Origin of the sequence: Croceicoccus esteveae (genome assembly GCF_031846435.1) — a bacterium.
GTDB lineage: Bacteria > Pseudomonadota > Alphaproteobacteria > Sphingomonadales > Sphingomonadaceae > Croceicoccus > Croceicoccus esteveae.
Genome location: NZ_JAVRHS010000004.1, coordinates 57,152 through 114,822, shown reverse-complemented (window position 1 = coordinate 114,822; position 57,671 = coordinate 57,152). Strand labels below are relative to the sequence as shown.

Below are 57,671 nucleotides of genomic sequence, written 5' to 3'. Positions count from 1 at the left end.
GACGACAGAGCAAAAAGCAGTACAGCGCCCGCCATCAAATGTGGAAAATTCATGCGCGCACCCCTTGGTCCAGCAGCGCCTGTCCAGACCAGCGGCTGTAATCCTGCAAGACATACGACGCTTCGAAACGATCGTCCAGAACCATGCTTGTAGAAACCGGATAAAGAGCTTCGGCGAATGTCCCGGGGCGAGCGGCATGAATCTGCGGAGGCACCGCTTCGGCGCTGGCCTGCCCGGCATCACGGTGCATGTTCATCGTCTGGTGCAAGCGGAAGGCTGCCTGAGCGTCAGAGGCTTGTCGACACCGGACGGCAGAACAGCACACGTATGGCCGGAACTGCTGGCGCTTGTGCAGACAGGTTCGGCAGGGGCGATGATGCCCACAGCAGATCTGCCGCGCGCGCTGCCAGCCCGTCTGTGGTCACCCCTGAAGCAAGCAAGCGGCACCCGTGCTGACGCCGGGCCGCAGAGACCCGCCGCGCACCGGCCTTGACGAAGCAGCGGTGGCGCTGGAGCAGGCCGATGCCTGTGCGAACGGACCGCCTCTTGCTTCAACGAGACGGCCCTGCGCACGCGGCAGATCATGCGCTTACTGGCTGGCAGCGCCGACAGCCGATGGGGCCCAGCCGAGGCGGTACTTGTCGAACCAGGCCAGTATCGCCGATGCCTTGGCCGCGCTTTGCGAGGGTCGGGCGGCAAAACCGCCGTGGCTGGCGCCAGGCACCTTTACCAGAGCTGTGGGCACGCCGCGCAGGCGCAGGGCGGTGTAATATTGTTCCGCTTCGCTGACCGGCGTGCGGTAATCCTCGCTGCCGACCACCACCAGCGTCGGGGTTGCCACATTGCCTACCAGCGAAAGCGGTGACCGCTCCCAATAGGCGACCGGATCCTCCCAAGGCTGCGATCCGATCCAGTAGGGGCCGAACACCGCTGGTCCATCCGAGGTAAGTGCCTGCGTGGTCCAGTTGATGACCGGCTTTTGCGTGGCGGCGGCCTTGAACCTGTTGGTCTTGCCGATGATCCAGCTGGTCAGCACCCCGCCGCCCGATCCTCCGGTCACGAACAGGGCGTCAGGATCAGCGATGCCGAGTTCGATGGCTCGATCCACGATGCTCATAAGATCGAGGTAATCATCGCCGGGATACGCCTTGTCTATCCTGTTGGCGAACGCTTCACCATAGCTGGTGGAGCCGCGCGGATTGGCTGACAACACAGCGTAGCCGGCGGCGGCGTAAAGCTGGTTATCGGTCGCAAAATGAGGGCCATAGGCGGCAAACGGACCGCCATGGATTTCCAGGATCAGCGGCACCCGGCTTCCTTCCCGGTAGCCGGGCGGCAGAGTAAGCCAGCCATCGATTTCAATGCCGTCATGGCTTGATGAAGCAGTGATCTTGCGCACGGGTGCAAGCGCCTTTACCGCGCGCAGCGTGCTGTTGAGATCAGTCAGTGTGCGGGTGTTACCGCCACGAGCGAGCTGCACTTCGGCAGGGCGGGCAGAAGTGCCGCCGGTAAAGGCGACCAGGCCCTTGTCCGATACCGAAAAGCTGCCGCCTGTGTAAGGCCGGTCCAGGCCGCCGCCCGAAAGCCCCTCGGCCACGTCGCGCACTGACCCGTCAAGGCCGATCCGGGCAACTCTGGTTTCTCCGCGCACGTCATACTGGGCATAGATTGCGCGCCCGGCAGCATCCCACATGATGTTGCCAGGATCATAGTCCCACTCGGCAGTCAGGTTGCGAATGCCTGAGCCATCACGGTTCATGACGTAAAGATCGTGGTGTTCGTAGGCGCGGCGCACATCGTCGAAGCCAAGGTAGGCAATGAGGCGTCCGTCGGGGGACACGCTGGGCGCCTGATCGGGTCCGTCGCGATTGGTCAGCGCAGCAAGCCTGCCACTGGCGACGTCAAGCGCCCAGATCTCTCCATCCACCGGGTCCGTTTGCCAGTCGGGCTGCCGGTTGGCGCCGAAATAGAGCGTGGTGCCGTCAGGCGACCAGCTCAGCGGCCCGCCATCATGATAGGGGCCAAACGTCAGCTGCCGCGGGGCACCACCTGTAGCAGCAACGACAAAGATCTTTTCATAGCCCGGCTCGATGTAGCCCTCGCCATCGGCGCGATAGGTGAGCAGGTCATAGATTTCGAGCGGTTCGGCCCATTGTGCTTCTTCAGGCTTTTGATCGGGAGCGGCACCAAGCTTGAGCCCTTCGTCCTTCACCAGCATGGAATAGGCAATGGACCGTCCATCGGGCGACCAGGCAAGCGTGCCCGGACTGGCCGGCAGACCGGTCAGCCGGATGGCCTCGCCTTCGTCCATCCAGCGGACCCAGAGCTGTGCGGTTCCATCCTGCGTGGAGACATAGGCAAGGCGCTTGCCATCAGGCGACCAGCGCGGGGAAAAGGCATCGCCGTTCTGTCCCGCGAGCGGCGTTTCCTCGCTCGTTTCAGTGTCGATGAGCCAGATGGCGCTTTTCATGCGATCCGACATGATGTCGTTGGACCGGCGCACATAAGCGATGTGACGACCATCGGCGCTGATCTGCGGGTCGGCTGCCATGGCAAGGTCGAACAGGTCGGCCCCTTTAAACATGCGGTCAGGCCCGGTGCGCATGCTGCCTATGGAAGACGCGGACATGGCGGCCGGCGCGGCCGCTTCGCGAAGCTGCGATTGCGGCGCCTCGGCCTGCTGCTCTGGCTGGGCCAAACCCGCCACCGGATGCATTGCAGCAACCCCGGCTACAAACGCCATCAATGTTCGCATCAATCCTCCACCACCTGGTAAGCCCCGCTCGTGTCAGGCTCACGCCTTTCATCATGGTCCGCAATCTACTGCTGGCGGTCTTGCAGTCAATCAGCATTAGATTGCCCGCCGCCATGCCGGACAATGTCGCAGATAAGTTCCCGTGGACCAGCGTTGGCTTCCGGCAAGCTCGCTGGCGATCGCACGATGAAGCTGTGGCAGATACGATGCACAAAGCCATGCGGATCTTCCGGCAGGCAATCAGTCAGGCGGGTGTATTCACGCAGCACCGGGGCGGCCTTGCCAAGGCGCTGCCCAGGGTAAAGCGCTGCCATGAGCAGCGACATTGCCGATACCTTTGAACGACCGACCTGTTCGAACAGGAGCCCGGAAACCGGACCTGCATCACAATGAACCGGGCGCGCGCCGAGCTCCCGGGTGATGGTTTGCGCAACATCAGCGAAGCCGAGCACTTGCGGTCCGGTCATGTCGTATCCGCGCCACAGGTGAGCGGATGGAACGGGCATGTACGTCCACAAGGTTCTGCATGAAGTCGGTCAGTCGCAGGAATGTGTACCCGATGCCGTTTGCCCGGACTGCTGCCTCCATGTGCCGGTGAAGCTGCATGCGGCTGTTCGCGCCGCGGCTGACAGCAGATCATCGAATGGCTTGCGCGCGGTGATGGTCGGCGGACGCATCAGGAACAGGGCATCGCAGTCTTCAAGCGCCTCAAGGAGACATCCTAGGTCCAACAGATCGAACGCAACCGCCTCATCTGCGTTTATGTTGTAAGCGCCTGACCGGGAGCAGGCACGGGTAGGCATCGGGGCATGGCAAAGCACGGCGCCTCCCTTCGTCCCGAAGCTTCTGTCACAAACGGCATGGGTTGGCAGCATGGAGTGGCTCAGTTTACAGGTAAGGTGCAGGCTACGACAAAATGTCCGCTGATGAAGCCATGGTTCCATGGAACTGCGCCATGCCTGCCCGGACCGATGAGCCGCGCAGTTTTTCAGCCGCCACAATCTCGCACTGCGTTGTTGAACTATCCGGCGGTCAACACCGGATTGCCGTGAGCGTATCGCCGGAAACGCGCTTTGTTTTGATCACGCGAAAACAAAATGCTACTTTGGTGACAATACAAGACGTGCTGCTTTGGCAGACGCGACCGAGTTTGTGACGAGAAGGATGATAAGGCCTGCCCCGTTCCTTTGGGGTGCGACACGCCGGAATGTCGAGCGGGCCGCACGGCGAGGGCTTGCCTCGCAGGCATCCGGATTGGGAGACGACAAATGTCCAAGGTTCATGTTCAGGATGGGGCCGCCAATGTCTGGACGCCGATCCGGTCGGTCGTTCCGCCCCAGATGCACGAACGCATGACGGCCGGCGAAATGGCAGGCGAGTTCAAGTCTCATGATCGCAATGATCCTGAAAGGCTTGACCTGTTGGAGATCTTCTATCCCGCCAATGCGGTCATCAATGTGCACGCGCATGAAGAAGACGAGATCATCTATGTCGTTGAAGGCGATATCCGGCTTGGCAAGCGATTGTACCCCAAGGGTTCATCGGTGTTTATCGCGCGTCAGACGCTTTACAGCTTCGAGGCAGGACCTGACGGGTTGCACATGGTGAACTTTCGCGCGCGGGCAGATCACAGTTTCATCACGCAATCGGAATATCTTGCCAGAAAACGCGAAGACAAGGGCGCCACCACGAACACCGCTGCCGATTAATCGCCGACCGCACTTCTGCATTTGTCACTTTGAAGCATATAAACCCAGGAAGAACTCATGGAACAGTCCACCCGGCGCATCCCGACCCTTGAAGAGTTGAGCCCCATGCCCGGGCGCCATCCGCTGATCCCGGACCTTTCGCCACGGCAGGAGGTGGCGCTGCTGTGCCGCACGCTGCATCGGGAAGGCTACGACGATCACATCGCCGGGCATATCACGCTGGCGGATGCGAACGCGCAAGGCACTTTCCTGGTCAATCCGTGGGAGCTTGCATGGGATGAACTGACCGCGTCCGACATCGTGCGCGTGGACGGAACAGGACAGGTCATCGAGGGCGAGTGGAACGTGACGCCGGCTATCGGCCTTCATCTTGCGGTTCACAAGCAAAGGCACAATCTGCGGGTCGTCATTCACAATCATTCCCGCTGGGGCTCAGTCTGGTCGGCTGCCGGACGGATCCCGCCCGTCTACGATCAGAGCTCCGGTCTGGTTGAGGGCGATCCTGTCATGTATGACGAATACGCCGGCACCGTAGACGGAGCGGAAGAGGCACAGGCAGCGGCCGATGCGCTGGGGCAGGGCAAATGGGCGATGCTGAAGAACCATGGTGTCTTCGTTGTTGCCGAAAACATCCGCCAGGCACATCTGCGGGCGATCACGCTTGAACACCGCTGCCGCCTGGCGTGGCAGGTCGAGGTCCTGGGCGGTGGTCAGCCGATTACCAATCCCGACGCCCTTCGCGTTGCCAGCATGTCGGACTCGATGGGCTTTCCGTTCCTCTGGGAAGCAATGGCGCGGCGCGAAATCCGTCTTGACCCCGCCGTGCTGGACTGATCGTTGCAGCATCGTCTGGAAAAAACGCCATCTGTGTTGGCAAACCCGTCGTTTTGGAGGTGAGCTTGTGGCTTTGATGATCACGGCATTGAAGAGCAAGCTTCGCGGGTGGTTGATACGTCCGGCGGTGTCGGCAATGCTGGTCTGGTCGGCGCCCGTCGTGGCGCAGGATCATGCCGACACGATCTACATCAACGGCGTGGTCCGCACGATGGAAGCCGCCGATGATGTGCGGCAGGCTGTCGCGGTTCGCAACGGGCGGATCCTTGCCACCGGATCGACGCAGGATTTGCTTGGCCACGCCGGCGCGCAGACCAGCATCGTCGATCTGGAAGGCAGAACCATGCTGCCCGGCTTCATCGATGCGCATGGCCATTTGTCAATGCTGGCAGGGACCATCGACTTTGCCAATCTGGCACCGCCGCCTGTAGCGAACGTGCGCGACATACCCTCGCTGCAATCGACGTTGCGTGAATATATCAAGGAGCGCGACCTTGCTCCTGGTATTCTGGTGCAGGGCTTTGGCTATGATGATGCGCAGCTTGCCGAGCAGCGACACCCTACCCGGCAAGAACTCGATGCCGTGGCGGCCGACCGGCCGATCATGCTGCTGCACGCCTCCGGGCATCTTGCGGCCGGGAACACGCGCGCGCTCGAGCTTGCCGGCCTGCTGCGTGACGCGGCCGATCCTGCCGGAGGCGTGATCCGGCGCGAGGCGGATGGGACAACTGCGTCGGGTGTCGTGGAGGAAGCCGCGATGTACCGGCTGTTCGCACTGCTGCCCAGGCGCACCATGGATGAGCGGATGGAAGCCCTTGGCCGGGCGCAGGATATCTACGCGGGTTACGGCATCACGACGGCACAGGACGGAGCGGCAAGTGTCGAGGATTATGAACTGCTCAAGGCGGCCGATGAACAAGGTGCGCTCAAGATCGACGTTGCTGCCTTGCTGTTCTTTCGCGCTGAATGGCCCAATCTGGCGACCATGCCGATCGGGCGGCAAAGCCCGACCAGGCTGAGCATTGCGGGCGTCAAACTGCTGCTTGACGGATCGCCGCAGGGTCGCACCGCCTGGCTGAAGGAGCCCTATCATCAGGTTCCCGACGACCGGCCCGCCGATTACCAGGGCTACCGTCAGGTCGAAGACGATGTGCTTCGCCAGTGGATCGATCGAGCTGCCGCCAATCACTGGCCGCTGTTCGTGCATGTGAACGGGGATGCAGCGATGCAGCAACTCATCGACATGACGGCTGCTGCCCGCAGTGCAGGTTCTGATCCTGCACAACGCACAATCGCCATCCACAGTCAGGTGGTTGGAGACGGGCAACTGGCGCAGATGAAAGCGCTTGATATTCAACCCAGCTTTTTTGCCGCGCATACCTTTTACTGGGGTGACTGGCACCGGGATGTCACGTTGGGCGCAATGCGCGCGGCACGTATTTCGCCGATGCGGGATGCGCTTGACATCGGCCTTGTACCGACGATCCACAACGATACGCCCATCGTACCACCTGACATCATGCGGCTGGTCTGGGCGGCGGTGACCCGCACGACGCGGTCCGGCGCACAGCTCGGGATCGAAGAAGCAGCGACGCCTTACGAAGCCTTGCTGATGGTCACCCGCAACGCCGCCTGGCAAATCGGCGAGGAACAGGACAAGGGCACCATCGCTGTTGGCAAGGAAGCCGATCTCGTGGTGCTCGATGCCGATCCGCTGACCACTGACCCGGCACAGCTTGACAAGATCGCGGTTGCACGCACGATCAGCGATGGTGTCGAAGTGTACGGAGCAGGCTCCTGAACATGCAGGGTCGATGATGCGACAGGCGGGCATGTCCATCCTCGCAGCGACGGCAGACGATCTTCCACGATCATACCGAAAGAACACAGCATGAGTTCCTCCGCAATCAAGCCGCTGGAAAAGCCCGCCTTGCATGACGCATTGGCAAAGCTGCCCTTGTGGACCCATGATGCCGACAGACAGGCGCTTTACCGCAAGATTGTCTTCACCGACTTTGCAGAAGCACTGGCGGCCATGGTGCGGATCGGTTTTGCAGCGGAGCAGGCCGATCACCACCCTGAATGGGCAAATGTCTACAACCGACTGGAAATCTGGCTGACGACGCATGACGCTGGGGGCGTCTCTACACGCGATATCAAGCTGGCGCAGCAGATCGATGCCACGATAGGAGAAAGCTGACATGCAAATTGCCGGGGTGAGCCGTTGAAGAATGCCGCTGTTGCTGCGAACGAGACGCCTGCGCCACCTCGATCGCCGACCAGCGACACATCGGCTGTTGGGCTGTTCGGCCGCGCGGCGCTGATCGCCTTTGCGGTGATGAGCGGCGTTGCCAATGGCACGCTGTCCCCGCTCCTGCCGCAAATCGAGCGGGAATTCGGCACCGTCCACGGCAATGTGACTGTGACCATGGCGCTGACGGTGCTGGGTCTTGGTATCCTGCTCGGTTCCCTTCTCGGCGGGTGGTTGAGCGACCGGTTCAGCCGCCGACTGGTCATGGCAATTTCTGCACTGGTCTATGGCGCCGCGGGCTGCGGCATCATCTTTGCCACAAGCCTTGAACATGTGATCGTCGGGCGGTTCATTCTCGGCATTGCGCTGGGAACGATGGGTGTCGCGACCTTTGCCGTCATCGGAGATTTCTGGGACGAAAACGGACGCAATCTGTGGTCAGGGCTGATCCCGGCGGCCGGCGCGCTTGCCGGGATGGGACTTTCGGTCGTGGCAGGGATGATGGCCGATACCTCCTGGCGCGGATCTTTCCTCATCTATGGCGTCGGCTTCATTGCCGCCATGCTTTCGCTGGCCGGGATTCCCGCCAAACGAACGGCCAGCACCCGACAGGAAGAGGTGGTGCAAGGCGTGCCACTTGCCCTCTTGCCGCCGATCATCTTGCTCGGGCTGATCGCCGGCAGCATTGCGACCGGCACTGCGGCCTATCTGCCGCACCGGCTTGCCGATGTAGGAGTGGACAGCAGTTCCGGTCGTGCGATCGCGGCGCTGTCAGGAGCGGCCGCGGTGGTGATCGTCGGGTTCGCCTACAGCCGGATCAGGCGTTTCGTGTCACTCGACATGGCTTTTGTGTTGGGTGCAGCGGCGAGCGCCACCGGCCTTGTCATCATGGCTTATGGATCAAGTCCCTTCATCGTGTCCTTCGGCATGGGAGTCGAAGGGATCGGCATCGGATTGTTCATGCCAAGCCTGATGGTGTATGCCATCGAGCGATCCAACGAGAACAACCGGGGCCGGGTCGTCGGATTGATGAAAGGGGCGATATTCGGCGGACCGTTCTTCGTGCAGTTCGTGCTGGAACCGGTGCGCCTCAGCTCCGGTGCATCGCCGGTGCTGGCGATCCTTGCGGCATCGGCAGTGGCACTGGCGATCTACTTCGGTATCCGTTGGGCGCAGCGGCGAGCGCCAGTGCCCGCATAACGCGGCTTTATCCGGCGTTCGTTACCATGCGCAGCCGTTCCATGTCGCGCAATTCGATCCAGCCATAACCAAGGCGGACAAGACCATCGCGCTCGAATGCGCAAAGATGCAGATTGATGGTCTTGCGCGTCAGCCCCGTCATCTCGCCCAGCAGTTCCTGACTTATCCTGATGATTGCGGTGTCCCGATGGCGGTCCTGCTGCGCATTGGCCAGGAGGCGCCCTGCAATTCGGGCGGGCGGGCGCAACGAGATGGCCTCTGCCGCCATGCGCAAGGCGCTGCGCATGTGGCTGTAGGTAAAATCGGCGATTGCCCGCCACAATTCCGGGTGTAGCGCAGCAACCCGGTCAAGCGCGCCTTCCGATATCCGCAGCAAGGTGCTGTCCTGTGCGCACACTGCGGTCACCAGCCGCGGCCCGCCGCTATACCGCGTGGCGTGACCCAAGACCGACCCGGAGCCTGCAAAACCGACCAGCACGACCCGATCGCTGTTGGCCGCACAATAGGATTGCAGCAGGCCCTTGACGACAATGACGAGGCCGTTCTGGCTGTCGCCCTCTGCCTGTGCCCATTCACCGCTTTTCAGCGCGATGAGTCGCCCCTGCGCCACCAGTACTTGCGACATTGCAGCGGGGTAGCCTTGCAACCAGCTTGCGTTCAGCAGCACTTCCAGGGCCAGACTGCGCTCATCACCTTCCATGAGCCAAGTGTAACTATGGTAGCAATTCTTGACCAGAGTTTCCGTCATGGTGCGAAAAACAAGGAGTGGATCCATCATGGCGGCAGTTGCAGGCGACGAAAAGATCATCCGCATAGGCGGCGCAACGGCGTCTTTCTCGGACACAGCGCTTTCGGTGCCACAGCTGCTTAACGATGGCCGCCTTGATTATCTGGTGTTCGATTATCTGGCCGAAGGGTCGATGGGTATCTTCGGCCGGATGCAAGCGGCTGATCCGACATTAGGATACGGCACCGACTTTCTTACCGTTCATGTCGGCCCGCACCTTCATCAGATCGCGGCGCAAGGGCTGAAAGTCGTTGCGAACGCCGGCGGCGTCAATCCCGCCGGCCTCGCCGCCGCGCTTGAAGCGATGATCCGCGAGAAGGATCTGTCGCTGAAAGTCGCCTATGTTGCCGGAGACGATCTGCGCGACCGGCTCGACGAACTGCGCGCGGCCGATCATCGCGACATGTTCATAGACGCATCCTTTCCCGACGATGTGGTGAGCGCCAACGCATATCTTGGCGCGTTTCCGATTGCCGCTGCGCTGGCAGAAGGCGCGGACATCGTCATCACCGGTCGCGTCGTCGACAGCGCGGTGGTGCTGGGCCCGTTGGTTTATGAATTTGGCTGGGGCGCGGACGATCTCGACCTGCTGGCCGCAGGGACGCTGGCGGGGCATCTGCTGGAGTGCGGGGCGCAGGTGACGGGCGGCACCTTTACCGACTGGCGCGACGTGCCCGACTGGGCCAACATCGGCTTTCCGATTGGCGAATGCCACGCCGATGGCAGCGTGGTAATGACCAAGCCCGATGGTACGGGCGGGCTGGTGTCGGTCGGCACGGTTGCGGAACAGATCCTTTACGAAGTCAGCGATCCTGCCGATTACATCGTTGCCGACGTGCGGTGCGACTTTTCCGATGTGCGGCTGGAGCAGGTCGCGCATGATCGCGTGCGGGTGACAGGTGCGAAAGGCCGCGCGCCGACCGACACTTACAAGGCGTGCATCACTTTTGACGGCGGCTGGCGCACCGTCGCGTATCAGCCCATAATCGGCGAGGACGCAGGCGAAAAGGCCGCCCGGCAGGCAGAGGCGCTGTTCGCCCGCGCGCGTGCCCTGCTGCGTGCGCGCAATCTGCCCGACTTCACTTTGACTCAGAACGTCCTGATTGGCGGAGAGGCAAGCTTTGGCGCGCATGGCCGTCATGCCGGATCGCGCGAGATCATCAGCAAGCTGGTTGCAGACCACCCCGATCGGCAAGGCGCGGAAATCTTCGCTCGTGAACAATGGGCGGGCATTTCCGGCATGTCGGTCGGCACGTCAGTCAATCTTGCCACCAATGTGCTGCCGATGACCGGCGTATTCCTGTTTCTGCTCGGGAAGCAGACGGTCACGCCGACCATGACAATCGACGGCAAGACGCGCGAAGTGCGAGCAGCAGCAGGGGTGCCGGCGGCACAATCCGCGCCAGCCCCCAGAGCCGCTCCCGATGCCGCACCCGCGCCATCCGAGCAAAGCGGCACGGCGGTCGATCTGGTCCAGCTTGCTTGGGCGCGCAGCGGCGACAAGGGTCACCTGTTCAATGTCGCGGTGATCGCGCGTCGGCCCGAATATCTGCCGTATCTGCGCGCGGCGCTGACCTGTGATGCGATCAGCGACTGGTACCGTCATCTTGGTCCTGAAGGACAGCCGCCACGGGTGGACAGGTTCGATGTGCCCGGAATGCATGCGGTGAACTTCGTCATCCATGATGCGCTGACAGGCGGGATCAACGCCAGCACCCGGCTTGATCCTGCGGCCAAGGGCATGGCGCAGATGCTGCTGCGCTTCCCCGTACCCGTTCCATCCGCGCTTGCCGCGCAACTTGCCAACTCCGGTTCACACCAAGGCTCAGTCCAGGGAGAGTGAAATGAACGATTATTCCTATCTCATGCAGGGGATTGAAAAGGTCCCGACCGACAGCAGCGTGCTGGTCAGCTCGTCCCGCTATCTCAATGATGCGCGGGTGCGTGACTGGGTGGCGACGCATCTGCTGCGGCGCAACGGTCCCGACGTGCCGACGCCTTCCGATTCGATCCAGCTGGTCCAGATCCTGCGTGAAGTGCAGGATATTGACTATATCAACGATCTGATCGCTCAGGAACGCAAGCAGAACACGGAACTCGACGCCTGGTTTTCCGAAGGGTTCATCTCGACCTTCAGTCTCGACGATCTCAAGCAGTATGATCCCGACACCGTCGGCGGCATTTTCTACACGCAATTGAGCGATAACAAGCTCGATGTGAACATCGTGCCGCCGTTCACGCCGCGCAATGACTTTGAATATTTCAATTTGCGTGCCGGTCAGACGCATGATCTTGAGCATATTCTTGGCGGCGGCGGTTTCGACTTCATCGGCGAACTGGTGCCTTATTACATGCGGCTCACCAATCTGTTCGTGCACATGAGCCCGGAACTGGCCGGTGAGCTGTCTGCATTCTCGATCCTTGGTTCGACGCGGATCATCACGCGCGCGGTGCTGCATTATCCGCAGACATGGCTGGTCACGCAAAACGCGGTGGAACGCGGTGCGCGGGTGGGCCGCGAGTCCGCGCCGCTTTACCTGATGAAGTACGAGGATGTGTTTGCCATGAACCCCGATGACGCACGCGAGGCGCTTGGCATCAACGGCGTGGAGATCGTGGACACCGCTGCTGCTTCCGCGCAGTGGTGCTGAGCCAGCGGCCGGCAAACGGCAGCCGCTCGTCACGCGGTTAATGGGGCGCCGGTGGTGACAAAATCCGGAGCCAGGATCCGGAGCGGGGCAATCGTCAGGCCGGTCCGGCGATATGGATCGCAAGGCTGGCGTCCGATTGGCTGATCCTGGCGGCAATGCCGAACACGTCGCGCAGTCGACCTTCCTTCAGCGTGTTGTGCACGGTGCCATCGGCCACGATCCGGCCATCCTTCATCCAGATCAGCCTGTCTGCGTATCGCGCAGCAAGCGTCAGGTCGTGCACAACTGTAAGCACACAGCGGCCACTTGCGGCTGGCGCGGAGAAAAGCTGCATCACTTCATGCGGGTGGCGCGGGTCGAGCGCCGCGACAGGTTCGCGGCCACCAGCAGCGGTGTCTTGGTCGCAAGAGCACGGGCCAGATGCACACGCGCCAGCTCCCCGCCCGAGAGCGTGTCAGCGGCACGCTCCGCGAAATGGCTGACGGCGCAGGCAGTCATCGCCTCGTCAAAGGTATCGTGGTCGCGCAGGGACAGCCTTGCAGGCGCGCCGCCATGCGCAAATCTTCCCAGGGCGACGATATCGCGCACCGGCTGAGGCCAGACCATCGGTCTGGACTGCGGCAGATATGCGGCAATCCGCGCACGGTGTGATGGAGCTATGCGCGCAATATCCGTGCCTAGTAACCGGCAGATCCCCGAACCGGCAAGCAGCAGGCTGAGCAGAGGGGTCTTGCCGGAGCCGTTCGGGCCGATCAGCATGACCAGCGATACTGCCTCCAGCGTCAGGGAAGCATCCTGCACCAGCGGGCTTGCACGATCTGTGTAGGACAGCGCCTCCGCCTTGAGGAGCGTCATGCCAGACGCCTGCGGCCTGCGATCCACACGAAGATCGGCGCTCCGATAAGCGAGGCGACTACGCCCAGCTTGAGCTCGGCATCGGTGGGCAGGATCCGCACGCCGACATCGGCGAGCACGAGAATGAGCGCACCCAGAAAGGCAGAGGGAACAAGCAACCGGGATGGGTCATACCGCACCAAGGGTCTGACGAGATGCGGCGCGATGATGCCGACAAAGCCGATCGCGCCGGCCAAAGCCATTGCGCCTCCGGTGGCAAGCCCCGCGCCGACAATGACGGCAAGCCGCTGGCGCGCAAGGTCTAGGCCCAGTCCTTCGGCGGCTTCCTCACCAAGCGCCAATGCGGCCAGCCCGCGGCGCGCAAGCAGCAGGATCGTGCCACCCGCGATCAGGAACGGCGCGGCAAAGACCAGGTCATCGACGCTGCCGTTTTCAATGGTGCCAAGCATCCAGTTTACCATGTCGGCGAGCGAAAACGGGTTGGGCGCTAGGTTCATCAGGAGCGCCATGCCCGCCGCCGAAAAGCTCGACAGGCCAACGCCAATCAGGATCAGCGTCACGACAGACCGGGTGCGTAACGCAGTCAGCGCCACCACGATCGCTGCCAGCAGCGCGCCGGCCGCCGCTGCGAGTGGCAGCACGAACGGCCCCGCCGTCACATATCCGAAATAAAGGCCAAAGGTCGCAAACAGAGCAGCAGTGGCCGACACTAACAGGATGCCCGGCTCCGCACGCGGATTGCGCAGCAGGCCCGGCAACGCAGCGCCGCTCATGCCCAGTGCACCGCCCACGATTGCTGCTGCCAGCGTGCACGGAAGGCGGATCTGCCACACGATCAGCATGTCACCCGTGCTTGCCTGTCCCGCAAGGGCGCCAAGCACCCGGGACAGGGGAAGCGGCACCGATCCCGGCAGCAATGCCAGAACAACTGCCACTGCCAGCGCAAGCGCAGGGGCTGCGTTCAACAGACCAGCTGGCATGCTGCTCAAGGACGGGCGTTCACCGACGGCCGGATCAGCGACGGGCGGTTCAGCGACGGGCGGGTTTCGGAACCATTTGCGACACTGCTCATGGGGCTGCCTGCTGCGCCAGCGCCTCGACTGCGCCGCGCCGGAACGAGGCGCCGCATGATGTCCACGCCTCTTCGAGCTTTGCTACCGGAAGATCGCGCAATTGCGCGCGCGCCACCGGGTGACGCGCCGCGCTCCAGCTGTCGATCTGCGTTGCCGTCTGCTCAAGGAAAGCAGCGGCAAGCAGCATTTCGTGTACCAGGCTTCCCTCGCCTGTGGTGACGCCGGCGGGCGTCATGTAAAGAGCGATGGTTGTCTTGCCGGACCGGGCAGGAAGGGCGGCAAGGCGGCTGTCCATCTGATCTGCGATTGCTTGTGCCCGGTCAGGCCCGCCAAGCCTGATGCCGACGCGCCGGACTTCCTCGCGAACGTCGCCGATAGTCGCAGGAAAGCCCAATTGTACCACCGGCACGCCGGCGCGGTGCAGGAAAGCGGCTGCTTCGGCTCCGCCGCCATAGGACCGCACGACGAGATCGGGACGCAGGGCGAGCACGTCTGCGGTGCGGGGGCGCACGGTCGCGATCCCTTCTGCGCGGTCACCCATGCAGGAGAAGGTCTCTTGCGCATCGAGCGACAATGCGAATATGTCCTGTCGATCTGCAAAGCGCAGCACATACTGGTCCGCGCAGTAGTCGAGGCTGACGATCCGCTGCGCAGCGCCGCTGTGCGGCTGTGGCGCAGCGCCGCAGCTGCCCGGCAGCAGAGTGGCAAGTGTCGCAAGGATCTTTGCGGTGCGCATCACATCGCGTAACGCACGCCGCCGAAGAAGCCACGGCCTGGCTGCCCGTACTGGAATACGGTTTCGTAATCTGCACCGAACTTGTTTTCAATCCGTCCGAACAGCTCCACATTCTCCAGCATGGCGTAGCTGGCACGGACATCGACAACGACATAGCCATCTAGCGGCCGAGTGTTCGACGCATTGTCGAAACTGTCGCCGACCATCAGCACGGTCGCGCCAAGCCCGATGCCGCCGTCCATCCGGTAGTCGGCCATCAGACTGACCTTGTCGCGCGCGCGACGGGGAAGGCGGTTCCCGTTGCTGTCGTCAAAGGCATCGACGATGGTGTAGTTGAGCGCCAGATCGAAACCATCGACTGGGAACAGCGCTATGCCCAACTCCCAACCGTCCGTCGATGCGGCCGCGATATTGTCACAGGTGCCGAACGGCCGGTCCACGCAGATGGGGTCTGCCTGATCGAAGCAGGAGACAAAGTTGATGAGATTGGTGGTGTCGCGCTCGAACCGGGTCGCACCTATCTGCGCCCGCTCGCCAAGGAAGCTGTGGGTAACGCCGAGATCCCAGCTGTCAGCGGTTTCCGGTTGCAGGCTCCTGTTTCCGTACTGGCTGTAAAGCTGGTACAGGGAAGGCGCCTTGAACCCCTCGCCGTAGCTGGCCCGGACGACCGTGGGGCCTTCGTCAGGCGTGAAGGCGCCGCTTGCAGCAAAAGTGGTTTCACTGCCAAAGGTGCGGTGGTCGTCATGCCTGATGCCGGCGGTCAGCGATAATCCTGCAGGCACGGGCGCTCGGAACGGGGCGGCGGTGACTTCGCCATAGATGCTGTTGATCCACGTGTCCGCACGTTCGGGCGCGCCACCAAAGCTGCTGCTGCGATAAAGAGCCTCCTCGCATTCGGCTCCGAATGCGATTTCGGCACGATCCGGTATTCCCAGCACCCCTTGGTATTCGTAACATTGGCATCGAAGGTCTCAATGCTGGTGCCGCTGCCTTCATCGACATCGCGGCGGTCGATACGCGACCAGATCTTCGCGATAGGAGACTTGCTCGGTGTCGCCAAAGCCGTTGCCGGTAAAGCCGTCGACATCCACCGTGCTGTCGGCATAGAAGCCGCGCAGATCAAGAAACGCCCCGTCAGTCAGGGCCGCTCTGACCTTGCCGTTCAACCCGAGGTTCTCAAACCCATCCTTTTCAGCGCCGCCTCGCGTGCGGTTGAAGGCCGAGATGCCGTCGGTGCGCAGGAAAGTGGCGCCAATGCTTGCTGCGACAGGGCCAAGGCGGCTCGCCAGATTGCCGGTAAGCTGCGATGTGTCACGCGCGCCATGTTCAACGCGGGCAAGGCCGCCTGGTTGCTGCGTCGGTTCACGGGTGATGAGGTTAACGACGCCGCCGATCGCCTGACTGCCGTAGAGTACCGACTGCGCGCCGCGCACGACTTCGACCCGGGCGACATTGCCGGCGACCAGCGGGCCAAAGTTGAAGCCGCTGCCCGGCGATGCCGGATCGTTGAGCTTGACGCCATCGATCAACACGACGGTTTGGTCGCTTTCGGCACCGCGAATGGAGACGCCCGCGGTCGTGCCCATGCCGCCATTGCGATCGACACTGAGACCGGGAACAGTGCGGATGATGTCGATCACGTCCGTCGCCTGACGCGCAACGATGGTTGCCTCATCCACAATAGTGACGGACTGCCCCACCTGCGAAAGCGCGCGCGGCGTGAGCTTGGCGGTGACGACAATGTCATCGCTGGCGGCCCTGCCGGTAACAGCGGCCGGTTGCGAAGAAGCGACGGCTGGCGTGACCAGGCCGACGGCGACGAGACCCGCGGCCCCCAGACGGGCGGCGCCAAAAGGGGCGGCAAGAGAGTTTGCAGCCGTGTAGCGGTAAGCAGCGGCAAAGGAAAACTTCTGCATCATGATATCCAAAGCATGGCCCGCGGCGGCTTGCCGGAGCCCGCAGATCGTCAGACCGCGGCCCGCCAACAGCGGTGCTGCCGACGCCGGTAACCGGCCCATTGCTGTCGTCAGTCTGGATTGCGCAGCAGCTGCGCGATTCCGGTCCCCTTGGGCTGATCCCGGCGCTGGACGTACGACGTGACGGCAGGTTTACCGACTTGACGATCATCACCGTCGAACCGCCTTCCCGGCCTGCACCCCTTGGATGGGATGCGCGGCCAGTAACATGCTGGTTCGAGGCTCCCGGCATAGAGTTGCGGGCACAGCGCTGGACCTGAACCAGATCCCCTCTTAGCTGCGCGCACTTTCGCACTTTCGCACGTGCAGCACCGTCTGCCCGTCCTCTGCCGCGCCTGAACCTGTGTATCAATCCGCTGTTACGGTCATCCTTGTGCCTTCAGCGGCATATTCGAGTGCAAATCACCCGTTCTGCCGGGATGTTGCCGAAACTGACATCTTGGAGTGCAGGCAGCATCCAAAAGCCGGCCCCACCTGTGGCCGTTGCGGTGCACTGCACCATTGTTTGCGGACCGAAAGCGGATTTGCGCTGCAAAATTCTGGCGTCTGTTTTTTTGGCTCGCCAAGCAGAAATCCTTCGTTAACCATAGCTTCATTGAACAGGAGGGTCTGCCTCACCGCACGATTCGCTCCATAAGTTCGCGACATGATCGAGGGGAATGCCATGACACTCAATCCGCTGCGCTCCAGCCTGCTGGTCGCCACCTCTACCATCGTTCTTTCCTGCGCCGGCATTGCGAATGCCTCTGAAGGACCAGTGCTTGCCGACCCAAGCCTTATCAACGCCGCCCAGTCCGCTGATGATTTCGCGTTCGATTTTGCAGGCAGCGATTATCCCGGCATCATCACGCGCGACGACATCGACCCGGACGTCCCTGCTCCTGGCGGCAGTCTCGACACGTCGGGCATCAACGGCATCGGCCAGATGGTCGCGTGGAATGGCGATGGCACGGTGGGGCTGTGCACCGGAACCTTGATCAACCCGCGTACGGTTATCTTTGCAGCGCATTGCGTCAACACCCGCGACGATACCGCTTATGGCGGCAACACCGGCGGCACACCGATCGGCTTTGCCTTTGAGGATGATGCCCTGCCGAGCGTGCGGGCCTGGATCCGCTCCGGGTTCCAGACAGTGCAGGACAGCGCGTTCTATAACGCCGAAGCGATCTGGTACGATGAGCGCTCGCTCGACGGCGGGTTCCTGCAGGCCGACATCGCCATCGCCACGCTCGATACGCCGGCGTTCGATATCCCCACCTGGGCCATGCTGTTCACGCCGCTGGACGGACAGGAGCATGTGACGGTCACCGGTTATGGCGGGCGCGGCACCAATGCTTCGGGCAATCTGGGAATCGACTTCCGGCGGCGCACGGCGGAGAACTACGTTTCGCTGCTTGGCTCGCGACGCGACGTGAACGCGTTCCTGTTCGGTTCGTCCGACACGTACGAACAGAACCTATACTTCACTTCCTTCAGCGACCCTTCAGGCGAGTTCGACGATACTGCCGGCAAGTTCGATTTCGGCATCTTCGGCGACAATGACGTGGCTCTGCCGCGTGAGGGAACGACAGCGGGCGGCGATTCGGGCGGACCGCTCATCCTTGATGAAAAATACCAGCGCGACGTCATTCTCGGCGTGCTGTCGGGCGGTACCCGGTTTTTCGAGGAGCAGAGCTTCGACGGATACGGCACGCTCAGCTTCTATCAGCCGTTGCATGCCTATTGGCAGGTGATCGTCGAGAACAATCCTTATGTTTATGCAACGACGCAAGGCCGCATCGGCAAATGGACCGATCCCAGGCACTGGGTGCAGGCGATGGACCCCAACTATGTCGTCGGTCTCGATGGCAAGCTGCTCAGCCGGCTGCCCGATGCCCCCGGCGCCGAGAACAGCGGCGAGGGCGCGAAATGGGGTGACGTGTGCTTCCTCGACGATTGTCTCGACCTCGATCAGGCTCCTGTTGTTGGCGCGACGGGCAAGCAGTATTTCGTCAAGGGTGGACCGGGCAGCAAGAACTTCGTGCCCAACAATGTCACCGCCGATCCGACCAGAGGCATCCGCGCGCGCTATTATGACGTGACGCTCAACCAGGGCACCACGACCCTGTCGGGCGCCGACATCACCATCGACCGGCTGACGATCGATGGGTCGGCCAAGCTCGACATCGCCCGGCGCGCATCCCTCAGCACCAATGGCGATTTCACCCAGTTTTCCGGCTGGACCAATGTGGATGGCGTGCTCGACACAGGCGAGGCTTTTCTTCTCACCGGCCTCTTGACGGGCGGTGGCACCTTTCGCGCGCCATTCCTTACCAGCGTGAACAGCGTCATCGATCCGGGCGGCCGCACCAAGACCGGTACGCTCACCATCGATGGCGATGCGATCCTGGCGTCGGGAACCACGCTGGTCATCGATGTCGAAAAGCGGTCGAGCGATCTGCTGGCGGTAACCGGCACGCTGTCGCTTTCCGATCCTGATGACGCTTCTGCGCCGGGCGCAACGCTGTTCATGCGGACATCCGGCAGCTTTCCGCGATTTGGCCAGACCTTTACCGTGGCCACTGCCGATGGCGGGGTTGAAGGCACGTTCGGCAATGTGCTTGCTCAGCTTGGCGTGCTGCGTCCCGAACTGAACTATGGCGAAACCGAGATCACGGCCACTTTGCAGGCGCTGAGCTTTAACAGTGCGCTTGCCGGCACCAGCACGACCGCAACTGCTGCTGCCTTTGCCAATGCGCTCGACCGCCTGCGGGCCGGTTCCTATCAGTCGCTGTCCAACCTCTATGGCATGGTCGATCTCATGGAAGGCGCGACACTGGCATCCACGCTGGACGCGCTGGCCCCGCAGACCATGACTTTCGGTCAGCAATTGCAGGAACGGCAGAGCAGGGCGCTGTTCGGCACCGTGACGAACCGGCTCTCGATGATGGGTGGGGCCTCCAACGGTCGCATGACGGTGACCGGAGCGCCCGGTTTTGCCTTTGCGCAGCCAGGCACCGCTGCTTACGAACAGGCGAGGCGTGGTTTCGCCGGTCTGACGCCGGGCCAACAAGGCGCGCAGAAACTGCCTGAAAACTTCTCGGGCTTTGTGACCGGAGGCGTCATCACGGCCGGCAATTCGGCCAGCGCATCGGCCAGTGAAGTGGATGGCGCGCGCTCCAACTACTTTGGCATGGGCGTCGAACACAGCTTGAGCGAGAGGTTCAGCTTCGGCGTGGGGGTGGGTTATGCAAACGGCATGAACCGCGGCAACGGCGACCAGGCCAGCTCCAGGATGAGCCAGATGGCGCTTTACGGTGCATATGCGCTGGGCGGGGGGGCCTATCTGGGCCTCGCCGGCAATCTGGAGCGAATGGAGCTGGAAACTGGCCGTCGCGGCTTTGGCGGTGACGCGGGTCAGCCCAGCATGCTTGGCGTGCAGGACGCGACACGGATGACCGCTCTTGCCGAAGCGGGGGTCAATGTCGGCCTCACCAAGGGCCTGATGGTGACGCCGCGGGTGCAACTTGGCTACAGCCGCAACGCGTTGTCAGGCATGCAGGAGACAGGCGGTGACGCAGCGCTCGCCTTTGATAAATTGACGACAAACCGCGTCGATACCCGCCTTGGTGCGAAATTCTCCGGCACACAGGCAATCGGCAATGGCTGGAGCATCACGCCGCAGTTCGAGGCGGATTACATCCACGTGCTCGACGGCGCAGATGCAGGCATGACAGTGCGGTTCGCGGCCGCCGATTACATCCCTATTGCACTGCCGCTTGCAGGGGGTGACACGAGCTGGGGCGAATTGAAAGGCGGCCTGAGCATTGGAAACAACATCGTGACTTTCGGCGCAGGCGTGGAAACAGCGTTTGGCCGTGACGCCATGCGTTATGACCGTGCGATGGCGGATATTTCCATCCGGTTCTGATTGCTTTGGGAAGAGGATAGCCAGAACAAGGGGCTGACCGGAACAATCCGGCAGCCCCTTTCTTCATTCCGGCGCGTGCGTCAGCCGCAATACGCACGCCGGATGGTGCCTTCGCGGTCCACCTCCAGGTTTAGACGGTCCTCGCGAAAATCCATCGAGATGCTGTCGGTCGGTCCGATGACGCGAAGCAATCGTGCACCGCTGAGCTGAAGGACACGCGCCCGCAGATCGTCATCGACGGTCATGCCAAGCATGCCTGAAATTGCGGCGGCGTTGCAAGAGCTTGACCGGTTCAGAAAATCATCTGCCATTCGATCATGATCCTTGCCCATTACGGCTGCAGGAGAGACAGGCGCGGCAAGGTCACCGGTGCTGGTCGCACACCCCGACATTGTAAAAGCGATCAGCAGGAGGGAAACATGGCGCGACATGGATCGATCCTGCCATTTGCAAGGTATCAGCGTCAATGCGCAGCCGATCCGGCAGTGCACCGGACGCCACGCTTTGAGGATGGTGTCGGCAGCCGAGCGCGCGGCTCATTCTGCTTAAAAGCAGGGCAGGGCGGTGTTGCAATGTCCCGCGAGCGGGATACTGGCGGTGTTCCGGTATATCGAACCCGCCCAGCAAGTGCGGGTGAGCCGAACACGGGTAGAACGCGACCTGTTCTCGAAAGGACCATCTGTGCTGTTCCAGTGAGTGCATTGGACGCGGTGCACCCTGTTCGCGACTGGCGAGGAATTGCGCGCGGCCATCGGAAGCGCCTCTGCGTACACCCATGCTTAAACTGCATTCAGACGGTCGCGCGTTTCTCAAAGGACTGATCCAGGTTCGGCGGTCCGCTTCAGCCAACGCGTCATATCTGCGACAGCGAGACCTTCAGTCCATTATCATCGTACGGCTTGTTCAAATGACGAACGCGCTTTGCCTGCGGCAGATCGTTCAGCGCGCTCAGCCCATCGTGACCTGAAGCGACGATCACGGCGATCGGTTTCTCGCTTTCGACAATCTCGCGCACGAGGTCGACGCCTGATCCGTCCGGAAGGCCGAGGTCGGTGATCACGACATCGAACTCGTTGGCACAAAGACAGTCCCGGGCTGCACTTACACTCCCGGCCTCCACCACTTCGTGCTCCAGATCGTCCAGCATTTCACACAAGATCATGCGGATCAGGACTTCATCTTCCACAACCAGCACGCGCAGTTTGCGAAAGGCTCCTGCTCCGGACGTGCCATCTTGTCCGGACTCGTCGGAAGCGGTGATAAGGGTCGCCGCCGCCGCATCCTTGCCCCGGTTGATGAGGACGTGGATTTTCTGCGCGAGGTGCTCACGCTTGAAGGGTTTGGCGATGAGCTCGACACCTTCGTCGAGCCTGCCCGCGTGCACAATCGCGTTTTGCGTGTAGCCCGAAGTGAACAGCACCTGCAAAGCGGGTAACTTCTGTTTGGCGCGGCGTGCCAGTTCGGGGCTGCGCAGTTCCCCCGGCATGACCACGTCGGTAAACAGCAGGTCGATTTTTATCCCGCTGTTGACAATCGCTATGGCGCTGTCGGCATTGTTGGCTTCCAGCACAGCATAACCAAGGTCCGACAACATCTCGATCGTGGTTGCGCGCACCGCGTCATCATCCTCGACGACCAGGATCGTCTGATTGCCTGTCGCATGCGGCGCCGACACAGGTTCAGGTATCGAGATGTCCTCTTCACGCCTGGTGCGCGGGAGATAGATGCGGACGGTCGTGCCCTCGCCCTGCTCGCTATAGATCTTCACATGTCCGTGGGACTGTTTGACAAAGCCATAAACCATGCTCAGCCCAAGTCCCGTGCCTTCGCCGGGCCTTTTGGTGGTGAAGAACGGATCGAACACCCTGTTCAGGATCTCATTGGGGATGCCGCTGCCGGTATCGGTCACGGCAAGCATTACATATTGCCCGGCGCTGACCTCTGCATGTTCGGCTGCATACGCTTCATCCAGTGACGCGTTGCCGACTTCTATCGTCAATTTGCCGCGCCCCTCCATCGCGTCCCGGGCATTGATGGCAAGATTGAGAATAACGTTTTCGACCTGTGCTGCGTCGATCAGGCAATTCCACAGGCCGCCGGAAATCACCGTTTCGATCTCGATCGCTTCACCGAGGGTCCGGCGCAGCATGTCATCCATGCGCCGAACCAGCCCGCCCATGTTGACCGGCTTGGGATCGAGTGCTTGCTGCCGTCCGAAGGCGAGCAACTGCGCTGCAAGTTCAGCGCCCCTGCGTACTCCTGCAAGCGCGTTGGTCACACGACGCTGCTTGCGATCATCATCGGCAAGATCCTTCTGCAACAGCTGAAGATTGCCGCCAATGACCTGGAGCAGATTGTTGAAATCGTGAGCGATACCTCCTGTGAGCTGGCCCACCGCCTCCATTTTCTGCGCCTGGATCAGCTGGGTCTCGATCTTCTCGCGTTCCTGCAGGGCTTGATCGACACGATCCTTCAACGTCTGATTGAACGCGTCCATTGCTGCTCGCGCTTCAAGCTCTGCGGCAATATTGCGCGCTTCGATGATTGTTCCGACCGTTGTTCCATGCTCATCCTTCATGGGTGAAGCTGTAAACGCGACCGGGTAGAAGCTTCCGTCCTTGTGAACGAAGACTTCCTCACCCCTTGTCTGGTTGTTTTCGGGAAACGCGCGATCAATCGCGCATTCCTCGATCGGAAAATGACGGCCGTCAGGATAGGTGTGGTGAACAACCTCGTGCAATGTCCTGCCTTGTGTCTCCTCGAACGTGAAGCCGGTCAATTGTTCGGCGGCAGGGTTCATGAACGCACAGTGCTGGCATTCGTCCATCATGAATACAGCCATCTCGGTGTTGCTCAGGATTGCATCGAGGCGTCGGGACGCATCCTGGAGCGCGGCTTGTGTCCGCCTCAGTTCGGTCAGATCCAGCACTGCTGCATAGAACACCGCTTCGCCGTCGAATTGCATGAGCTGCAAACGAACCGCCACATCATAGCTTGTCCGGTCCTTGCGCTCGTGCCTGGTTTCGAAATCAAGCTGCGACTTCGTGCCGGCCAGGAGAGGCTCGACCAGAGTCATGAACTGTTCCTGATCGATTAGCGGCTTGATGCTCCACGGGGTGCGGGCGCGCATCTCTTCCAGGGTATAACCCAAGTTCTCCCGGGCTCCCTTATTCACCAGCAGGAATTGAAAATTGTCAGGCGCGAACAGGTACACCTCGCTCGCCGCCTCTTCAACGATGCGGCCAAGCTTTTGTGTGTCAATTACCGCGCCTGTGTCCACCGCTGATCCTCTTCTGATGCCGACAGGCCAGCCCTTGCGCGTGCCTGCCATTCCAAGTGCCTCGGATCATGTCGTAAATCAACTTCGTGAAGAAAAGACAGCACCAACAGTTGGCCAGGTGAAACTGGCATCTGTAAAGCAACTGTAAAATTGCGCACCGCGCAGGCAGCGATCTGCACCACGACGAACTGCCTGCATCGTCATACTCAGCGGCGGTTTCTGGTTACAAGGGCTCAAAATGTGCCCTGCCGCCCGCTGGCAAAGGCGTTTGACGAAGCCGTCACTGTCATCGCTTGATCTGGTTCAGCGGCAGGATTTCGAGCTCTCGTCAGGCCTTTCAATGAAGATGAGAGGAGCACTTCGACGTCAGTGATGGAGCGCTGTATGCGGACGCAGCATCATCGAGAAGTCCAGGCAGCCTGGCTGGACTGGCTTGAGAACCCGGCACTCCGGCGGCGCTGCTACGCGGGATCTGACCGGGGCGAACAGCGCCACTTCCTCATCCGGGTGATCTACACCTTACATCAGGGCCGCGTCGTCGACTGCGCGCACGACGCGTTGCAATTCCGCCGGCCGGGTATGAATCTCGTGATTGCCGCGTTGGTTGACTGACATACGGTTCGTTTCATCGACGTGGTGCGCCATTTTCAGGAGTGGGGCGAAGAAGTATCGCTTGATCTGCTCGCGCATGCCGCGCCAGTAGGCTCGTAACACAATGCGTTCTCGAGCGAGTTCCTGGCCGAGGGGCGCAGCCAAATGCGCTGGTTGAAAACCGCTCAACCGTTGCCACGCAGCGGCGCATGACAATGCGCAAAGCGAGGCCACCCTTTACCCCCCGATAGCCTTTGTAGATAAAGACCCGATGATCTTGAACAAGACACCAACAACGTCCTATCCACTGCAACCTCGGCAGGATGACAAACGGCTGAAGCGGCCGGTGCGCTTCATTGCCCGTAGAGCTACTGCGCACATGCGCGTCCTGCCGGACTTTTTGCTGGTGGGCGGGATGAAGTGCGGCACTTCGAGCATGTTCAGGAGCCTGAGCAGACATTCAATGATCGAGCCGCCATTCCGCAAGGAAGTGCATTATTTCAGCACAGGGTGGCAACAGGGCAAAAGCCACTCCTGGTATCGGGCGCATTTCCCACGCAAATCAAGCGTGCACGACGGGTCAATCACGGGCGAGGCTTGCCCGGCCTATTTGTTTCATCCCACAGCGATGGCGCGTTGCGCGATGGTTGTGCCGGACGCGCGCATTATCGTGATCCTGCGCGATCCGGTCGAAAGAGCGATTTCGCATTATTTCCATGAGGTAAGGATGGGCCGTGAGCGGCTCACCATCGACAAGGCCATGGCAGTCGAGGAGGAGCGTATGGCTTCGATAAGCCCGGGCAGCGAATGCCACGATCGAGCCGCTGCGGAAATGTACCTGCATGCATCGTACAAGGCGCAAGGCATCTATGTCGATCAACTGGAGCGCCTCTACGCATCATATCCGGCATCGCGGGTGCTGGTGATGAAAAGCGAGGAAATCTTCGTTTCCCCTCAGCAGGAGGTCGAGCGGGCCCTTGCGTTCCTCGGGCTGGAACATGAGCGCGATCCTGCCGGGTTTCCAGCGGCCAATACCGGGACCAACCGCGAGCCTGTGAGCAATGATCTGATCGAAAGGCTGCGTGGATATTTTGCCCCGCACAATGCACGGCTCTCCGCCATGCTGGGTTCCCGATTTACCTGGTAAATTTCACGGCGCGGAAGGCACGTAGCATAAGCGACGCGCGCTTGACGCGGACTGGCTGAAGCAGCAAGCTCGTGCGGGGATTGTACGGCAGCCGATACGCAGGCTGCTCCATGCAGCAGGGGTGCGATATGGCAGACATCGATCTTGTGGCGACACTCGCCACGGCGGCGGCAATCGGGCTCGTCAACCTGTGGGTCGCGCTGCGTGTCACGCGTATTCGCATCAAGGACAAGGTGCTTCTGGGCGATGGTGGGCAGGATCTGCTGACTGGCCGGATGCGCGCCCATGCCAACCTTGTGGAATATGCGCCATTCGTGCTTATCCTGATGGGTCTTCTGGAGCTGTCGGGAGGGTCATCTGTGGCGCTGGCCGTAGCCGGCGCGTTGTTCGTCGTCTCCCGCATCGCTCATGCTGTCGGTATGGACTTGCCTTCGTCCAATGCTGCGAGGGCCGGCGGCGCAGTGCTCACCTGGCTGATCTTTGCTTTTCTGATCGGCTGGGCGGCGCTGGTGGCGATTGGCGTCTCCGCTTGATCGCGACGAACAAGGCAGCGGTCGGCAACCTGCTGCCCGGGCGGTTCAATTCTCCAGCACCTTGAGCCCTGCGCGGGCAATCATCACATCTTCACTGCCATGTGCACCGCCAACGCCGATGCCGCCTGCCACGACTGCGCCCAGATGGATTGGAATCCCGCCGTCGAGCGCGATGATGTTTTCGTCAAGTGAACGAAAGTCAGCAGGAATTGTGCCGTCACGGATGCCTTCGCCAATTGTTGCAGTTTCCTTTTTTTGCGAAACTGCAGTGTAGGCCTTCTTGTAGCTGGAGCGCAGCGTGTGAACGCCGGCCCGATGGTCCCTCAAGACTGCCATGGTCTGGCCAGACCGATCAACCACTGTGATCGTTACCGCCAGATCGTGCCGCCGGGCTTCTGCAAAAGCGGCGTTCGCAATGTCCTGTGCCATGGCACCGGTGAGCAGGGGCACGAGTTCCACTTGAATCTCCCGTCACGCGGATGAATTGTCCACAACCGTTCCGCTGCGTCGCGTTCTCATGAAAGAAGGAAGCTTCTTTATCAACAATTATCATGCTCGAAGCGTAACGGCCGGTGGCCGCAGGCTGCCTCTTCCACTGTCGATGAGAAGTTAACATAACTATTATTATCGTTCTATAACGTCAATCGTTTGGTAAATACCTCGGTCGTGCATCATTAGCCTGAGGTCGCTCTTCAAGCATTGTCCATGCTGGTCATGCAGATGTTTTGTCACATCAATGCAGTGGGAGCTCACCTTGCCGGTTCGTGTCCTTGCCTGCATTTGCCGGCCTTGTGCGTAGCAGGCAACGGGCCCTGCCGATGATGGTGTAAACCGCATGGCGCTGTGCACCCCGGTTTTCATGGTCTACCCGATACCCTTGGTAATGACGCCGCATCAGATCGGCGCGGACAAGTTCGGAGACGGCCCGGCTCAGATTGGTCTTGCCCGATGCGCGGACCCGCTGGTGCATCTGTGCCAGCACCGCCCGTCCCGCTGCCTGCTCGTCATCCGGCAATTTGCCATCCTGTTCCATCGAACGGCGAACAGCGCGTTCCATCGCCAGACGCCGTGGGTCACGTGCGCCCATCGGGCCCAATGCATCGCTGAGCCAATCTCGCAATGTCAGCAATCCTTGCTCTGAAGGAACAAACGGACCTGCGCTGCCATCGGGCCGCGCGACGTCTGCAACAAGGTTCAGCACCATGAACGCGTATCGGGGACGCGTGCTTTTGTTCGCGAGCACTTCCAGAAGATGGGACATTTCAGCGCCGTGCATGGCAACTGTAGCGGGATGGGCCAGGGCAGCGGAGTGAAACATGATGCCAACGAACAAAGCACAAAGGGAGAATCGTGTGAATCCCCTAACTTGCACAAATCCAACTTTGTCCCGCGTGACACTTTGCCAGCAGGTAAAGTGTCACTGACGCCAAATTGCAAAAGCTGCCTCCCGGCACTTCCCACACGCCTTGCACGAACTTGATTTCAGTTGGTGGTTTGCAGGGGAGAAAACCGCGAGCGCACTTCCTGCTTCATGTCGCCAATTAGCGCTGCCGCCTGCCGGCCGGTGGTCAGCCGAATGGCTGATCCATGTCAGTTGGCGGTACTGTAAAGAAGCGTGCGCCTTCTGCGGTCATGAAGAAGCAATCTTCAAGCCTGATGCCGAAGCTACCGGGGATATAGATCCCCGGTTCATTGGAAAAACACATTCCCGCCGCCAGCGGCGTCATCTCGCCGTGCACGAGATTTACCGGCTCATGAATGTCTAGCCCGATGCCGTGACCGGTGCGATGCGGCAAGCCTGGCGTTCGATAGCCCGGTCCCCACCCCAGCCGCTCGTAATACAGGCGGACCGCGTCATCGACCTTGCCAGCAGCAACGCCTGTTCTTGCTGCCGCCATTGCCACTTCCTGACCTTCGCGAACCTGCTGCCAGACCTGTCTCTGGCGCTTGTCTGGTTCGCCAAAGACCATCGTGCGCGAAATGTCGGAGTAATAGCCGTCGACCTGACACGCACAATCCATGAGGATTACAGAGCCAGCGCCGACCTTTTCTTCCTTCTTTGATCCGTGCGGCAAGGCGCTGCCTTCCCCGATCTGGATGCCGCCTGATGGGTTCTGTCCACCAAGCACCAGCGTTTCTTTGCTCATCATCGTAAAGATGTCGGCCGCAATCATGCCTTTGGCGATATTTGGCGCGATTGCCCGATAAGCGGCCTGCGTGATGTTTGCCGCGTGCTGCATCAACGCCAGCTCCGCTGGCGATTTGATCATGCGCAGTGCATCGACAATGGACGCGCCGTTTCGCACGAGCAGGTCCGGCTGCAACGCGCGCAAAGCATCTATGGCAAAGAAGCGAACCGTCGGCTCTACGGCCATCGGAAGGTGGCCGATGTGGTTCCTGGCGAGCCAGGTGCGGATCAACTGGGCGGGATTTTCATCTTCCTGCCACACATTGACCTGCGCCGGCACCGCCAGCATTTCTTCGATGGAGGGCTGTTCAAAAGCGGGGGTCACGACCATCAGCTCCCCGTCAGCCGACAGCAGTGCTGCGGTAAGCCGTTCGCTGCGCCACCAGTCGATCCCCGTCAGGTAGAACAGCGTCGAGCCTGCCTCTATCAGCATGGAACCGCAGCCGCTCGCCTTGAGCAGCAGTGCAGCTTTGCGGCAGCGTTCGGCCCGCTCCCTTGCGCTGATCGGAGGTGGCCTGGGCGGCACACGCGCCTGGCCTGCGACCGCACCTTCATTCATCATGGCGCGAGCAGCAGGCGCGGCAAGGAACGCGCCCGCAGTCGCGACCGCACCAAGGCCAAGCAGCTTTCTGCGCGCGACGGGTGCAGGCATGACGGCTCCTAGAGGTTTACTGTATCGAGTTCGCGCAGCAGCACGTCCCAGAAGTTCAGTTCCTTGTAAAAGGCTTCGATGGGTACACGCTCATCAATGCCGTGGGCGCGGTTGTCGTCCGGCCGCTTCAACGCAAGACTGCCTGCGCCATAGGTCGGAATACCTGCGCGCCGGAACTCGCGACCGTCGGTTCCTCCCGACGACATGCTCGGCATGACTTCAGCGCCCGGATAATTGGCATGGACGGCCTTGGTAATGGCAGCAAACAAGGGTTCGTTGATGGGAGAAGCAGGGCTTTCAACAGGCTCTTCATCAAGCGTAATGGCAATGGCCGGGTCCGCAATGGTTTCGCTGATCTTGCGCGACACTTCCTGTGTACTGGTCCCGGGGAAGATGCGGCAGTTAATTGTTGCTACAGCGTTCTGCGGCAGGGCATTGGGCGCATTGCCAGCGCTTAGCATGGTGGGGATGCAGGTGGTCCACAAGATGTTGGTGTATTCAGGATAGCGGTCGAGTACCTGACGCGCGGCAGCATTGCCTGGATCGTCCAGCACGGTTTCCAGGGCCCGGCCAAGCTCACCGCCCTGATCGCGGGCAAGCTGCGCGACCATGGGACGCGTGATCTCGTTGAACTCCACTGCAAATTGCAGATCCGATAGCCGGTCCAGCGCTTTGGCAAGCTCGTAGATCGCATTGTCGGGGCGCGGTGCTGAACTGTGCCCGCCGCTATTGGTCGCGGACAACATGAAGGTCGCAAACGTCTTTTCTGCCGACTGGATGGAGAAATTGTATTTGCCGTCTGCAACTGACCCTGACCCGGCATCGGTATTGAGTGCAACTGCGGCCTGCGATACCCACGGATGAGTCGTGAGCGCGCGGGTTGTCTCCATCCCGGTTTCCTCATCGCCTGAAAAGGCGATCAGGTACGTTCGTTCCGGCTTGTAGCCTTCGCGTTTCAGCCGCATGAAAGTGGCGAGAACAGCCGATATTCCCGCCTTGTTGTCCACCGAACCTCGCCCGTAGATATAGCCGTCGCGTTCCACCGGCACATAAGGGTCGGTTTGCCAGTTTGCCGGCAGCGCATCCACCACATCCATGTGGCCCAGAATTGCTATCGGCTTCTTTTCAGGATCGGTTCCTGCCAACCGCACCACCAGACCGACCGTTTTGTCGCCATCCTTCTCGACCGGCACCAGCGCGATGTCATCCTCTGCAAACCCGGCCTGCCGCAGCCGCGCGACGATGCCGTTCACCATGACCGGCACCTGCCCTGCTCCGGCCGCAGTGCGATGGGAGATCAGCTCCTCCAGCAGGACGCGGGCTTCGCGCTTGTCCTCCGCGCTCGTCTGCGCAGCAACAGGAAGCGCGGTGAACGCTCCTGCCAGCAGAGCCGCGCCCCAAGCCAGGTGTCGCAGGTTGGAAGGCATAGGCGATTACTCCTGGTAAGATACCGATTGCTTTATTGTGTCAGAAATCAACCGAAGCGCCGACGAACAGATACCGGCCCGACGCATCGTAGAACTGTGGATAGGTGTTGCCATTGCCACCATCCTCGATCGCGGCGGTGGTCGTCAACGGCGGATCGCGATCGAACACATTGTTGACACCCAAGCGAAGGGTAAAGGCTTCCCGAACGGTATAAGCGGCGGAAAGGTCGATGTAATTGCGCGAACCCAGCGTCTTGTTCACTTCGGCAAAGCTGCCGCTGAGCGCCGGCTGCGAGCTTGTCTGCGCAACATCGACGCTGGACACGTGGCGCCACGTCAGCGCGAGGTTGAAGTCCCATGGCGTGGTCCAGCTTGCCAGCAGCTTGTGCCGCCATTGTGGATGCGGCCGCCCGCACAGTCCGGCGTAAAGGCCCTTGCACTCGTACACATCGCTGTCGGGCGAGTCAGGCAACGGCACTGTCTTGTAGCTATCCAGATAGGTCCCGACGAAGTTGAAATTGACAGAACCATTGTCGCCAAGGCCAAGCCGGTCGAGATAGGTTCCGTAATTAACGGTCAGGTCAAGTCCGCTTGTTTCAAGCGATCCTGTGTTGACGTTGAACCGTCGGAAGAACCCTTGCTCTCCCTGCCACAATGATCCGGTCGCGTCGCGCTGGATCAGGCCGCAGAAAAACTGATCTCCCGAAGCGAGGCAATTTGGCAGCGCGAGATTGGGGTTCACGCTACCGACCAGATCCTCGACCTTGATGTTGAAATAATCGAGTGAGACGGTCAGGCCATTGGCAAAGGAAGGTTGAAGCACAGCGCCCAGCGACCAGGTATTGGCCGTTTCGGGCGATAGGTCGGGGTTGCCGCCAATCAGCGAGTTGAACTGCCCGGCGGGATTGTCGACGATGTTTCCGTATTGCGCGGCAGTGACGCCGGTATTGGCACAGGCAGCCTGGCTCGCGAATGGGTTCGCACCGGCGCAAGGATCGAACGAGCCATTGGCGTTCTGCGTCAGTTCTACCTCGAACTGGTTCTGGCCTGACAGCAGTTCAATCACGTTAGGCGCGCGTACCGCCCGTTGATAACTGCCGCGCAGGCGCAGGTCCTGCACTGGCGAGTAGTTTAGGCCGAGTTTGTAAGTGTTGGTCTTGAACCCTGAATCGTAATCCGAATATCTGTACGCTCCCTCGAAAGACAGCATTTCGAAGCCCGGACGATTGGCGAGGATCGGCACAATCACTTCGCCGAAGATTTCCTTGGCAGTTACAGACCCGTTTACTGGCAGTTCAGGTGTTGCCGCTTTTTGATATATTTCGTCCGGATTGTAATCAACCGCGTTCTTGCGATATTCGACGCCAAAAGCGATGCCGACACCTTCATCAGCCCATGGCAGGGCTATGCCGTAATCACTAAGATTGCCGTCGATCACCGCGACGATATTGGTGAGGCTTGTCGTGCCCTGGATGCTTTTTACCTCGCTTACGTAATCTGTCGCCTCCTGGCTTGCGTTGGGTCCGAAATAATCGAGCGGAGAACATGCCGCGTCGTCATTGTCGGTGCTCGCATCAGCATTGATCGCGCACACGATGTTCCCGGCGGCATCGCGCACCGCGTTGAACGCATTGGCAATCCGCTGACGATTGGCATCGCCCCTGAACGTGCTGTTGAGCGTGACGTTGGAATAGGTGGCGTACACATCGTAGCGGAACGGGCCGGCAAGATCACCACGCAGACCGCCAACAAGCCTGTAGGTCTGGTGGCGGATATCGTCCTGACGCGCGCCGCCCTCGACGTTGCGGCGCGCCACACGCACTCCGTTGGCGACCGCTTCAGGGCCAGCGTAATTGCCCTGGTCGTCATAGATGCTACCCGTGGCCAATCCGTTGCTGGTGCATAGAAAATCGGCTTGCTGTGCGCTCAGGAACGGATTGTCGCAATTGACCCCGCTGATACCACCAGCGCCGATGTTGATGCCCGCTGCCACGGTGCCGGGAGCGATCTGCGCCACCGATCGGTCATCCATGAAGTTCAGCTCGACATACGGCACGAAATTGTCGTTGATGACGTAATGGGCAAAAGCGCCCAGGGCGTAGCGTTCATCAGGTCGCTGATAATAGTTGAAGGGCGCAAAATTGAACGTCTGCGTGCCAGGCACGAACTGGCCATCGTCGGTCGCCCGAAACGACAGGGGGAGACCGGGGATCTGCCCGGCATTGGTAAAATTGGCCGGCTTGTTGGTGCCTGATCCGCTGCAGGAATATTCGCTGCCGTTGAGGCCGGTCGAACCAAGTGCACAGGCACTGTAATCATAATCGCCCTGCAAGGTAGGGTTGACCTTGCGGTAAGTCGCATAGGCCGTCACATTGCCGCGATTATCCTCAAAATTGGTGCCCATCACCGCGGAATATTCCTGGGTGAAGCCATTCCACACCGTCTTATCGGGCTTGGGATAAGCGCCCGGCACCAGCGCGTCATTGCGATCGAGCAGGTCACGCAGTTCATCACGACCGTTGCCGTGCTGCGTCACCGACAGGTTTGCAGTCAGCCGCAGCCCTTCGAAATCATCAAGCAGCTTGAAATTGACCACGCCGGCAATTGCATCGGAGCCGTAAACCGCAGAAGCGCCGCCCGTCAGCACCTCGACAGTTTCGATAAGCGGGGTCGGGATCTGATTAACGTCCGAAGGGATATCCTTGGGCGAACCGTAAGGAAGGCGCCGGCCATTGACCAGCACGAGCGTGCGCGATGGGGTCAACCCGCGCAGATCGACCTGCGCTGTGCCGGTTGCCTCGTTGGAATTGGCCGCTCCTTGCGCTGCAAACACCTGCGGCAGTTGGTTCAGCAGATCCTCCGTTCGAGTGGTGCCGCGTTGCTGGAACTCTTCCGACTGGACCTGCGTTACCGGACTGACACTTTCCAGATTGGCGGACCGGATCCGCGAACCGGTCACCACGATTTCGGCTGACTCGGCCCCGGCAACGGCTTGCGGCACCGGAATGTCGCCCGGAAGCTCCGCGTCGGTGTCCGGTGCGCTGTCGGCAATCTGCGCCTGTACTGGCGCAGCAATGCCCACCAGAAAACTTGTGGACAAGAGCAGTCCAAGGTGAAGCTTCGTAGTCATCCCTGTTTCCTTATGTCAGGCTTCTGCCTGGCTGATCGTCATTCATGCAATGGGCCGCCGCGCGTCAGTAGCGCCAGCTGGTCAGGTCCGCGCCTGCCGGGGCGGAAGCCTCGATCCGCTTCATGATCCGCGGGACATACATCGTGTTGTAACGCAGGCGTGTTATGCTGTTGGGAAGATCGGGGTCACCGTTCCAGCAATGTTCGGCGCGGTCGCCGTAAGCGACTTCGCCCATGAACGGCGGATCGGCCTTCTTCAGGAAATCCTCGGTCAGATATACGGCATTGTTGAGATAGAAATTGTCCATATCGCCGACGTAGAGATGGATCTTGCCCTGAAGCTTCGGGCCCAATGTTGCCCAGTCCCGCTCCATGATATGGCGCAGGTCGTAATTTTCGCGCCAATGTGCAGCGACCTCCTTGTCGATCACGCCCGTGCGCTTGTCCCAGATGCGCTGTGGGTAACCATCCTCGCCCATCGGCGAATAGACAGCTTCCCAGATGTCCCACTGCGCGCCCGACCGTGATTTGTCGCCCAGCACCAGTTCGAACCTGTTTTCCTGCTCGGCAGTGTAGTCGACATGTCCCAGGTAATTGCGCTTGCCGGGTTTTGGCGTTCGGCCAAACGGACCATAGGTCCAGTAGGCGTTCGGCTCCTCGTAGATGTTCGTGACCATCATCTGGCGAAAATCGATGGGGTCGGGACAGGCGGCAAAGGCGCCGTTGTACTCATCAGGGTAGAAGATCTGCGCGGCCAGGGCCTCCCACCCACCGGTGGAGCCGCCATAAAGGAACCGTGCCCAACCCTCGCCTATGCCACGGAACTCCTTTTCCAGGGCCGGCACAAACTCATGCGTGATTGCGTCGCCATAAGGACCAAGATTGGCCGAGTTCACTGCATAGCTGTCATCGTAATACGGGTTGGAATGGTCGATCTCGACAACAAGGAAGCGCGGAAAATCATCAGCGATCCACTGCTGGTACTGATCGTAGGCTTCCTGCTGTTCGACACGGTTGTAGCATGGGTCGTCGAAACGCTCGCTATATTCGCACACCAGGTCCGGATCAGGTGGCGTGGTCCGAAATCCGCCGAAATCGGCAGGAAAATGTCCGTGGAAGATCATCAGCGGGTAGCGCGCTTCGGGATGATCGTCGAAACCCCGGGGCACCAGTACGTGGCCGCGGATGAACACATCGGTTCCCCAGAATTCCGACAGGCTTTCGCTCCGGATCTTGAAGTGGCGGACAAATTCAGTGTCCTGCGGCTCGGCTATGGCGGGGTTGACCTGATCAAGCGTGATCGCGATATCGCCTGTTCTCGCCGGGTCGAAGCTGATCTGCCGGGGAGTGGAGAACAGATTGCCAGGTTCGTTGCGCCAGTTCTGACCTGCCCCGCGCGCTGCCGGCAATTGCACTGTCTTGCCGTTGGCAAGGTTGAAGGTGTCGTATTTGTGAAGGACAGCCTGCACATGGTAATTTCCGGCCGGCACCATGCTCATGTCCTCGGCAGGAAAGCCAAGCACCTCGCGTCCGATGCGCACGTTTTGGCCGGCTGACAAACCTTGCGCATCGACGCCGAAGATTTGCGGCGCGTCAATGTTCTGATCGACCTGGTAACGCGGTTCGGTCTTGCCATCGGGTGTCAGGATGAGGAGCACGCGGCCATCGATCGGCTGCGCGCCGGCAGGCAGCGAAACCGTGAACTCCTCGGCCACCGCCGGCCCCACCAGCAGCAGGGCGCAGCCTGCCACTCCCGAGCACAATTGCTTCATCATGCCAAAAGCCATCACTCTTCCCCCTGTTCGGCTTGCCGTTACTGTGCCGGAATCAATTGAAACTGCGTTTGCCGTCCGTCGATGTATCTGACCGAGGTGCCGTCGAAGAACGCATCTTCCTCTGTCTTGAAGGCCACATCCTGCCCGCCCCATTCAGGCACCGCATGCGTCGCCGAAAGCTCGATCGACCAGGCGGTGTTTGGCCGCAGCCGGTACTCGCCCTTGTCGCTCGGTCCCTGATCGTCCCAGAAGCCGATCGCTGCACCTGCGGCATGCCCATGGTAGCCGATGGGGTGGGTGTAGATGGACGGTCGCAGGCCTTGCGCCAGGGATTTGGCGCGTGCAGCGGCAAGGATCTCATTGCCGCTCATGCCGGTACGATAGGACGAGGTGAGCGCGTCCTGCACCCGGTTGGCAGCGGCAAGCCCGTCACGCAGCCCCTGCGGCGCCTCCGTCTCCCCCGGCTTCAGCACATAGGCAAGGTGCTGCGTATCGGTGTTGAGACCAAGATACACGATGCCGAAATCGGTCCACAGCAGATCACCGGGCTGGATGATCTGCGGGCCGGAAATTTCGCCTTCCACGCCTTGCCGGATGATGTGCACCGACGGGTGAAACCAGGTCGCAAGCTTCAGGCCCGCAATCCGTTCACGATACCACCATTCGACATCTTCCGCTGTCGTCACGCCCGGCGTGATCGCCGTACGCGACAGTCCTTCGGCAATGATGGCATGGGCAAGCCGCACCACATCGGGATAAACCATCATTTCGGCAGGAATACGCGTTTCAAGCCAGCCGACGGCAAGGTTCTCCGCATTGACAATGCGCTGGCGATATCCTTGCGGCAGCGCTTCCATCATGCCTTCATACTGGCTGAGCGTCAGGCCATCGCCGAACGCTGTCAGCGCGGAGGTGTTGATGGCGATCTTCTCGGGATTGCGCGCGGTCACAAGTTCGGCAAGGGCGCGCCATTGATCCTTCTGCTGCTCCGGATCCCAGGCAGGATCGAACAATCCGCCGAGGCCGTAGCGGCTTACGGTCAGCCGTTCGAGCGGCTGGCCTTCGCCGGGATCATGGAAGATCAGGATGGTGCGCCGCCGCGCCCGCATGCTGGTTGCATTCAGCATGGTGGATACGACCGGATCTTCCAGATATTCGCGCGCAACCATCACCCACATGTCGATGCCGTTCTCGCGCATCAGTGCCGGCACGACCGTGTCCAGCCGCTCGGCGAGCCACGCGTCACGGACGGCGGCACGCTCCCTGAGCGGCAGGATGGCGGGAAGCTGCGGCACCGGCTCCTCGACTTCGCGCAATGCAGATGAAATGTTGGTGTTGGTCTGTGCGTCAGCTGCGGTCGGGACCTGAGCCATGGCAGTTCCTGCCCATAGCATGGTCAGCGCGGCTCCGGTTCCCAGCAGGCCAGCTCTGATCCTGGGCACCGTAAGTGCGTGTGCAATGGCGTTCATTGTTTGCCGGCCCCCCAAAAGCCAATCGTCTGTCGATAACGGCCACTGCGACCGATGCGTTGCCCCCTAGCAGCAGGGCAATAAAGATGCAAGGAAATCCATCTGGGCAGTATCTTGTTGCCGACTAACCTTTTTCACAGGTGTGTTATTGCGACAAGCAGTAATTGCCGGCCGAGCCTGAGGATTTGGCTTCATCGAAGAGCATCATGAACACGCGTTTGTCCCGTCATGCTGGCGCAATGCCGGCACATTAGCGGCACAATGTCTCTGGGCACCCCATCGACGGTTCGGTAGCGAGCCATTTTGGCATTGACGTTTGAGAACAGATGCGTTCGATGCCAGCATGACACAAATCGCAACATTGACGCTGAACCCGACCATCGATGTCGCCTATGAAGTCGACCGCGTGTTCCACACGCGCAAAATCCGCACAAACTCGGAGTTCTATGCACCCGGCGGAGGCGGCATAAATGTTGCACGGGTCTTTGCTCGCCTCGGCGGACAGGCGACCTGCCATTACCTTGCGGGAGGAGTGACAGGCGCGGCACTCGACAATCTGCTCGACCGACAGGGGCTCAGCCGCAATCGCGTCGCGATCAGCGGCCCCACCCGGATCAGTTTTGCGGCACTCGAACGCGAAAGCGGCAAGGAGTTCCGGTTCGTCCCGCCTGGCCCGGCGATCCTGCCTGAAGAGTGGCGGGAATGTCTTGCCCGGTTGCGGGATGTGGAATGTGAATTCCTGGTGGCGAGCGGGTCGCTTCCGCCTGGCATCCCCGGCGATTTCTACGCGCGTGTCGCGTCAATCATGGCGAGCCGCCGCATACCGTTTGTTCTCGACAGTTCCGGTGCCGGTCTCAGCGGCGGACTGGCCGCAGGTGCAATTCATCTTGTCACCCCCAGCATCGGTGAACTTGCACAGCTTGCCGGTCGCCCTCTTGACAGCAGGGAATCCCTCCGGGCAGCGGCGATGGACCTTGTCCGCAGCAACAAGGCGCGCAATGTCGCCGTCACATTGGGACACGAAGGCGCCTTGCTTGCTGACGCCAGCGGCACCCGCTTTGTGCCCGCTGTCAAGGTTGTCACGAGAAGTGCGGTGGGCGCAGGCGACAGCTTTCTCGCAGCGATGGTGTACGGCATGGGCGAAGGCTGGACGATCGACGATGCGTTCCGGTTCGGACTTGCCGCCGGCGCCGCAGCGGTCATGAACCCGGGGCATGATCTGGCCGACAAGGATGATGTCTGGCGGCTGTATCGGCAGGTGCCGGATATCGACTAGGTTACAGCCGCGGCAGGCCGTCACAGAAAAGCTCATGAAAAAGCCGGAGCGGGTATCCCGGCTCCGGCCTTGTCTTTCACGATAATGCGTGAACAGAACTGCTGACGTAAGCCTCAGGCTCACCCAGCGTTCTTCGCATGCAGATTGGCACTACGCTCTGCAAGATCGGTCATGTTTTCATCGGCATCGTAAATTGACGAGGTGATCTTGTCGAGCTTCTTGACGTGATCGTCCTTCCCCAGCGCTTCGGCAAAGGCCTTCGCCGTTCCGAAGCCACAAATGCCGTAGTGGCACATCCGCTGATATTGCGCGATCATGATCACGTCACGAACGTCATCATCCTTGATACCGGCATCGAGCACATGTTTTTGCGCTTCCTTCACCAGGCCTTCCATGCCCTTGCAATGTTCCTTGCTGCTCTTGCCGCAATCATCAAGCAGTTCCTTGATGACTTCGGTGTGGCGAGCGATGCCTTCCGCCGATTTTTCAAGCCGCTGCTTCAGCTTGGCGTCACCGGCAGCAGCCGCCAGCTTGCGAACCATCTTTTCCATCTGATCATTGGCAGACCAGTTGTCGGCCAGTTCTTCAGTGTAGCAATCCATCAGGTTTTCGGGAGCCGCCATAATTCTTTTTCCTTCTTAAACAGAAAAGTTTTGTCTTCCCCTGCTCAACGCGCGCGCCGGTAGCCAGTTCCGATTGGCCGGGCGCCCGCCGGCACTCGACACTCAATCGGTGTGAGGCAAACCTGCAGGCGCTACGGCCTCGCGTTGCTTGCAAACAGATCCAGCCGGTAATTTTCAGCACGCTGGCGGTGCAGCACCTGCCAGGAGGCGGATCGCTCGAACAGATCGACCACCTCATCGCCGGTGAGCGGCAGATTGCTTTGACCGGTCCAGTTTACGAGGAGGCAATGGCCATCCTGCGCCAGCGCACCGCACGCAAGGCGCGCCACATCTGCTATTTCTTCCGCGCCAAGAAAATACAGCACTTCGGAAAGAACGACAAGGTCGAAGGCGCCAGCCGGCCAGTCAGCCGGCACATCTGCTCGCACCAATTGCACGCCGGCAAACGGCTTCAGCCGGTCCGATGCAAGCTGTAGCGCCGTGTGCGACGTGTCGAGCGCCACCAGCCGGTCGCACAGCGGTGCCAGCATGGCAGTGAGATAGCCAGTGGCACAGCCCACTTCCAGCGCGGTGCCGTAACATGCGCGCGGTAAGGCGGCGATTGAAGCCTCACGCTTCGCTCGCTCATACTCGCTGTGCGCGAAGTTCCATGGGTCAGGATCGCCGTCAAACAAGCGGTCGAACGTACCGGCACGGCCGTCATGCCCTGTCATGGAGGAATATCTCCGCTGAGCCGGCAAAATGTTCAATCAGTTTGCCAGGCATGATAAAACCGGTCGGATCATCGGCGACAAGCTGCGTCATCTGCGTTCGATGTGCAGCAATCGCCAGCGCCTTCAGGTGCTGGTGCGCCGCCGAAACAAACCGCACAACTTGTGCTCCACCGGCTCCGGCATCGCCAAACCGGCCCCATACGGCAAAGGACCACAGCGGCAAGACCAGCTTGGCGGCAAGCCGCTGTCCCAACTCGGCCGCGGCCAGATGATCGCAATGCGGATCACCGCGCCAACTGGTCCAGATGCTGCTGGCGCGGATGTGACCGGCAAGCGCGGCAAGCGCTGCCAGTTGCGCGTCTGACACCATTGCCGCCGAAGCGCGACCATCGGGCAGTTGAAGGCGGTGAACAGGCACGGGATTGCCGCCCGTCAGGATGGTCAGCGAAGATGCAAGTTCCTCCTGGCGCACTGCCCGCAGCCGATCCGATGGAAACTCGGATGAGCAGGGGTGCGACCCTTCGCCATCTGTCAGCAACACGATAGCGATGCTGCGACCCGCCGCTGCCGCCGCGGCCAGCGCCATGCCGCAGCCCAGCGCCTCGTCATCGGGGTGCGGGATGATCAGCAGCAGGCCCCGCCCCGGGCTCAGCAGGTCGAGCGAGGCAAGCGGCGCGTCGCGCGCCTCGTCGAGCAACCTGCCTGCGGCATGCTGCGGCACAGTCACGGCATGATCTCGCCGAACTGCCCGGTCTGCAAATGGGCAAGCACGGTGCCGTTTGTCAGTGCCTCTGCCGCTCGTGCCCGTTTTGCATCGGGCGCGGCCTGACACAGGTAGAACGCCAGGTCCCGTCTCACCCGCTCCACTGCAGTGCCTTCGAAGAAGGCCGCTGTGCCCAAGGCAGCCTCCACTAACGATATGGTTTTGCGGCACAGATCATGTATGACCTGCCGAGCGAGCAGGGACACTGCCGCTGCCTGTGGACCGGCCTCGCCGGCTTCTACCGCCAACGCAGCTTTCATGGTCCACATGCGGATCGTTTCCACGGCAATGGCAGCAGCCACCATGCGGTCTTGCTGGTGCGGATCTTCTGCCCTGCCCGACGCTATCAAGGCGGCGCGCAGCTGAGCATACAGGGCCGCCGCTGCCCCTCCATGCGCCGCGCAATAGCGCCATATGCCGCCTTCGAAAAAAGGTTCGGTAAAATATGCGTTCGGCTTGCCAAGCAGCCGGCCGGTAACATCCACGCTGTCGAAACTGTAGCTGCCCGAAGCAGTCGCGCGCATTCCCGACACGTTCCAGCCGGTCAGATCCATGCAGGCAGGGTCTGTCACCGGCACGACTGCCAGCTGGGTTGCGCCGTTCCATCTGGCAGTGATGATGGCATGATCCACGACGCCAAGGCCGGAGGCGAAACGCTTGCGCCCCGTCATGCGCCAGCCTCCGGCATCCTTGCAGAGCGTCACCGGGTGATCCGGATCGTCAGCGCCCCATACGCCCAGCATCGCGCCTTTGGAGACCGCCTCCCGCAGTTCGTCGAGAAGGCTGGCCGCCCCCAGCAGCATGACCAGCTTCACGGCATTTACGTGCCCTTCGAACAGGCGCGCGACCGACAGATTGGCAGCGCCAAGGTTCCAGAGCGCGGCGGACACTCCATACGTACCGGCAGCCTCGCACCCCCACCCGGCTCCGCCCCGGTCCTCTGGCAGGCACTTGCCAAGCCAGCCAGCTTCGCGCAGCCAGCCCGCCTCCTTGTCGAGGGTGGCGCCGATCCGATCTACCAAGGGGGCATGCTCCGCAATCCGCCGCAGCAGCGCAGCATCAGCTGCCTCGGCATCGGAACTGGTCGTGCAAAGCTTCTGAGCAGAGGGTGTATCCATCAGGCGACCGCTCCGCACGTCGTTGCATCAGCCGGGCCTGACAGCATCGAACCGGCACGTTCGTCCAGCGCACCTGGAGCAGGATTGCCGGACAGCCGCGTGTTCAACAAGGCCTGGCTCAAGATTTGTTCGCGCTCCACTTGCTGCATGTGCATCCTTCGCGCCTGCAATTGCGGCGTGTTGGTGCACAGCTCCAGGAAAGTCAGCTCGGCATTGGCGCAACCTGCCAGCGCCAGCCATGCATCGGCGCGGCGCTGCAACACCGATAGCGGGACCAGCGCTTCGTCACATGCGGGATCATCGCTCGTCGCGCGTTCAAGCAAGGCATCGCCCATTCCGCCTTTCGCCCGCGCGTCAGTCCGGCAGGAGGTGAGCACCCGCACATCAGCGGCTTCAACGATGCGCAAGCCATGCATTCTTGCCAGCAAGGCAAGTGCCTTGTCCTCCGCCACGGCAGGCGTCGGCAAACCGCCGATAGCCGCGTACGCTTCGGCACGCATGGCAAGGCTTGCTCCCATGGCGCCGATGAACAGCGGCGGCGCGTCCCTGCCTGCCCACCGCTGCCACAGGGCGATCATGTCATTGCGGTATCTGCCCTCCACGTCACCGCACCGCCGCACATTGCCGGGCAGCGCGTCGATGGCTTTCTCGTCCACGTCTACCGTGCCGCACACCAGCTGCGCGCCATTGGCGAGATGCGCCAGATTGCCGGCGATCCAGTCTTCGTTGACCACCGTATCGGCGTCGGTCGTCAACAGCGCGCCTGCAGGTGTCAGCAGTGCGCCGATGTCGAGCGCAAGCCGCCGCACGAACGGTGCACGGCGTATTGCCGCGTCGCAGGTGATCTCGATGACGACATGGTCGATGCCGTTCTGCATGGCCCAATCGGTGACAATCCGGGCCGAGCCGTCGCTGCTGTCATTTACAACCATGACCACCACGCCACCTGGGCACTGGCCCGACGCCGTGCGCAGGGCAGCAAGAGTAGCAGGCAAAGCGGCTTGCTCGTTCCTCACAGGCATGCACACGCACCACTCAGCATTGCCGGTGATCTGTGTCGTCAGCTCCAGAACATCTACCCGGTTGTCGAACGGCGCCGACCGCAGGATGCCGTCGATCTGACGCTCCACAAGGTCGCGGACCGTCACCGCCTGCGCTGGCGCAAGCCTCCCTGACAAACCGCCGATATTCTCTTCCTTAAATGCGGGCTGATGTGCGGGATTATGGCGCAAGACATTGCCTTTCAATGCAATTATACCGCAAACCTGCGCATGCGCGGTTTGGTTCCGATGCACACCAGGTGCATTGGTGCACACGATGGCGCGACGGAACGGCACGTGCAGCCTTCATATCGAATTACTTGTGTGTTTGCCGCGCCAGTACATTTGCCTGTGCATTGATCTTCTATTCTGCTGCACAACAGTTTCAGCTTTTCAACAATAACAGCATTCCCATCGACTAGAGAAGTCTGTATCGGAAGATATGTTATCCACGTGGTGGTATTTCGCCTGCGCTCCGCGGCTTGATCTTGAAGGATTTACATATGTTCCATAATCCGGTTTCTTTCACTCTGCTGGTGCGATTGCGCTGATGAGAGAGCCGGGAAACGAGAAGTCTGCGGGCACCCAGATCCTCGATTTCATCAACAAGGAATCGATCGGCGGTCTGGCGCTCGTCTGTGCTGCCGCATTCGCCATGATCTGGGTCAACGGCGGCGGCGAAGATGCCTACCGCAGTTTCTTTGCATTTCCGATCAACGTGGGCATCGGTGATCTTGCCATTAACAAGCCGCTCCTGCTGTGGATCAACGATGGGCTGATGGCGCTGTTCTTCTTTCTTGTCGGCCTTGAAGTAAAACGCGAGATCGTCACCGGACAACTCAACAGCTGGCACCAGGCAGCGCTGCCTGTCTATGCCGCGATCGGTGGCATGGTCGTTCCAGCGCTCGTGTTCGTGGCCATCAATGCCGATTATCCGGCAAACCTTTCGGGCTGGGCGATCCCGGCAGCGACGGACATCGCCTTTGCCCTGGGGCTGCTTGCCTTGCTGGGCAGCCGGGTTCCTGTCGCGTTAAAAGCGTTGCTGCTGGCCATTGCCATCATTGATGACATCGGCGCCATCCTCATCATTGCGCTGTTTTATACGGCCAATCTCAACCTTGTGGCACTCGGGCTCGGGTTGCTGCCGCTGATCGGCCTGTTCGTGCTCAACCGCATGGGAGTAGCGCGGATCCTTCCTTATGCGCTGCTGTCGCTGGTCCTGTGGGTGCTGGTACTCAAATCAGGCGTTCATGCGACGCTTGCCGGAGTCGCAGCAGCAATGTTCATCCCGATTGCGGTTGGCAAACAGCGCCCGCTTGAAAAGCTTGAACATGCGCTTCATCCTTTCGTGGCTTTCGTCGTATTGCCCGTGTTCGCCTTTGCCAATGCCGGGGTTGCCTTCACAGGCGGGCTTGACGCGCTGGCCGCGCCGCTGTCGCTCGGCATTGCCGCCGGGCTCGTCATTGGAAAGCAGGTCGGCATATTCGGCGCCTGCCTCGTTGCGACGAAAACCCGCATCGCCAGCCTGCCGCCTGACGTGACTCTCAAGCAGATTTACGGTCTGTCCTGCCTTGCCGGCATCGGCTTTACCATGAGCCTGTTTATCGGCGGCCTCGCCTTTGCCGATCCTGCGCAGATCGATGCGGTCAAGACGGGCGTCCTGTCAGGGTCATTCATCTCCGCTGTGATCGGCATGCTGGTGCTGGGTTTCGCAAGGCCGGAAAAGGCGCTGCCGGTCGCAACCGCACCTCGTCATGAAATCGAGAACGTACAAACCGATGCCTGATTTTCTCGCCTCCGACTGGCTCGGCACCCCGGTGTCTTCCCATGGCAGTCGAACAGCGCACCCCGATTGACATAAACCCGCTCATGCATGGCCAGCATGCCGGGAACAAGCGTGCTTCCCGACTCCGGATTGGCGGAGAACGCGATGCGGGCACTGACCTGGCGTAGCATCCAGCCGCGGGCGCGATTGCGCAAGAAGCCTGCGGCTTGCACCGGATGCAAGAACCGTTGGTGTTAGGAACGGTGGTTCAAGCCTCGCCCCCTTAATTCCTGAAGGGAGCATTGCCCGCTCACCCACGAGCACCGGGCCTGCCTCGACCTTTTAACTCTCCGCATGACAAGCGTGCAAAGGTGGCTTTATCGGGACAGTCAGAACGACATGCGGGCCGAAACACGAAAGTCCCGTCCAGCCAGAGGAGCATAGTCTTTCAAGAAACTCGCATGGCGGCGGGCATTTACATCAAACAGATTGGCAGCGATGAACATCAGACTGATCCTGCGGGATCGTGCCAACGGGCGCCACTCCAGGGAGGCGTTTACCAGTGAGTAGGCGCCAGTCGGTGTTTCCATCGCGATGACCCGGCCTTGCCTGAACACATGCTCAATCTCGAGGCGAGCATCGACCCGGGGGGTCTGCCCTTCGATGCCGGCTGCCATCCGCAGCGGCGGAATGCGTGGCACAGGTCCGCGTCCGATTACCTTTGCCCGGGTGTAATCTGCCAGTCCGTCGACGTTGATCTGGACAGGACCGACGGTTGCAGCGCGGGCAAAAACCTCTGCTTCGAAGCCCATGAATTCGGCATCTTCCTGCAGGAAAGCGAACACCGGCAGCCCATCCTCCACCGCGCCTGTCGCGCGTTCGTAGATGAACTTTTCAAACCGGGTGTAGAACGCCGAAAGATTGACTTCCAGGCGGTCATTCCAACTTCTGAGCGTTGCTTCGATACCATTGCTGCTTTCAGGATCGAGAGCAGGATTGCCGACTTCAAAAGCCTGCGTGCCGGCGTGCGGACCGTTGGCAAACAATTCCTCAGCACTTGGCGCGCGTTGCGAGTGAATGGCGTTGATCGACACGCGCAGACCATCGTTCAGGGCAAGGCTGGCACCGATCGAGCCTGATAATACGTCAAAAGCGCGGCTCACATCGGGATTGCCAAGCATTGCATCGGCCGTGGCAACGACATCCAGGTGTTCATAACGCGCACCAGCTTCGACTTGCAACCTGCCGAAATCATGGGATTGAAGAGTGAAGATACCAAGCTGACGGGTTTCGTTTTTCGGTACGAACTTTTCTTCGCCCACAACGTCGAAGTCCCGGATGAACAATTGCCCGCCAATCGCGCCGCTCCACCCGGCGCGCTTCGTCTGCACCAGCTCAAGCCTTGCTTCGATGCTCTGATTGAAAAAGCTGGTGCCGATCTCGCCGGTGTCCTCCAGCTCGTCGTGCCGATAATCGGCCACGCCTGCACGCACCCGCAGACTGTCGACAAAAGCATGCGCGAGATCAATCTCTGCGCGCAGGTCCGCGCGTGTCTGCCGGGCATGCAGCCTCACCTCTTCTGCCTGAGCATCCGGCGTGAGTGCGTAACGGACCGGCACGCCATATCGGCTGTCGAAGTGGTTGACTGAAAAACCCATGTTGCCACTGTCCACCACCATGGCTGCGCCGCCCGCGATCTCGTAGGTTTCAGCAGCGCTGTTCGGCAGGGTGCCGCGCAGCTCAGCGAGCGCGGCGACGTCAGGATCGCTGCTTGCCAGCGCGACCGCGCGTGCAGCAGGTACAAGGACGAAACCGCCAATATCCAGATCGTCGTTCCTGCTGTAGCTTCCATCGACGTGAAGCACGAACTTGCCGGCCAGCGGCACGTCGATTGCAGCCGAAGCGGCGCGTTCCTGCGAGGCAGAGCCCAGTGTCGCCAGACCCTCTGCATGGACGATCTCACCAGGGACCCTGCGCGGGATGCGATTGTCCACGACATTGACAACGCCGCCGATGGCTGATGAACCGAACAGCAGCGCTGATGGCCCACGTATGATCTCGATCCGGTCTGCTGTCAGCGGGTTTATCGCCACTGCGTGGTCGACAGACGTGTTGGACACATCAAAGCTGCCTATGCCATCGGTCAGCACGCGCACCCGTTCACCCTGCAGCCCGCGCAACACGGGGCGCGACGCATTGGGCCCGAACGATGTTGCCGAGACACCCGGTTGCCTGCTCAAGGTCTCGCCAATGGTCGAGCGTAACGCGCGGGTAAGCTCCTGCCCTGCAAGAACAGTCGTGCCGGTGAGCTGATCACGCTGCTCCTTGCGCAAGACGGCCGTGACCACGATGGTATCGAGCGGCTGCTCGTGGAAATCGTCACCCGGAGCGGCAGGAGTACTCCCGGTCACAACAACGTCCTGCGCCGCCGCCGGCATCGCCAGCATGGCCGCAGACAGGCTGCTCGCGACAAGCAGCACAGTAATTACTGATTTTCCCATGACCGGCTCCCTGATGCAGGGCGGTAATGATACATCATCACATGTCAAGCGAGATCACTTTGTGCCAGCAAGCATCTCATCGACCCAACCAGGGACCAGCCTGGTCGCCGGACCAATCCGGCTTTCGTCGAACAGATCCGACCCTTGCGAAGGATCGAGGTTGAGCTCCAGGGTTTGCACCCCGTTATCGCGGGCGATACGAACCAGACCCGCTGCCGGGTAGACAGCGCCTGATGTGCCGATTGAAACGAACATGTCAGCATTGTGCATGGCATCGTAAATGTCGGCCATCCGATAAGGCATCTCGCCGAACCACAAGATATCGGGCCGCAACGCCCGCGCTCCGCATTGCGGGCATTGTGGCCGATGCGACAACGCGCCTGTCCAGACAGACCGCATTTCGCAGGCACGGCACCATGCGTTCAGATGCTCTCCATGCATGTGGATGAGATTGAACGATCCCGCCCGTTCGTGCAGATCATCGACATTCTGCGTCACCAGCGTCACCGTCCCGCCAACCACCCGCCGGGGCCATTCTGCTTCGAGTCGGGCAAGCGCATGATGCGCTGCGTTCGGCTCCTTGGTCTGAATGGCAGCCCTTCGCATGTCATAAAAGCGCAGCACCAGATCGGGATCGCGCGAAAACGCTTCGGGCGTGGCGACATCCTCCACGCGATGATTTTCCCAGAGCCCACCTTCGGCACGGAACGTGTCAATGCCGCTCTCGGCACTGACTCCTGCGCCTGTAAGAACGACGATGTTACGACCGGTTGACATGGATGGAAACCTTGCAAGAATTGTGCCCAAGATGCTGAACCTGATGCGCTGCCGCGCCGTGGTTATCCTGCATGTCCAGCGTTGGCAGATTTACGCAAATGTTGTGATTAGCCGCAGATGCGTCGGCAGCCAGCATCTGCGGTCACTTCTCACTGCCCCGCAGAAACCGGCCGAGGCTGTCATAGCCCCTTTGCGTTACGGGCATGGCATCGGGCCACAGCATCCACAGGTGAGACAGCCCTTCCTCAATGTGGGCTGCGCACGACACGCCCGCTCGGCCAAGCGCCTGCACCAGCAGCAGGCTGTCATCGAGCAGAACTTCGTCGGTCGCAACCGTCAGCCATACGCGCGGCAAGCTGCCAAGATCGGCAAGCAGCGGCGATGCATCGGGCACAGCCGCTACATCGTCGCCGAAGCTTTGCTGCGCCAGATGAAGATCGTCGGCATCGTCGTTCATCAGATCATGCGCGGAATTGCGCTTGCGCGTCGTACTCAGCCCGGTGCGATCAGTATTAGGCGACATCAGCGCCAGGCTGCGTAGCTTTTCGGTTCGACGCAGCGCAGCATTCAGCGCCAACAGCCCGCCCGCGCTGTCTCCGCCGAGATCTACCGGGCCGTCGCAAGCATCCACAACCGCAAGCAGATCCTCAAGCGGCGCAGGCCATTCATGTTCGGGCGCAAGCCGGTAATCAGGCAGCAGCACCGGACGGCCGCAGCTTGCCGCGATCGCTTGCGCCATGGCCCGGTGCGACCGCGTCGATCCGAAAACCAGGCCGCCGCCATGCGCCCACACCACGGGTGCGCCATTACCCATGCCGATCCGTTCGCAGCACACCCCACCCATGTCCACGGATGTACCAGCCTGCGCGACGGGCGCGAGCCTGTCGAACGCTTCTCGCCGCTGTTCGGGAGAGCCGGACACCGGGTGCGCCTTGATATGCCGGGCCAATGCTGGCCAGCCCGTGGTCGCTTCCATTATCGGCCTATCACACGTCGATCGATCCAACCGAACCGCCATCCACGCGCCAGTTGGACCCGGTAACGAAAGAAGCGCGCTCACTGCAAAGCAAGGCGATCACAGATGCCACCTCTTCGGGTTTGCCGCGCCGGCCGAGTACCAGATACGGCCGCTTTTCATCCAGGAAGCTTTCAATTGCCTCGTCGAACGAACTGTCGTTCTTTTCCGCGCGCTTCTTCATCATGCCATCTGTCATCGGGGTGGCAATGAAAGCAGGCGCAACGCAATTCACCAGCATTCCGGACCCGGAATGCTGCATCGCGACGCTCTTGGCAAAGCTCAGGAGCGCCGACTTGGCCGCATTGTAAACGGTTTCATCAGGATAAGGCTGCGCCACGTTTTCCGACGTGATGAACACGACCCGGCCCCAGCCGCGCTGCACCATCGGCGGGCAGATCTGCCGGGCCAGCCGGACCGCGGATAAAAAGTCCACATCGAGTGGCTGCGCCCAATCGTCTTCGCTCATCGTCAGCGGATCGCCCTTGGCGCCCGTCACCCCGGCGGCATGCACCCAGATATCGATGTCTTTTCCCGCTGCCTCCGCCAGTTTGCGGCAGCCTGCATCGTTCGACACATCAGCCGCCGCATATTGAGCACCATACTTATCGGCAAGATCCTTGAGGCTGCTTTCCTCAAGATCGCTGAGAAACAGCTCGACGCCTTCATCCGCCAGCAACGCGGCAGTTTCGTGCCCCATTCCACCGGTCGCGCCAGTAATAAGCGCGCGTTTGCCCTTTATTTTAAGATCCATGAGGGCTTGTGCTTTCCAATGATGTAAGTGCACGCGGCCCGCATCTCGCTGCCATCACAGCGGCATGAGATGCGGGCATTCGCGCCAGGCGGGTGGCTTCAGCGGCCGGTGTTTGCAGCTGCCTCGTCGTAATGCGCGCCGATGAACCAGGCGTCCTTGTCGATGCCGCGACTGATTTCGGTGAACAGGTCCGCTGTGTCATCGTCACCAGCTTCGTCAGCCTGTTCAAAGGATTGGCGCAGGTTCTTGCCAAATGCGATGAAGCGCTTGGTCAGAGCTTCGACATGATCCTTCTGGTAAGTGATGTCCTGCGGATAGGCTTCAAGCTGGCTTCCCTTGGTGACGCCCTGCGCGGTGCCGCCCGTGTGGCCACCCAGGATGATCGAGCGTTCGGCAATGGTATCACTGCGCTCGCGCATGCGCTCGGCAATGGCGTCGAGCAGTTCGTGAAGGCCGATGAAGCTGGAGCCCTTGATCGTCCAATGCGCCTGCTTCACCGCAAGCGTGAGATCGATGCAGTCCAGCAGCCGCGCATTCAGCAGCTCGATCGACTTTTCGCGTGCCTTTTCTTCCAGACCCGAAACGTAAATCTGTTCCATCCTGTATTTTCCTTCCATGCTGTGTTGATGAGGCGCCGGACGGCGGCCGTTCACATTTCCAACCGGTCGCGCCAGCTTGTGTTCCCGTCCAGCATGTGCATCCGCCGGTGTCGAGGTTCAGAATAGATCAGGAAGCACGGCGCTTTTCTTCAGAACGCCCCGGCGAACCCGGCGGCGGAGCAGCGCGAGCCTTGCTTCAACCGGACAAACAGGCACAGCGCCATCTTCGTATGCATCCGCTGTGACAGTTGCGACACAATCGTCGGGGAATGATAAAGTGCAGCACCGACGTTTTTACGTCGCTGTCAATAAAACAGCCGTGCTGCGTCACAAGCAACCCGCGCGATGATATTCGGCGACAGTAGGCCGTTCAGTATTACCAGCAGGAGCGCCGTACCGGTGAGAACCTGCCACCATGGCGTTCACTCCGAAGGAGGCAAGCTCGTGCACAGAAGCAATTCCGCAAAAATGATCTCAAGCGGCAGATCCGGAATAACGCGTCGACACGATCACCAAACCCGCCACCGCATGGCAGCCACGCCGACAAGCAAGCAGCGAATGAACAGATGACAGGATCAACGCGGCAGCCAAGAATATCTTCAGCGCCGGCAGGTTGCTGCGTTGGCGTATCAGGCTTGGCATGCTGTTCAGCGTGGCGCCGCACACAGATGGCAGCACTGTCAGACCAGACAGCGCATGCCTGGGATTGTAGATAAACCGGCATTTTTGTCTGAGAGAATGCTGCCTGCTACCGCAGCAGCGACGGCTGCACCCGCGCCAATCATCGGGCTGGAACCGTGGATGTCAGCCACTGCTACATCACCGGCGCATGGCGTAGCGGGCATGCACAGGAACGTGCGGTGCGCTGGCAGTGAGCGGCAACGCAACCAATTGGATTACAAGGCAAGGGCCGCCACCGACCCAGAAGATCGGTCGCGGCCCTGTTGCTCTTTCATATGAGCTGCACGTCCGGCATCGGCCGACAAGAGCAGCCATCAGCGCATCATGGCTCAGCCTGCATCGGGTTCGCCGCCAGGCACGGCAGGATTGGCATCGGGCTGGCCGTCGCCATCGTTATCTACCGCATCGGGCTGTCCGTCGCCATTGGTGTCCCAGGTGTCGGGGGTGCCATCGCCACGCTGGTCCCAGGCATCCATGACGCCGTCGCCATCGCTGTCGATCGTGGCAGGCGGCGCCGATGGTGCAGGCGCTGCATCCGTCTGAGCCGTCATCGGCGTACGACCGGGCATGGACTCGTGACCGGGCATGGTCTCGTGGCCGGGCATGGACGCATGGCCATGCATCGGCGTTTCTGCCACCGCCGGATCCTGTGCCATCAGGTCCGTCTGGGCAAACGCCAGGCCCGAGCCCATCATCATGCCGCCTGCTGCAAATGTAAGAAGCAGTTTCGTGTTCATCGCAAATCTTCCTTTTCATCCCCTGTGCCGCGGAGGTGCGGCAGCAGCGATGAACGGCAGATTGCCGGCAGGACGAGCCGTGCGCGATTACGGCTCAAAGGTCCTGAAGCGCCATCGGGCAGAGCTGTCGCGTCGCTGCTGCCTCGATCCTAATTGGCTGATGTCCAGCGCTGCGTGCGGCAGACAAACAACACGCATCCCTTGGCTTTCAGGATGTTGCCATCGCGTTCAACAATGGATTTGTACCATTTGCCGCCTTCGGGATCGTAGATGCGGCCGCGCCAGTCCTTGCCTTCATCGGTAAACCCGCTCAGGACCTTGATCCCTAACACGGGCCGCTTGCGCAAGCCTTCGTCGGGATTGTTGCGGTCCAGCGGCGGACCGCCGGGTGGCCCCTTGAGAATTTTCGACACGCGTCCGCATATTCCCTCACCGCATTGCGCGATGGTGATGACAGCCTTGCCATCTTGCGTGGTCCACCGCCCGGTAATCGGCTCTGCGCCATGCGCCGGCACAGCAGATGCACAGCCAATGAGCATCGCGGCGGACAGGATCAATTTGTGCATGGAATGCTACGCTCCGGAAAACTGTTCACTGGACACCGGCGGCGGACGACCAGCGCGATGTTCTTCAACCGAACATTGTCGAACTCTGCACCTCGGAATCATGCCTCCACCAACGGCGGACTGTTTACCGAAGGATCCTCAAGCCCGACGTCACTGCACATCGGCTCCATGCCGACGCCGTCTCTGGGATAACCCTGACACAGCGTCCGGTATTCGCCAATAGCCTCAAGCAGTTCATCCTCGGTGAGGTCATTGAGGTAGCCGCACTGTCCGATGCCGCCGCTCGGCACCGGAGCGACCAGATTGCCACCGCGCTTCTGCACGATCTTGCGATGGCTTTCGCGCATCACTGTCTCGTTTTCCAGGATGTCGTGCCACAAGCTCAGCCCGTAGCCACTGATAAGCGCCAGGATGCGGTGCATTTCCTCCTGCGTGATCCAGCCGGTTCGCATGGACAGGAATGCACCCAGACCCATGCCGATCGCCACTGCATGACCATGGAGCAGCCCTACCCTTATCTCAAAGCCCGGCGACCATGTGTGACCATATGCGTGCGGGCGGCATTGATGCGTTTCGTAAAGATTGTCGTACTCGGCCTCGATGTAGGATTTGAGCGCTCCTGCCAGGACCTTCTGCGACAAGGCATGGATCGGATCGTCAGGCGTGCAGTTCACCGTGCCGAAGCGGGTTTCCACCAGGCGAGACATGCCATCTTCCAGATCGGCGAACAGCACCGCGTTCTTGACCACGGCCATCTTGATGATTTCGGCAATGCCATGCCGGACCCAACCTTCGCGCAGGCTGCCAAAAAAGAACCGATCCGTAAGCGAAACGACCGGCGGGTGATATGCTCCCAGCAGATTCTTGTAACCAAATCCGTCGCAGCAGGTCCGCGGGCTGGGCCCGGCATCGATGCCGGTGACAATGGATGTGGACAGCATCACATAAGGGGTGTTGCGTCCATACAGCGCGCACGCAAGACCGCCTGTATCGGCAAGCACGCCGCCACCCATGATCAGCACCGGCTCGTGCCGGGCAATGCCCACGCGCTTCAGCTCGCCGAGCATCTTTTCGACCGTGGCTATCCCCTTGTCGATCTCCATCGCCCGAAAGACCATCTTTTCAAGCGGGATGTCCTGCGCCGCGAAATAGCTGCTCAGCCGATCGCCGTAATGCTCCTCGACATTGTGATCGATGAAGCACACGCAGCGGCCCAGCGGGTGATAGATATCGCGCAACGTCCGGTTGGCAGGGTCGAGCACATCGTCCACCACCTTGATCGATGCAAATGTGCTGACGCTCATCACCGCTTCGACAGTGCGTTCATCGGCGCTGCTTTCCACCGTGCCATCCGATATCCGGTAAGGCGACGTGGGATACAGCGCATGTGGATTTTCGGTGACAAGCCGCGCGCATAATGCGCTGAAATGCTGCTGCGTTGCAGGATCGGGGACCATGTCCACGACATATTCCCGCAGCTTGACCGAACCAAGGCTGCTGTCCCTGTCAAGCAGCGTTGCGAATGCATGCCATCGCTCGCCACCCTCGCCAAGGGCAGCGAGTGCCTGCGCCAGATGATGAAACACCTGCGCCACCGGCAGGTTGAGCGCACCGCGCAGCATCCGGCAGGCAGCAATCGCGTCAACCGCATCACGCGCGGCAAAATCACGCCCGAACGCAGGAGAAAATACCGGAGCGGCAATCATCGTCTCGAGCAATTCCTGAAATGCAGGCGCCATTGCAAGCCGGTCAAGTTCCTCCTTGACCCGCACGCTGGTGTCGGGCGCAGGAGTGGAGGCGGCAAAATGGGTCAGCGTTTCTACAAGGCTCGTCATATTCAGATCTTTCCAGCGTCAGTGCAGCACAATATCCTGCGTATTCGCAAACTCTTGCCTGGCATCATCGACCATCCCTGCAAACAGGTCGGGAAGCGAAATGCCCGCCGCTTCTGCCATGACAACGATGACTGATTGCGGAGAAAAAGAGCAATAAGGCCCCGCCTCGAGAAACCAGGCGCGGTTCTGCCTGTCGATGCGAAAATCGAACAATCCATACTGCCGGCAGCCGAGCGCGCGATAGCAACGCAATGCCGCCTCGTGTAACACCGGCACGACAGGGTCATCTGGTGCAACAATCCAGGTTGATGCGGCGTCCTTTGCCACAAGCCTCAGCCCGCCATCGGCAGTCGGCGCCAGCTTGTCGCTGCGGGTGCGGATCGGGCGCACATCGGCGTCGACCGGATATTCCTGCGGAAGCAGGCAGACCCGTTCGCCAGCCCGGTCGATGATGCCGCAGCGCAACTCACGTCCCGGCTCGATGAAGTCCTCGACAAGAGCCACGTCGCCAAAACGCCACGCTGTCAAAAGTGCCTCACGCAGTTCTTCTTGCGCGCGCACAAGGCTGACCCCATCGGAATTGTCCGCAACTGCAGGCTTCACGATTGCCGGCAAAGCCACAGCAGGAACAGGTCCATCAGCATGAACGACAATGCCGGAAGGCACGTTTACTTCGGCGGCGGCCACCACGGCACGAGCCAGACGCTTGTCCGCCGCCAACCCCATCTGCACAGGCGGATTGCCGATATAGGGTATGCCGAGCAGATCAAACAGCCCGCGCAGGCTGGTCATCCCGGCATGGCAGAACATCTGCGGCAGACCGACTGCAACCGGCAGTTTCGCTATCGCCGCGACAGCCTGGGCAAAGGACAGCGCTGGCGCACGTTGAATAGCCGTGGTTTGCGCCGCATCAGGCATGGACCAGACACCGCCGGGCGCGACATGCAGCAAGACAAAGCGAAATCTTTCGTCTGCCTGCAATGCGTCGATGCAGCCCCTGGTATAGACCAGCGAAAGCTCAGCCATTTCCCGGTTGGTGGGAGAGCCGAACAGGCACAGGATGTCGACTGCGTTCATCGCTCAGTCTCCGCCATCCTGCACCAGCTTGCCGATGTTGAAATCGATCCGGAGCCAGCCCCGCCCCTCCCGAAGATCGGTGAGCAGCAGTGCTGGAATATGCCAATGATGCAGCATCAGGAACGGCAACGGGTCGCGCCAGTCGAACACCGCATCGCGCCCGTGCAGCAGGATGCGCATCCGGTCCAACACGCCCTGCCCACGTGCCGCTGCCTGCGCCAGGCGCCAGATCTCATGGTACAGCCAATAGGTGGCGCGGGCGCCGAGCGCAGGCTCAAGCGGCCCGTCGCGCTCTGCACGATGGCCCAGGTAAGCCGCCGGAAGGCCCGTTTCGCCGCCGAACAGGGTAATGGCTGAATGGGTGCGCGGATTGCACTCGATGGCATAAAGCTGCCCGTCGTCATCGGCCTCGATGAAGTCGAACGAAACCTGTCCTGTCAGGGGCGGATCGGCCACGAACCGTTCGACCCAGTTTCGGATGTCTGGCCGGTCCAGCGCGGCATAGTTGATCTGAAAAGGAGAGGATGCGCAGGCGCAGTGCACGGTAAGCCGCCCGTCCCGCACCGTCCCATGCGTGCAATATTCGTCGCCAGCGATGAACTCCTGCATGATCCATGGGTTCGAAGGCGAAATGGGCAGGGAACGTGCATAAGCGCTCGTCTGTGCTGCGGTCGGGCGTGGCAAAAAGGTAAGATCGAGCCGCCGCACCGCATCATAAGCGATACTTTTCAAGATGTACGGGCGTGTCTCTGAGGAAAAGTCGAACTGTTCCACCTCGGCAGGATCGGTAATGCGAAACGAACGTGGCGCAGCAAGCCCCTTCTTGCGGGCAGCCTGTGCAAAGCGAAACTTGTCGTCCACACGATCAATCTGGTCAGGTGCAAGGTGGATAATCTCGCAAAAGTCGCGCAAGGCGGGTATGGCAAGGCTGTCATAATGGCTGGACACCGGGCTGCACACCGGCACGTAAACATCCACGCCATGGCTTCGCACGATTTCGCGCAGCGCCGCCACATAATCGGGCGACTGCGGTTCGGGCACAGTGACAAACTGGTCTACTGCATTGGAAAACCGGTGCCCGGTAACCCTGTATTTGTAAGTCTCGGCAAGAATGACACGGTGCCCGGCGGCGTGAAACGATCGGGCAAGCTGCAAGGCTTTCGTCATCTTGCCGCCGCTGATGAGAACGGTCCTGCGCTCCTCGAGCGCCAGCTTCGTCCGGCGTGCCGGCACAAAGGTAATGGCGATCATGGCTAGGGACACAACCGCTGCACAGGCCGGCAGGACAAGTGCAAGCCCGCACAAAATCGCAAGGGTCTTTACCCGCGGAGGGACCGCAATGGGGCGCCGTTGCACTCTTGTGGGTGAGGGCAGCGCTGCACTTGCCATCAGGCGCGCTGGATCAGCGTGACACCATCACGCATTGGCACCAGGACCTGCCGCAGTGACGGATCATCGGCTACCCTGCGGTTGAAAGCGGCAATGGCGCGGCCGTTGTCGCTCGCCGTGTGCGGCAAATAGGCCTGCCCCTGCATCAAGGTGTTGTCGACGCAGATCAGCCCGCCCGGAGAAAGCAGGTCCAGCTTCAGAATGATGTCGAGATAGCCGATGTAACCACTTTTGTCGGCATCAATGAAGATCAGGTCAAACGGTGTTTTGTCCGCCATCTCCCGGAGCGACTGCGACGCCGGTCCGACCCGCACCTCGATCTTGCGACCTGCCGCGTGGTCGAACCCGCGCCGCGCGAAATCGGCGGCAAAGCTGTCCAGCTCGAGTGCCACCAGCACCCCGTCTTCAGGCAGCGCTTCTGCCATGGCGAGCGCCGAATATCCGGTGAACAGCCCGATTTCGAGGATCCTGCGCGCGCGGGTTGCCGAAACGAGCATACGCAGGAACTGACCTTCGACATGCCCGGACAGCATTTCCGCTTCCAGCGCCACTTGCGAATTGCCGGAGGAGAACCGCTGCGGCCAGGGTTCCTGGGCAGTGCGGCGGTCAATCGCCTCCAGCGCTGGAGAAGCAGGCGATGTCATCTGCTCGACATAAGGGTCGAGCCCGCCGACAAGTGCTGCAACGCGACGCAGACGCTCACCAAAATCTTCAGACCTATCAGTATCTTTAGCAGCAAGTCTCGCAAGCTCTCGAAGCTCCTGCGCCGCAAGGCCGAGCGGCGTCACCGGGCGGAGCGCGGGCTGGTCGTTCAATGCATCATTCCTGTCGTGATCAATTCCGGCACATGGTTACGCTGCTTGTCAGCACAGGAACCCTGCGCGGGAACGGGGTGTTCGCCCAGGACCATCCCGCGGTAGAATACCCGCTCCCCTTCCACCGCGCTATGATCCGCCCGGTGCATGGTCAACCTGTCATCCCACACGACAATGTCCCCGGCGCACCAGTGATGGCGGTAAAGTTCGCTCGCGCGGATGCTGCGCTGATAAAGTGCGGCAATGACACGTGCGCCCGTTGCATCGTCGGTATCGCTGATGCGGTCGCAGCGTTCCGGCGTCGACAGGAACAGGGCGGTCTCGCCTGTTTCGGCATGGCGCCGCAAGGCAGGGTGCCACGTCTTTGCCATGGTGCCGTCAGGCTGAAGCCAGGCATGGCGAATGCTACGCAATGCCAGCCAGGCGCGCGTCGCCGCCGGCAATTTTGCTGCAACCCGCACCTGATCGCTGAACAGCGTTGCGCCACCTTTCTGCGGGACATGCACCGCCTGCAGCGCGGTAAACGCTGGCGGACGCGCGACATAGCTGGTGTCGGTGTGAAATACACTGCGTGGCGGCCGGGTGCGTCCGACATTCGTCACCAGATTGAGTCGAGGCTCCCCGTCCACCGCGATCTCGCCATCGGTAAACATCATCTCGCCAAGCAGCATGAGCACATCTGCAAAGCCTGTGGCGTCC

General features: G+C 60.9%; 52 protein-coding genes and 1 riboswitch (2 of these 53 running past the window's edge). Of the genes, 14 read left to right on the top strand and 38 right to left on the bottom strand.

What is annotated here, in order from left to right; genetic code table 11:
- From RM533_RS07115 to RM533_RS07100, 4 genes are all read right to left on the bottom strand, one after another.
- A protein-coding gene (locus RM533_RS07115) for a transferrin-binding protein-like solute binding protein (RefSeq protein ID WP_311340533.1) crosses the window boundary here: on the bottom strand, nt 1-53 show its 5' end (the start). 1,654 nt of this gene lie to the left of the window's left edge; the window shows 53 of its 1,707 coding nt (coding positions 1-53); it begins with the start codon at nt 51-53; its stop codon lies off the left edge, out of view.
- Nucleotides 50-256: a hypothetical protein gene (locus RM533_RS07110; protein ID WP_311340532.1), complete on the bottom strand. Its 207-nt coding sequence runs from the start codon at nt 254-256 to the stop codon at nt 50-52. Before RM533_RS07110 ends, RM533_RS07115 begins: the two co-directional genes overlap by 4 nt.
- A gap of 333 nt (nt 257-589) precedes the next feature.
- Nucleotides 590-2,743: a prolyl oligopeptidase family serine peptidase gene (locus RM533_RS07105; RefSeq protein ID WP_432265045.1), complete on the bottom strand. Its 2,154-nt coding sequence runs from the start codon at nt 2,741-2,743 to the stop codon at nt 590-592.
- A 98-nt stretch (nt 2,744-2,841) separates the two neighbouring features.
- Nucleotides 2,842-3,222, bottom strand: a complete 381-nt coding sequence (locus RM533_RS07100; RefSeq protein ID WP_311340531.1) for a hypothetical protein — start codon at nt 3,220-3,222, stop codon at nt 2,842-2,844.
- Nucleotides 3,223-3,671: 449 nt separating this feature from the next.
- Here RM533_RS07100 and RM533_RS07095 point away from each other — a divergent pair, with 449 nt between their 5' ends.
- From RM533_RS07095 to RM533_RS07070, 6 genes are all read left to right on the top strand, one after another.
- On the top strand, nt 3,672-3,911 hold the full coding sequence (locus tag RM533_RS07095) for a hypothetical protein (protein WP_311340530.1): 240 nt from the start codon (nt 3,672-3,674) through the stop codon (nt 3,909-3,911).
- Between the two features lie 112 nt (nt 3,912-4,023).
- The gene (locus tag RM533_RS07090; RefSeq protein WP_311340529.1) at nt 4,024-4,464 is read left to right on the top strand and encodes a cupin domain-containing protein; all 441 of its coding nucleotides are present in this window, start codon (nt 4,024-4,026) and stop codon (nt 4,462-4,464) included.
- A 57-nt stretch (nt 4,465-4,521) separates the two neighbouring features.
- A complete protein-coding gene (locus RM533_RS07085) occupies nt 4,522-5,298 on the top strand; it encodes a class II aldolase/adducin family protein (RefSeq protein ID WP_311340528.1) in 777 nt (258 codons plus the stop codon).
- A 76-nt stretch (nt 5,299-5,374) separates the two neighbouring features.
- Nucleotides 5,375-7,099, top strand: coding sequence for an amidohydrolase (locus RM533_RS07080; RefSeq protein WP_311340527.1), 1,725 nt, complete (start codon nt 5,375-5,377; stop codon nt 7,097-7,099).
- 90 nt (nt 7,100-7,189) lie between these two features.
- Nucleotides 7,190-7,498, top strand: coding sequence for a 4a-hydroxytetrahydrobiopterin dehydratase (locus tag RM533_RS07075; RefSeq protein ID WP_311340526.1), 309 nt, complete (start codon nt 7,190-7,192; stop codon nt 7,496-7,498).
- A gap of 24 nt (nt 7,499-7,522) precedes the next feature.
- Complete coding sequence (locus tag RM533_RS07070; RefSeq protein ID WP_311340525.1) at nt 7,523-8,749, top strand: MFS transporter; 1,227 nt, start codon at nt 7,523-7,525, stop codon at nt 8,747-8,749.
- Between the two features lie 7 nt (nt 8,750-8,756).
- On the opposite strand, the gene RM533_RS07065 is transcribed toward RM533_RS07070, so the two are convergent.
- Nucleotides 8,757-9,527, bottom strand: a complete 771-nt coding sequence (locus tag RM533_RS07065; protein ID WP_311340524.1) for a Crp/Fnr family transcriptional regulator — start codon at nt 9,525-9,527, stop codon at nt 8,757-8,759.
- Here RM533_RS07065 and RM533_RS07060 point away from each other — a divergent pair.
- On the top strand, nt 9,526-11,379 hold the full coding sequence (locus RM533_RS07060) for an acyclic terpene utilization AtuA family protein (protein WP_311340523.1): 1,854 nt from the start codon (nt 9,526-9,528) through the stop codon (nt 11,377-11,379). The genes RM533_RS07065 and RM533_RS07060 overlap by 2 nt on opposite strands.
- Nucleotide 11,380: 1 nt before the next feature.
- Nucleotides 11,381-12,187 (top strand): Coq4 family protein, encoded by an 807-nt coding sequence (locus RM533_RS07055; protein ID WP_311340522.1) that lies wholly within the window; start codon nt 11,381-11,383, stop codon nt 12,185-12,187.
- 94 nt (nt 12,188-12,281) lie between these two features.
- Here RM533_RS07055 and RM533_RS07050 read toward each other — a convergent pair whose 3' ends face one another.
- The 6 genes from RM533_RS07050 to RM533_RS07025 all read right to left on the bottom strand — a co-directional run bounded on the left by RM533_RS07050 (nt 12,282) and on the right by RM533_RS07025 (nt 16,767).
- Nucleotides 12,282-12,482: a hypothetical protein gene (locus RM533_RS07050; RefSeq protein WP_311340521.1), complete on the bottom strand. Its 201-nt coding sequence runs from the start codon at nt 12,480-12,482 to the stop codon at nt 12,282-12,284.
- A 38-nt stretch (nt 12,483-12,520) separates the two neighbouring features.
- Nucleotides 12,521-13,042, bottom strand: coding sequence for an ABC transporter ATP-binding protein (locus tag RM533_RS07045; protein ID WP_311340520.1), 522 nt, complete (start codon nt 13,040-13,042; stop codon nt 12,521-12,523).
- Nucleotides 13,039-14,007, bottom strand: coding sequence for a FecCD family ABC transporter permease (locus tag RM533_RS07040; RefSeq protein ID WP_311340519.1), 969 nt, complete (start codon nt 14,005-14,007; stop codon nt 13,039-13,041). Before RM533_RS07040 ends, RM533_RS07045 begins: the two co-directional genes overlap by 4 nt.
- A gap of 103 nt (nt 14,008-14,110) precedes the next feature.
- A complete protein-coding gene (locus RM533_RS07035; RefSeq protein WP_311340612.1) occupies nt 14,111-14,851 on the bottom strand; it encodes an ABC transporter substrate-binding protein in 741 nt (246 codons plus the stop codon).
- A complete protein-coding gene (locus RM533_RS07030) occupies nt 14,851-15,789 on the bottom strand; it encodes a TonB-dependent receptor domain-containing protein (RefSeq protein ID WP_311340518.1) in 939 nt (312 codons plus the stop codon). Before RM533_RS07030 ends, RM533_RS07035 begins: the two co-directional genes overlap by 1 nt.
- 54 nt (nt 15,790-15,843) lie before the next feature.
- Nucleotides 15,844-16,767: a TonB-dependent receptor gene (locus RM533_RS07025; protein ID WP_311340517.1), complete on the bottom strand. Its 924-nt coding sequence runs from the start codon at nt 16,765-16,767 to the stop codon at nt 15,844-15,846.
- A gap of 168 nt (nt 16,768-16,935) precedes the next feature.
- Nucleotides 16,936-17,158: riboswitch (cobalamin riboswitch) on the bottom strand.
- 315 nt (nt 17,159-17,473) lie between these two features.
- On the opposite strand from RM533_RS07025, the gene RM533_RS07020 reads away from it, so the two are divergent.
- The gene (locus RM533_RS07020) at nt 17,474-20,737 is read left to right on the top strand and encodes an autotransporter domain-containing protein (RefSeq protein ID WP_311340516.1); all 3,264 of its coding nucleotides are present in this window, start codon (nt 17,474-17,476) and stop codon (nt 20,735-20,737) included.
- Nucleotides 20,738-20,817: 80 nt separating this feature from the next.
- Here RM533_RS07020 and RM533_RS07015 read toward each other — a convergent pair whose 3' ends face one another.
- Complete coding sequence (locus tag RM533_RS07015; RefSeq protein WP_311340515.1) at nt 20,818-21,168, bottom strand: I78 family peptidase inhibitor; 351 nt, start codon at nt 21,166-21,168, stop codon at nt 20,818-20,820.
- A 422-nt stretch (nt 21,169-21,590) separates the two neighbouring features.
- Nucleotides 21,591-24,068: a response regulator gene (locus RM533_RS07010; protein ID WP_311340514.1), complete on the bottom strand. Its 2,478-nt coding sequence runs from the start codon at nt 24,066-24,068 to the stop codon at nt 21,591-21,593.
- A gap of 321 nt (nt 24,069-24,389) precedes the next feature.
- Here RM533_RS07010 and RM533_RS13650 point away from each other — a divergent pair, with 321 nt between their 5' ends.
- Nucleotides 24,390-24,629: a Tn3 family transposase gene (locus tag RM533_RS13650; protein ID WP_432265044.1), complete on the top strand. Its 240-nt coding sequence runs from the start codon at nt 24,390-24,392 to the stop codon at nt 24,627-24,629.
- Here the strand turns inward: RM533_RS13650 and RM533_RS07005 are convergent.
- Nucleotides 24,537-24,797 (bottom strand): hypothetical protein, encoded by a 261-nt coding sequence (locus RM533_RS07005; protein ID WP_311340513.1) that lies wholly within the window; start codon nt 24,795-24,797, stop codon nt 24,537-24,539. The two genes, RM533_RS13650 and RM533_RS07005, sit on opposite strands and share 93 nt — an antisense overlap.
- Nucleotides 24,798-24,879: 82 nt before the next feature.
- Here RM533_RS07005 and RM533_RS07000 point away from each other — a divergent pair, with 82 nt between their 5' ends.
- On the top strand, nt 24,880-25,755 hold the full coding sequence (locus RM533_RS07000; protein WP_311340512.1) for a sulfotransferase family protein: 876 nt from the start codon (nt 24,880-24,882) through the stop codon (nt 25,753-25,755).
- Between the two features lie 128 nt (nt 25,756-25,883).
- Complete coding sequence (locus tag RM533_RS06995) at nt 25,884-26,288, top strand: MAPEG family protein (RefSeq protein ID WP_311340511.1); 405 nt, start codon at nt 25,884-25,886, stop codon at nt 26,286-26,288.
- Nucleotides 26,289-26,333: 45 nt separating this feature from the next.
- Here the strand turns inward: RM533_RS06995 and RM533_RS06990 are convergent, their stop codons facing one another.
- The 7 genes from RM533_RS06990 to RM533_RS06960 all read right to left on the bottom strand — a co-directional run bounded on the left by RM533_RS06990 (nt 26,334) and on the right by RM533_RS06960 (nt 36,901).
- Nucleotides 26,334-26,747, bottom strand: coding sequence for a GlcG/HbpS family heme-binding protein (locus RM533_RS06990; protein WP_311340510.1), 414 nt, complete (start codon nt 26,745-26,747; stop codon nt 26,334-26,336).
- 274 nt (nt 26,748-27,021) lie between these two features.
- A complete protein-coding gene (locus tag RM533_RS06985; RefSeq protein ID WP_311340509.1) occupies nt 27,022-27,549 on the bottom strand; it encodes a hypothetical protein in 528 nt (175 codons plus the stop codon).
- A gap of 307 nt (nt 27,550-27,856) precedes the next feature.
- Nucleotides 27,857-29,128 (bottom strand): M24 family metallopeptidase, encoded by a 1,272-nt coding sequence (locus RM533_RS06980; RefSeq protein WP_311340508.1) that lies wholly within the window; start codon nt 29,126-29,128, stop codon nt 27,857-27,859.
- Between the two features lie 8 nt (nt 29,129-29,136).
- Complete coding sequence (locus RM533_RS06975) at nt 29,137-30,555, bottom strand: M20/M25/M40 family metallo-hydrolase (protein WP_311340507.1); 1,419 nt, start codon at nt 30,553-30,555, stop codon at nt 29,137-29,139.
- A gap of 40 nt (nt 30,556-30,595) precedes the next feature.
- Nucleotides 30,596-33,685, bottom strand: coding sequence for a TonB-dependent receptor domain-containing protein (locus RM533_RS06970; protein ID WP_311340506.1), 3,090 nt, complete (start codon nt 33,683-33,685; stop codon nt 30,596-30,598).
- Nucleotides 33,686-33,749: 64 nt separating this feature from the next.
- Nucleotides 33,750-35,471, bottom strand: a complete 1,722-nt coding sequence (locus RM533_RS06965; RefSeq protein WP_311340505.1) for an alpha/beta hydrolase-fold protein — start codon at nt 35,469-35,471, stop codon at nt 33,750-33,752.
- A gap of 26 nt (nt 35,472-35,497) precedes the next feature.
- Nucleotides 35,498-36,901, bottom strand: a complete 1,404-nt coding sequence (locus RM533_RS06960) for a M24 family metallopeptidase (RefSeq protein WP_311340504.1) — start codon at nt 36,899-36,901, stop codon at nt 35,498-35,500.
- Nucleotides 36,902-37,271: 370 nt separating this feature from the next.
- Between RM533_RS06960 and RM533_RS06955 the strand changes: the two genes are divergently transcribed.
- Complete coding sequence (locus tag RM533_RS06955; RefSeq protein WP_311340503.1) at nt 37,272-38,204, top strand: 1-phosphofructokinase family hexose kinase; 933 nt, start codon at nt 37,272-37,274, stop codon at nt 38,202-38,204.
- A 119-nt stretch (nt 38,205-38,323) separates the two neighbouring features.
- Here RM533_RS06955 and RM533_RS06950 read toward each other — a convergent pair whose 3' ends face one another.
- The 5 genes from RM533_RS06950 to RM533_RS06930 form a co-directional block, all read right to left on the bottom strand.
- Nucleotides 38,324-38,827 carry a ferritin-like domain-containing protein gene (locus tag RM533_RS06950; RefSeq protein WP_311340502.1) on the bottom strand — a complete coding sequence of 168 codons (504 nt, stop codon included), beginning with the start codon at nt 38,825-38,827 and terminating at the stop codon, nt 38,324-38,326.
- 131 nt (nt 38,828-38,958) lie between these two features.
- A complete protein-coding gene (locus RM533_RS06945; RefSeq protein ID WP_311340501.1) occupies nt 38,959-39,540 on the bottom strand; it encodes a class I SAM-dependent DNA methyltransferase in 582 nt (193 codons plus the stop codon).
- Complete coding sequence (locus tag RM533_RS06940) at nt 39,527-40,267, bottom strand: PIG-L deacetylase family protein (protein ID WP_311340500.1); 741 nt, start codon at nt 40,265-40,267, stop codon at nt 39,527-39,529. Before RM533_RS06940 ends, RM533_RS06945 begins: the two co-directional genes overlap by 14 nt.
- Nucleotides 40,264-41,421, bottom strand: a complete 1,158-nt coding sequence (locus RM533_RS06935) for an acyl-CoA dehydrogenase family protein (RefSeq protein ID WP_311340499.1) — start codon at nt 41,419-41,421, stop codon at nt 40,264-40,266. The genes RM533_RS06940 and RM533_RS06935 overlap by 4 nt, the downstream gene beginning before the upstream one ends.
- Nucleotides 41,421-42,569: a glycosyltransferase family 2 protein gene (locus tag RM533_RS06930; RefSeq protein ID WP_311340498.1), complete on the bottom strand. Its 1,149-nt coding sequence runs from the start codon at nt 42,567-42,569 to the stop codon at nt 41,421-41,423. Before RM533_RS06930 ends, RM533_RS06935 begins: the two co-directional genes overlap by 1 nt.
- 442 nt (nt 42,570-43,011) lie before the next feature.
- On the opposite strand from RM533_RS06930, the gene nhaA reads away from it, so the two are divergent.
- Nucleotides 43,012-44,247, top strand: coding sequence for a Na+/H+ antiporter NhaA (gene nhaA / locus RM533_RS06925; RefSeq protein ID WP_311340497.1), 1,236 nt, complete (start codon nt 43,012-43,014; stop codon nt 44,245-44,247).
- Nucleotides 44,248-44,615: 368 nt separating this feature from the next.
- On the opposite strand, the gene RM533_RS06920 is transcribed toward nhaA, so the two are convergent.
- From RM533_RS06920 to RM533_RS06865, 12 genes are all read right to left on the bottom strand, one after another.
- Complete coding sequence (locus RM533_RS06920) at nt 44,616-46,727, bottom strand: TonB-dependent receptor (protein WP_311340496.1); 2,112 nt, start codon at nt 46,725-46,727, stop codon at nt 44,616-44,618.
- 54 nt (nt 46,728-46,781) lie between these two features.
- Nucleotides 46,782-47,504, bottom strand: a complete 723-nt coding sequence (locus RM533_RS06915; protein WP_311340495.1) for an NAD-dependent deacylase — start codon at nt 47,502-47,504, stop codon at nt 46,782-46,784.
- A 142-nt stretch (nt 47,505-47,646) separates the two neighbouring features.
- Nucleotides 47,647-48,480: an alpha/beta hydrolase gene (locus RM533_RS06910; protein WP_311340494.1), complete on the bottom strand. Its 834-nt coding sequence runs from the start codon at nt 48,478-48,480 to the stop codon at nt 47,647-47,649.
- A 10-nt stretch (nt 48,481-48,490) separates the two neighbouring features.
- Nucleotides 48,491-49,273 (bottom strand): SDR family NAD(P)-dependent oxidoreductase, encoded by a 783-nt coding sequence (locus RM533_RS06905; RefSeq protein ID WP_311340493.1) that lies wholly within the window; start codon nt 49,271-49,273, stop codon nt 48,491-48,493.
- Nucleotides 49,274-49,371: 98 nt separating this feature from the next.
- The gene (dps, locus tag RM533_RS06900; RefSeq protein ID WP_311340492.1) at nt 49,372-49,872 is read right to left on the bottom strand and encodes a DNA starvation/stationary phase protection protein Dps; all 501 of its coding nucleotides are present in this window, start codon (nt 49,870-49,872) and stop codon (nt 49,372-49,374) included.
- A gap of 1,010 nt (nt 49,873-50,882) precedes the next feature.
- Entirely contained in the window at nt 50,883-51,290 is a 408-nt protein-coding gene (locus RM533_RS06895; RefSeq protein ID WP_311340491.1) for a hypothetical protein, read from the bottom strand.
- Between the two features lie 149 nt (nt 51,291-51,439).
- A complete protein-coding gene (locus RM533_RS06890; RefSeq protein WP_311340490.1) occupies nt 51,440-51,856 on the bottom strand; it encodes a DUF2147 domain-containing protein in 417 nt (138 codons plus the stop codon).
- Nucleotides 51,857-51,954: 98 nt separating this feature from the next.
- Nucleotides 51,955-53,691 (bottom strand): sedoheptulose 7-phosphate cyclase, encoded by a 1,737-nt coding sequence (locus RM533_RS06885; RefSeq protein WP_311340489.1) that lies wholly within the window; start codon nt 53,689-53,691, stop codon nt 51,955-51,957.
- Nucleotides 53,692-53,709: 18 nt separating this feature from the next.
- Nucleotides 53,710-54,768: a D-alanine--D-alanine ligase family protein gene (locus RM533_RS06880; protein ID WP_311340488.1), complete on the bottom strand. Its 1,059-nt coding sequence runs from the start codon at nt 54,766-54,768 to the stop codon at nt 53,710-53,712.
- A 3-nt stretch (nt 54,769-54,771) separates the two neighbouring features.
- Nucleotides 54,772-56,019 (bottom strand): ATP-grasp domain-containing protein, encoded by a 1,248-nt coding sequence (locus RM533_RS06875; protein WP_311340487.1) that lies wholly within the window; start codon nt 56,017-56,019, stop codon nt 54,772-54,774.
- A gap of 137 nt (nt 56,020-56,156) precedes the next feature.
- A complete protein-coding gene (locus tag RM533_RS06870; RefSeq protein WP_311340486.1) occupies nt 56,157-56,972 on the bottom strand; it encodes an O-methyltransferase in 816 nt (271 codons plus the stop codon).
- Nucleotides 56,969-57,671 carry the 3' portion of a TauD/TfdA dioxygenase family protein gene (locus RM533_RS06865; protein WP_311340485.1) on the bottom strand. It continues 137 nt past the right edge of the window, so the window shows 703 of its 840 coding nt (coding positions 138-840); the start codon falls outside the window, past its right edge; its stop codon occupies nt 56,969-56,971. The genes RM533_RS06870 and RM533_RS06865 overlap by 4 nt, the downstream gene beginning before the upstream one ends.

Excerpts from the sequence above, each read along its gene's own strand:
- RM533_RS07110 (WP_311340532.1), bottom strand. The coding sequence starts at position 256 with ATGAACATGCACCGTGATGCCGGGCAGGCCAGCGCCGAAGCGGTGCCT.
- RM533_RS06915 (WP_311340495.1), bottom strand. The coding sequence starts at position 47,504 with ATGTCAACCGGTCGTAACATCGTCGTTCTTACAGGCGCAGGAGTCAGT.
- RM533_RS07010 (WP_311340514.1), bottom strand. The coding sequence starts at position 24,068 with ATGGCAGGCACGCGCAAGGGCTGGCCTGTCGGCATCAGAAGAGGATCA.
- RM533_RS07090 (WP_311340529.1), top strand. The coding sequence starts at position 4,024 with ATGTCCAAGGTTCATGTTCAGGATGGGGCCGCCAATGTCTGGACGCCG.
- RM533_RS06965 (WP_311340505.1), bottom strand. The coding sequence starts at position 35,471 with ATGGCTTTTGGCATGATGAAGCAATTGTGCTCGGGAGTGGCAGGCTGC.
- RM533_RS07095 (WP_311340530.1), top strand. The coding sequence starts at position 3,672 with ATGTCCGCTGATGAAGCCATGGTTCCATGGAACTGCGCCATGCCTGCC.
- nhaA (WP_311340497.1), top strand. The coding sequence starts at position 43,012 with ATGAGAGAGCCGGGAAACGAGAAGTCTGCGGGCACCCAGATCCTCGAT.
- RM533_RS06885 (WP_311340489.1), bottom strand. The coding sequence starts at position 53,691 with ATGACGAGCCTTGTAGAAACGCTGACCCATTTTGCCGCCTCCACTCCT.
- RM533_RS06955 (WP_311340503.1), top strand. The coding sequence starts at position 37,272 with ATGACACAAATCGCAACATTGACGCTGAACCCGACCATCGATGTCGCC.
- RM533_RS07025 (WP_311340517.1), bottom strand. The coding sequence starts at position 16,767 with ATGCAGAAGTTTTCCTTTGCCGCTGCTTACCGCTACACGGCTGCAAAC.
- RM533_RS06950 (WP_311340502.1), bottom strand. The coding sequence starts at position 38,827 with ATGGCGGCTCCCGAAAACCTGATGGATTGCTACACTGAAGAACTGGCC.
- RM533_RS07065 (WP_311340524.1), bottom strand. The coding sequence starts at position 9,527 with ATGATGGATCCACTCCTTGTTTTTCGCACCATGACGGAAACTCTGGTC.
- RM533_RS06905 (WP_311340493.1), bottom strand. The coding sequence starts at position 49,273 with ATGGATCTTAAAATAAAGGGCAAACGCGCGCTTATTACTGGCGCGACC.
- RM533_RS07045 (WP_311340520.1), bottom strand. The coding sequence starts at position 13,042 with ATGACGCTCCTCAAGGCGGAGGCGCTGTCCTACACAGATCGTGCAAGC.
- RM533_RS06875 (WP_311340487.1), bottom strand. The coding sequence starts at position 56,019 with ATGATCGCCATTACCTTTGTGCCGGCACGCCGGACGAAGCTGGCGCTC.
- RM533_RS06975 (WP_311340507.1), bottom strand. The coding sequence starts at position 30,555 with ATGCCTTCCAACCTGCGACACCTGGCTTGGGGCGCGGCTCTGCTGGCA.
- RM533_RS06970 (WP_311340506.1), bottom strand. The coding sequence starts at position 33,685 with ATGACTACGAAGCTTCACCTTGGACTGCTCTTGTCCACAAGTTTTCTG.
- RM533_RS07100 (WP_311340531.1), bottom strand. The coding sequence starts at position 3,222 with ATGACCGGACCGCAAGTGCTCGGCTTCGCTGATGTTGCGCAAACCATC.
- RM533_RS07060 (WP_311340523.1), top strand. The coding sequence starts at position 9,526 with ATGGCGGCAGTTGCAGGCGACGAAAAGATCATCCGCATAGGCGGCGCA.
- RM533_RS07105 (WP_432265045.1), bottom strand. The coding sequence starts at position 2,743 with ATGGCGTTTGTAGCCGGGGTTGCTGCAATGCATCCGGTGGCGGGTTTG.
- RM533_RS06880 (WP_311340488.1), bottom strand. The coding sequence starts at position 54,768 with ATGAACGCAGTCGACATCCTGTGCCTGTTCGGCTCTCCCACCAACCGG.
- RM533_RS07080 (WP_311340527.1), top strand. The coding sequence starts at position 5,375 with ATGATCACGGCATTGAAGAGCAAGCTTCGCGGGTGGTTGATACGTCCG.
- RM533_RS07035 (WP_311340612.1), bottom strand. The coding sequence starts at position 14,851 with ATGCGCACCGCAAAGATCCTTGCGACACTTGCCACTCTGCTGCCGGGC.
- RM533_RS07075 (WP_311340526.1), top strand. The coding sequence starts at position 7,190 with ATGAGTTCCTCCGCAATCAAGCCGCTGGAAAAGCCCGCCTTGCATGAC.
- RM533_RS06945 (WP_311340501.1), bottom strand. The coding sequence starts at position 39,540 with ATGACAGGGCATGACGGCCGTGCCGGTACGTTCGACCGCTTGTTTGAC.
- RM533_RS07020 (WP_311340516.1), top strand. The coding sequence starts at position 17,474 with ATGATCGAGGGGAATGCCATGACACTCAATCCGCTGCGCTCCAGCCTG.
- RM533_RS06910 (WP_311340494.1), bottom strand. The coding sequence starts at position 48,480 with ATGGAAGCGACCACGGGCTGGCCAGCATTGGCCCGGCATATCAAGGCG.
- RM533_RS06895 (WP_311340491.1), bottom strand. The coding sequence starts at position 51,290 with ATGAACACGAAACTGCTTCTTACATTTGCAGCAGGCGGCATGATGATG.
- RM533_RS07000 (WP_311340512.1), top strand. The coding sequence starts at position 24,880 with ATGATCTTGAACAAGACACCAACAACGTCCTATCCACTGCAACCTCGG.
- RM533_RS07015 (WP_311340515.1), bottom strand. The coding sequence starts at position 21,168 with ATGTCGCGCCATGTTTCCCTCCTGCTGATCGCTTTTACAATGTCGGGG.
- RM533_RS07055 (WP_311340522.1), top strand. The coding sequence starts at position 11,381 with ATGAACGATTATTCCTATCTCATGCAGGGGATTGAAAAGGTCCCGACC.
- RM533_RS06920 (WP_311340496.1), bottom strand. The coding sequence starts at position 46,727 with ATGGGAAAATCAGTAATTACTGTGCTGCTTGTCGCGAGCAGCCTGTCT.
- RM533_RS06995 (WP_311340511.1), top strand. The coding sequence starts at position 25,884 with ATGGCAGACATCGATCTTGTGGCGACACTCGCCACGGCGGCGGCAATC.
- RM533_RS06985 (WP_311340509.1), bottom strand. The coding sequence starts at position 27,549 with ATGTCCCATCTTCTGGAAGTGCTCGCGAACAAAAGCACGCGTCCCCGA.
- RM533_RS06935 (WP_311340499.1), bottom strand. The coding sequence starts at position 41,421 with ATGGATACACCCTCTGCTCAGAAGCTTTGCACGACCAGTTCCGATGCC.
- dps (WP_311340492.1), bottom strand. The coding sequence starts at position 49,872 with ATGGAACAGATTTACGTTTCGGGTCTGGAAGAAAAGGCACGCGAAAAG.
- RM533_RS07085 (WP_311340528.1), top strand. The coding sequence starts at position 4,522 with ATGGAACAGTCCACCCGGCGCATCCCGACCCTTGAAGAGTTGAGCCCC.
- RM533_RS13650 (WP_432265044.1), top strand. The coding sequence starts at position 24,390 with ATGGAGCGCTGTATGCGGACGCAGCATCATCGAGAAGTCCAGGCAGCC.
- RM533_RS06890 (WP_311340490.1), bottom strand. The coding sequence starts at position 51,856 with ATGCACAAATTGATCCTGTCCGCCGCGATGCTCATTGGCTGTGCATCT.
- RM533_RS06980 (WP_311340508.1), bottom strand. The coding sequence starts at position 29,128 with ATGCCTGCACCCGTCGCGCGCAGAAAGCTGCTTGGCCTTGGTGCGGTC.